Below are 57,671 nucleotides of genomic sequence, written 5' to 3'. Positions count from 1 at the left end.
TCAAACTCATTAGCTTCGAATTTTTCATCTTTATTGCGTTTAAAAATATCCCGAATCTCTATGACAGCGTTGGGATCAATGATACTTAAACTTGAGGTGACTTGACGTATTTGGCTAATAGAACGAGAACCATTCGTTGAACCATAGCCAATAAATGCAGCAGGTTTGCCACTCCACTCCTTACCTACATAGTCGAGTGCATTTTTTAAAGCTGGACTATAACCATGATTGTATTCTGGGCTAATAAAGATAAATGCATCTGCTTGTGCGATTTTGTCTGCCCATTCTTGTTGTTGAGGCTGATCATAAATCCCGGTAGCCGGTGGGTGAGAACCTGAAAATAAAGGTAAATTCCATTCTTTTAAATCAATTACTTCTGTTTGAAAATCTTTTAAATTAAAAGAGGGAATTGTTGATTGTAGCCAATTGGCGATTTTAATTGCTGTACGTCCTTCACGAACACTTCCTACGATAATATAGACCAGCATGTATTTGTCCTAAGAATTTTTATCTCTATAACTTAATTCATTACATAGGCTGGGGAGAATATAGAATTTGTAAGGATTCTTATGCCGTAAATAAAAATTAAGTCATAAAAAAGCCCTCATTGAGAGGGCTTTTTTAGTTACATCAATTTAATACCTTGTTGGCCTTCGGGTGTTACCTTGAATATTTCTACTTCAAAGGTAATATTTTTCCCAGCTAACGGGTGATTAAAATCAATTTCTGTAATGTCATCATTAACTGATTTAACTACACCGAATAAAGTAGTTTTTGCCTTATCTTCAAATTCGATCATGTGACCAGGAATAGGGCGTTGCTCAAACTTAACTGTATCGAAAGTTTGAACATTTTCTGGATTCCACGGACCAAAAGCATCTTCTGGTGGAAGGTGTACTGTACGGCGGTCACCTGCACGTAAACCGAATAATGCTTTTTCGAAACCTGGTAAAAGGTTTCCGTCACCAATAGTCAGACTAACTGGCTCTTCACGGCTACGAGTATTGTCAATTTCTACACCATTTTCAATAGATACAGAAAAGTGTAGGTCGACTTTAGAACCTTCTTGGATACGAATTTCTTCGTTAGGTTGAATAATTTCGGTCATATTATGCATCCGAATTTTGGTTACGTTGCTTCTCAAGAAAGAATGTATCAATGAGTAGCAAAATCGTACCTAGAGTGATGGCACTGTCCGCAATATTAAAAGCTGGAAAGTGATGATTTTGGTAATAAACATGAATGAAATCGACCACATAACCTAGGGTAATACGGTCAATTAAATTGCCTAAAGCTCCACCTAAAATTAAAGCGATGGCTACAGGTAGCACCACCATTTTTTTAGGCATACGCATTAACCAAAATACAAAAAGTACTGAAACTAAGCCCGCCAAAGATGTGAAGAAATAGCGCTGCCATCCTCCTGCATCAGATAAAAAGCTAAAAGCTGCACCATAGTTATGTAATAGTGTCCAGTTTAAAAATGGAAGTACGGGTACAGGATCTGCATAGTTGAGATGTGTACTTGCAATCCATTTTGTCCATTGATCCAATACAATGGCAAGGACAGAAAGTCCAAGCCAAATCAGGTTGTGTGGATAAAACTGGAATAAGCCTTTTTTAGCTTGTGAATTAGGCATATTTTCTCACTTCGCCACGACCAGTGACGTTCACAATACAACGACCACATAAACCAGGATGATCGGCATGTGTATTTACATCTGGAAGGACGTGCCAGCAACGTGCACATTTTTCACCTTCAGCTGCAGATATTTGTACACGTAAGCCTTCCATTTCAGTTGCTTCACCTTGCTCAGCAAATGGATGTACTACTACTTGAGAAGTAATAAGAACAAAACGGAGTTCATCACCCAGTTGGTTTAAAACCGCTTGTAATGATTCATTTGCCCAAAGTTCAACTTTGGCTGAAAGATTACTGCCGACAATTTTAGCGTTACGTGCTGCTTCAATCTGTTTATTTACTGCAGATTTTACGCTAATCAATGTTTGCCAATCTTCCTCAGAAAGCAAGTTTGCTTTTGATGAAACAGGCAAGTCATACCATTCTGAAGTAAATACATACTTTTCAGTTTGTTCTGGAATCAATGGCCAAGCTTCTTGAGCGGTAAAGCTTAAGATTGGGCTCATCCAACGGATAAATGCTTGAACAATATGATAAAGCGCTGTTTGTGCAGAACGACGTGCCTGAGAATCCGCTTTAGTGGTGTATTGACGGTCTTTGATGATATCTAGGTAGAAACCACCTAAGTCATTAATACAGAAGCTTGTTAACGCACTACATACCACATGGAAGTTCATTTCTTCATAGGCAGTGATAATGGTTTGTTGTACTTCATTCGCACGTTGTAAGATGTATTGATCTAGCGCAATTAAGTCATCTACTGCTAAAGCATCTGTGCTTGGTTTGAAACCATTTAGGTTCGCAAGCAAGAAGCGTAGAGTATTACGAATACGACGATAGCTATCACTTACACGGTTAAAGATTTCTTTAGACGCCGCAATTTCATAGCGATAGTCGCTAGAAGCTACATATAGACGTAAACCATCAGCACCAAGTTGTTTGATGATTTCTTCAAGCGGAATGTAATTACCTAATGATTTTGATAACTTACGACCATTTTCATCTACCGTAAAACCATGTGTTAACAGGGCTTTATATGGTGCACGATTGTGAATTGCCATAGACGTTAATAAAGAAGATTGGAACCAGCCACGGTGTTGGTCTGAACCTTCTAAATATAAGTCAGCAGGGCTTTCTAATTCGTCACGTTGCTCAAGTACAGCATAATGTGTTGTTCCAGAGTCGAACCATACATCGAGTGTATCGCGAACGGCGTTGTATTGTTCAGCATCTTCACCAATGAAGTCTTTTGCTTCACGTTTGAACCATGCTTCGATACCTTCTTGTTCGATCAGTTGAGCAACTTCTTCGATGAGTTCAGGTGTACGCGGGTGTAATTCGTTCGTGTCTTTATGAACGAAGAAAGGAATTGGAACACCCCACGTGCGTTGACGTGAAATACACCAGTCCGGACGGCCTTCGATCATTGATTCAATACGGTTTTTACCCCAGTTCGGGACAAACTCGATATCATTTTCAATGGCATTCAGCGCACCGTCACGTAAACCTTTTTGATCCATGCTAATGAACCATTGTGGTGTAGCACGGAAAATAATAGGAGTCTTATGACGCCAGCAGTGTGGGTAGCTGTGTTTAATTGGCTGATGAGCCCATAAACGGCCTACAGCACCCAAAGCTTCGATAATCTTTGGATTGGCTTTATAGATGTGTTCACCAGCATAGATTGGAGCAGTTGGGAGATAAACTCCGTTACCACCGACTGGGTTATCTACTTTAAGGTTGTATTGAAGACCTACTTTATAGTCATCTGCACCATGACCAGGTGCTGTATGTACGGCACCTGTACCGCTTGTTGCGATAACGTGTTCACCTAAAATAACCGGAACTTGACGATCAGTAAGTAAAGGGTGCTGTAAAGTAAGCTTTTCAAGAGCTGAACCAGTAAAATCTGCTAAAACAACTGGGTTTTCAAGTTTATAACGTTCGATTGCTGAAGCAACTAAGTCTTTAGCAAGAATGAAATTTTGCTTGCCGCGTTCAGTCGTCACTTGTACCAATTGATATTCAATTTCGGCATGCAACGCAACAGCTTGGTTAGCTGGCAATGTCCAAGGTGTAGTGGTCCAGATCACGATATCTGTTGGATCTTGGATTTCTACATTTAAACGGGTACTTAAATCTTTGAGATCTACAACGCCAAAACCAACATCAATTGCGTCAGATTTTTTATCTTCGTATTCAACTTCTGCTTCAGCAAGAGCAGAGCCACAGTCCATACACCAGTTCACTGGCTTTAAGCCTGGCTGGATATGGCCATTTTTCTGAATCAAACCTAAAGCACGAACGATATCAGCTTCTTGTTTGTAATTCATGGTGAGATAAGGATTATCCCAGTCACCTAAAATACCAAGACGTTTAAAATCAGTACGTTGTAAATCAATTTGTTTTAGCGCGTATTCACGGCAAAGTTTACGGAAAGTCGCAGCGTCAACTTTTTCGCCTACTTTACCCACTTTTTCTTCGACTTTTAGCTCGATTGGTAAACCGTGACAGTCCCAACCTGGAACATAAGGTGCATCGAAACCTGACAAAGTACGACTTTTTACAATAACGTCTTTGAGTACTTTATTGACCGCATGGCCCAAGTGAATTGTACCGTTCGCATATGGAGGGCCATCATGCAAAATATATTTTTTCTTGCCAATACGCGATGCACGAATCTGCTGATAAATGTTGTCGGTATACCACTCTTCTAACCATTTCACTTCACGTACTGCCAAATTTGCTTTCATTGCAAATTGAGTATCCGGCAGGTTTAGCGTGGCTTTGTAGTCCACTGCATTCTCAGGAGTTTGCTTATCGCTCATGCAAGTTTTCTTCCAGTTTAATCAGCTTGGGAGCTGACATGTTTTACAATCAAAATTCGAATTAAAAAGGAAATTGTGTCGTGTCATTACGATATTGTCGTAACTGTTGCACGTCATTATCAATTCCTGCCTTAAGTGCTTCAAGCGAAGGGTAGTTCAGTTCACCATGAAGATAGTGAAGAAAAGTCACCCGCATAAATAAGCCATACAGATTAGCAGAAACATCAGGGAAATGTACTTCTAATCTCCACTCTGGATGTTCTTGCTGAATGGCTGGACGTGTACCGACATGACCTGCGCCATAGAGGCTATTTTCATGGTATCCGGCAATTCCCGGTTTTTCAGGGGTTTCTTGGCGCACTTTTTCGGTGAGCGACGTCGTTTCGCAAATGACTTCAACACCATAAATACCGTTTAAACAAGGTTTGTGGCGGTTGAGACGTACATTAATCGTTGGAAAATCAAGAGTTCTTCCAATCTGGTCGCCATATTGGACACGTCCAGTAATACTGTACGGACGGCCTAATAATTTAGCTGCTAAAGCGAGATTACCCACTTGAAGTACTTGGCGAATACGAGTTGAACTGACGCGTTCACCTTCAAGTTCAATGGTATGTAAATTTGTGACTTGAAAGCCGTAATCTTTTAAAAATTCGCTGTTACCTTGACGGTCTTTGCCAAAATGGAAGTCATCCCCTAAAACTAAAGACTGCGCATTTAATTTGTCTTTTAATAAATCTGCAAACTCAGACGCACTCATGCTACGGAAATGCTGATCGAATTTAGCAACTGCAATGTAATCAACTCCAAGTTCCGCTAGATATTCGACTTTTTCCCGTAATGAATTTATACGAGGAGGAGCATCGTAACCTTTAAAAAACTCAAGAGGTTGTGGCTCAAAAATCATGACCAGTGTTTTTAAGCCTTGTGCTGCAGCAATTTTTTTGAGTTGAGCAATCATCGCTTGGTGACCTAAATGGACACCATCAAAATTACCAATAGTCACCGCTGTTTGAGGTAACTGAAAATTGGGCGATAACGCATTAAGACGAAGCAGTTTCATGAACTTAAAATATGGCTATTTTTGCAAGGGCTATATATTGCCATAATCTCACAGATTCGTCTTGTTGTTGTGTTTTTACTCAGTTATTTTTCAAAATGAATTTCTACATATCAATAAAAATAATGAATTAAATAAAAATAAATCAATTTTTCTTATTAATGCTTTGCTCTACTATATCTTTATCCACTCTTTGATTAGAGAACTAAGATGAAAAAACCCTTTTACCAATTAAATCATAGCAAAGATGTTATACGACATTTTACTCCAAATTGGTTTACAGCGACTATGGGTACTGGCGTGGTAAGTATGATTTTAATTCAGCTTCCATTTGCTCAATCATTTTTATTCACGCTAGCAACTTTGTTATGGCAATTTAATATTATTTTATTCAGCGTTTTTTCAGTTCTTTATTTATTGCGGTGGTTTCTTTTCCCTCATGAAGCTAAGCAAATTTTTAATCATCCAAATATGAGCTTGTTTTTAGGGGCTATCCCAATGGGGCTTGCAACGATATTAAACGGGTTTCTAAGCTTTGGTGTTGGGCTTTACGGGGAAGTTGCAATCCACATTGCTCAAGCTTTATGGTACATCGATGTCTTTTTAGCACTGGCCATTGCGTGGATCGTGCCATTTTGTATGTTTAGTCGTCAGAACCATCAGCTACATACCATGACTGCAATCTGGCTTTTACCTGTGGTTGCCTGTGAAGTAGCAGCAAGTTCTGCTGGAATGTTGGTTGCACATTTACCAGCAGATGTGCACAGCTTTCATTTATTAATGGCTGGCTATGTACTCTGGGGAATCTCTGTTTTACCGGCATTCGCTATTTTGACAATTCTAATGTTGCGTATGGCTTTGCATCAATTACCGGAAAAAGAAGTCGCAATTTCTAGCTGGCTCTCTTTAGGCCCGATTGGAACAGGTGCATTAGGTTTATTGTTGCTAGGTGGGCAGGTGCAAAGAGTCTTTGTTAGTATGGGCTTTCATGAGTTCGCGAATATCTTTCAAGCTTTAGGAATTGTAGGCAGTCTCGTGCTTTTAGGTTTTGGGTTATGGTGGCTTGGTCTTGCGATTTTAACAACGCTTCGTCATGCAAAGACAGGTATTCCATTTAATTTGGGCTGGTGGGGCTTAACCTTTCCATTAGGCGTATTTATTTTGGCGCTATTTAATTTAGGGCATCAGGTTGAAATTGTATTTTTACAATACGTTGCTGTGGCATTGAGCCTTTTATTATTGGCAATGTGGGGCGTGGTAATGAAGAAAACACTAGCAGGCGCATATAGCGGTCAGCTGTTTTTCTCACCGTGTTTAATCGCCTTACAGCAAAAAATGCAGTAATGAAGAAAAGGTGCAAAAAGCTTTTGCACCTGATTTATACTTATTTTCTAACTTATTTAATTTTGATTTGAGCTTTTTGAATGAACACTGATATTGCTTTAATTATGGCACTTCCTAATGAATCTAAGGGTTTATTTGAGCAGGCAGGTGTTGAAGTCCATTACAGTGGTATTGGTAAGATTAATGCTGCTTTTAAAGCATTTGAGGTTATTCAAAAAACTGGATGTAAAACTTTAATTAACCTAGGTACAGCTGGAAGCTCTGCATTTAATCGACATGATTTGGTCGAAGTAAAAACTTTTGTACAACGTGATATGGATGTTTCACCCTTAGGATTTGAAGTAGGTGTAACGCCGTTAGATGAACACTTGCCAGCTGAAATTCATCTTCAACCACATTTTATTGATTTGCCAAAAGCAGTATGTGGAACTGGTGATTCATTTGAAACGGGTCAGCCAAAAGTAGCTTGTGATGTGGTTGATATGGAAGGCTATGCGTTAGCTAAAGTGTGCCATAAGTTAGGTGTACGACTAATTTCGGTGAAGTATATTACTGATGGGGCAGATGACACTGCGCATCTGGATTGGGAAGAAAATTTATTGTTAGGGGCCCAGAAACTCCTAGCCCTTTATCAAAACCATTTCTAAAAAAAAGATCGGCAAATTTGCCGATCTTTTTTTGTTTTAACGAGGCAATACGCCATAGAGCATCATATGTACCGTATGCTCAATCGAACGCTGGAACATACTGCGGTTACGAAGCGTTTTGCCGGTCACCATTTCCATTTGAGTAGCAAAATCTGCATAGTTTTGCGTAAGGCCCCAAATATTTAAGATTAATAATTCAGGATCGATATCTGGAGAAATTTTTCCTTCTTCTTGCCAAGTCTGAATGACTTTAGCTTTGCGTTTAAATAGTTTTTTTAATGGTCCTTTGAGAATAGGTAAAATATGCGGAGCACCTTGAATGATTTCTAATGCAAATAATCTAGAGGCTTTCGGTTGGCTACGAGACAGTTCGATTTTTTGTATTAAATAGTGAGATAAGGCTTCGGCTGGTTCTAATTCAGCTTCTAGAGTTTGTAAGGGAGCTAACCATTTTTGTAAAACGGTTGTGAGCACTTCTACATATAAAGACTCTTTATTTTCATAGTAATAGAAAATATTCGACTTATGCATGTCGGCGAGTTGGGCAATTTCATCCAGACTTGCACCACTGAACCCATAGACTGAAAATACGTCAAGGGCCGCAGCAAGAAGCTGATTGCGCTTTTGGGTACTCTTTTTTTGTTCCATCTGCTGCATAATTAAAAAAATAATATTCCCATTGTAAGGGAAATTGTTTGATTTGTGCACAGGTGTCTTGCTTTTTTAATCAAAAAACGGCTAGTTATTTGCGTAATAGATATACTATTGTGCAAAAAATAGAGAGATTGACTAGTTTATTGTTATTCTTAAAAATATTTTTTAAATTTCGCCCTAAAAAAGAGCAATAAAACAGCAGTTTTGTTGCTCGTAAATTGGGCATTTTCCGGTTGAAGGGTTCTCATTACTTATAGCAACCTTAAGTTGCCAAAACCGCATCGAGTACTTGTTGCTCAAGTTGAGCAAAAGTAATGCTTTTTTTACGTGGGCGCGGCAAATTAACTTGGAAACTTTGAGCGATTTTTCCCTTATCTAATAAAATAATACGGTCAGCCAATTGCACTGCTTCACTTACATCGTGGGTAACTAAAATTGCAGTGAAGCCTTGCTCTTTCCACAAGCGCTCAATCAAGCTTTGCATCTCAAGGCGAGTTAACGCGTCTAAAGCCCCTAAAGGCTCATCTAACAGCAAAATACGCGGAGTATGAGATAATGCACGGGCTAAGGCAGTACGTTGACGTTGACCACCAGAGAGCTGGGAAGGCCATTGTCCTGATTTTTCTTTTAAACCGACTTTTTCCAGTAATTCTTCTGCTAAAGCATGTTGCGATTTTGGTAGCCCAAGTTGCACATTTTGAAGAATATTTCTCCAAGGGAGTAGGCGTGGGTCTTGGAACATGACTCGAATGTCATCGTTCGTAATGCCTTCACGCAAATGTCGGGCAGATTTAAATTTGATCTCCCCAAAGTTGGCTTTTTCAAGTTGAGCAATTAAACGTAGCAACGTACTTTTACCACAACCACTTCGACCAACAATTGCTAAAAACTCACCCGGCTGGATGTGTAGGTCAAGATCTTCGAGGACCTTTACCTCGCCATAGAATTTATAAAGTTGCTCAATCAGAATCTCTGCACCTAATACAGGTTCTTGAGATTCTGTTGGATCTTCCGGAATGAGCTGCACTTCATTCTGATTAATATTTAAATTCAGATTTGTCATGTTCTAAGCTCCCTTATTTCTGATATCCAGAGTGCCAACGTAGTAAATAGCGTTCTAAAAGCTGTGCTAAAACATCTGCCAGTTTGCCTAGTAAGGCGTACAGAAGAATACCGACAAGGACTACATCTGTTTGTAAAAACTCACGTGCATTCATGGTCATATAACCAATACCTGCTTGAGCTGAAATGGTTTCAGCGACAATGAGCAATACCCAAACCAAACCTAAAGCAAAACGTAAACCGACTAAAATAGAAGGCATCGCACCCGGAAGGATAATTTCTTTGTAGAGCTGCCAACGCGAAAGTCCATAGCTTTTACCCATTTCAATCAATTGAGGGTCAACTGAACGTATGCCGTGATAGGTGTTGATATAAATAGGGAAGAAAACACCTACTGCGACCAAAAATAATTTCGCTGTCTCATCAATACCAAACCACAAGATGACGAGTGGAATAAGGGCCAATGCTGGGATGTTCCGTATCATTTGCAGGGTCGTATCGAGCAGGGTAGAGGCGAAACGCGAAGACCCGTTGAGTAGACCCAATAACAAGCCTAAGCCACCGCCAATCAACAACCCTAGTAAAGCACGCCCTGCACTGACTTTAACGTGCTGCCAGAGTTCGCCACTCACCAGTAGATGCCAAAAAGCGGAAACTACAGCAGTAGGTGCAGGTAAAATACGGCTTTCTAAAAGACCCGAACTTGAGGCAATTTGCCAAACTACCAATAGAACAATCGGGAAAATCCAAGGCAGCAAACGCTGCCCGATTTGCTTGGTTCCACGTGAAACAATACTTTCAGCTTTGCTCATGCAGGCTCCTTGACGGAACTATTTTGCTTCTTCTCGTCTGGAACATAGTTATTGGCAATAATTTCACCGAATGGACCGGTCAAATTTGGCTGAGCAAGTTTAGCTCGGGTCTCAATTGGTAATAACGGGAATACTAACTCTGCAAAACGGATTGATTCTTCAAGATGCGGATAGCCTGAGAAAATAAATGTATCAATACCTAAATCAGCATATTCCTGAATACGAGCAGCAACTGTTTCTGGGTCACCTACAAGTGCTGTACCAGCGCCACCACGGACTAAACCAATACCTGCCCAAAGGTTTGGAGAGACTTCAAGCTTGTCTCGGTTACCGCCGTGGAGAGCTGCCATACGTTGTTGTCCTACCGAGTCCATTTGCGCAAATTTCTTCTGTGCAGCAGCAATAGTCGCATCATCAAGATATTGAATCAGCTCGTTTGCCGCTGCCCAAGCTTGTTCGTTAGTTTCACGAACAATGACATGCAAGCGAATGCCATAAGTTAATTTACGGCCTTTAGCCTCAGCTTTGGCGCGAACATGTTCGATTTTTTGTTTGACTGCTGCTGGTGGTTCACCCCAAGTGAGATAGGTATCCACTTGTTCAGCCGCGAGGTCGACAGCGACGTCTGAAGAACCACCAAACCAAAGTGGTGGGTAAGGCTTTTGAACAGGTGGGTAAAGCAGTTTTGCATCATCCACCTGTAAGCGTTCACCGTGAAAGGTAAAAGCTTCACCCGTATGTGAGCGCGTCAAAATTTCACGCCAGATTTTTACGTATTCATTGGCTGTTTGATAACGGGTTTCATGGTCTTCATATAAACCATCACCACGTAGTTCAGCTTCATCACCACCAGTCACTAAGTTGAGTAACACACGACCATTTGATAAGCGGTCAAATGTTGCAGCCATACGAGCAGCTAAAGCTGGTGTTGTTACACCCGGACGTAATGCAACTAAAAACTTAAGATGTTGAGTTGCATCGATCAGGCTAGCCGCCGTAATCCATGGGTCTTCACATGAACGGCCTGTCGGAATAAGTACACCTTCATAACCTAAGTTATCTACTGCCACAGCAATTTGCTTCATATAGGCATGGTCAACCTGACGAGCGCCTTTACTTGTACCTAAATAGCGACTATCACCGTGGGTAGGAATAAACCAGAAAATTTTCATGTGCATTACCTATATGTCTATTGAAATTACTTAGCAATCCAAACAGCTTGTTTGATGCTGATTGGTTTTGGAATGATGCCTTGTTGAGTAAAGATGTCTGCGAGTTGCTGCTGCTCAGCAATCACTTTGCTGTTAAGAGGAGCTGCCGATGAAGGGCGTGGACGACGTTTAATGAATAAATCACTGGTCGCAGGTTTAAGACCTGTACTTTGCCCAATCGCACCTGCCGTTTCTGCTTGGTGGCTTTGAACCCATTTATCGGCTTGATTGATTTGTTTGATCAGCCCAGAAATAGCTTTCGGATGTTGTTTAACAAAGCTTGGAGCAGCTAAATAAAAGGTATAGTTCGGGCTTAAACCTTTACCCGACGCAAGAACACGAGCTTGATCTTCTAGTTGTGCTGAGGCGAAGTAAGGATCCCAAATTGCCCATGCATCTACGGCACCTTTTTGAAATGCTGCGCGAGCATCGGCTGGAGTAAGCCAGATCGGAGTAATGTCACTCCAGTTTAGGCCTGCTTTACGTACTGCTTGTACAAGTAAGTAATGTGAGCTCGAACCTTTTTGCAGTGCAATTCGTTTGCCTTTAAGGTCTTTCAGCTGTTTGAGCTGCGAGTTTTTAGGAAGCAAGATTGCCGATGCTAGTGGTTTAGCCGCTTCATAGGCAATGTAATACAAAGGCTTGCCGGCTGCTTGTGCGTAGACAGGAGGTGTATCTCCAGTAACGCCTACATCAAGTGAACCGACAGCTAAAGCTTCTAAAATTTGTGGACCAGCAGGGAACTCATTCCAAGTAACTTTGGCATTAGGAAATTCTTGTTCAAATAATTTTTGCTGTTTGGCAATCGCAAAGTTGATCGAGCTTTTTTGAAAACCAATACGAAGTTCTTTTACAGTTGGGTCAATCGCCCAAGCGGGTGCGGCAATTGTTAAACCTAATACAGTGACTGCGCTGATGCGTTTAATTAACTGGGTCCACTGATTCTTATTAAATAATGATTGATGTTGCATATTGATATCCTTGTTCCCCTTGAGGCAAGGCACAGCATTTATATGGTTATTTGCCGTGCCCAAGCTGGGTTTATTTCAGTTTTAAAATGGCATCTTGAATGGTGAGTTTGTTTGGAATGAGCTTTTGCGTATAAAAGGCATCAGCTACTTGTTGTTGTTCTTGTGCCACCTTGTCAGATATTGGCTGAACTCCAAAACCCATACGTGAAATGGAAGTCTTCAGTACATCAAACTCAAGTGCTGTAGGTTTTTCGAGTAGCTTGGCTGCTTCATCCTGATGTGAGCTCACCCATTCAGTTGTCTGGTTAAGGGTTTGCACAACTGTATTGAGTACTTTCGGATTATTTTCTGCAAATTTACGGTCAGCTAGATAGAACTGATGATTGCTTACTAAATTTTCACCTGTTGCTAAAACTCGTGCCTGAATTTGATGTTCAGCTGCAGCAAAGAACGGGTCCCAAATCACCCATGCATCTACTGCACCTTTTTCAAAGGCAGCACGAGCGTCTGACGGCGGTAAATAAACTGGTTGAATGTCACTTAAGCTTAAGTTGTTGGCTTCTAAAGCTTTTAACAATAGATAATGAACATTCGAACCTTTATTAAGAGCAACACGTTTGCCTTTTAAATCTTGAATAGAGTGAATAGGAGAATTTTTTTGTACCAATAGTGCTTCGGCTTTTGGCGCAGCAGGTTGGTTTGCGACATAAACTAAATTTGGATTGGCAGCTTGCGCAAAGATTGGAGGTGCTTCGCCTGCTTCACCGAGTGAAACACTTCCTACGTTTAAACCTTCAAGTAATTGAGGTCCAGCAGGAAACTCAACCCATTTTACTTGTACACCTTGTTCTTTTAGTGCTTTTTCTAAGTCACCACGAGCCTTTAAAATAGGAAGGATGCCATATTTTTGATAACCAATATTTAAAGTTGTGGTGGCCTGTTCCTCTTTTTTGGCACAACCACTTAACATCATCACTCCTGCAAGGCTGGCCGCGATGACTGAATATTTTGCCCATGAAGTGGTGTTGAAAAGTGCCATGAGATTTCGTGCTCCCCGAAAGAGAAAAAGAAAAAATAATTGGATGAGCAGATACCCTAAAGGGATTTTTATTTCAGAAAAAATAAGTATTCGGACTTTATTTATGTAAAAAAAAGCTAAAAACTTTCGGCGATAAACTTATGCAAAAAAATGATTTATTAAATAAGATGATCTTTATAAAAAGTTATTTAAGTTTATGTAAATAAAATAAAAATTATTAAAATAATAAAATTTAAAGATTTAAAAAAAGTACAACCATAAATTAATCGTATTTATGGTTGTACTTTTTAAACTAAGCTTATCTGAAATAAGAATATCTTAAAAAGAGCAAAGGCTAAGGAAGCAGTTTCTTAAAGACTAAAGAATTCCTTTGGTAATTATAAAGCGCCTGACGAGCATTTGGTAAGTCATCAACACTCACCTGATGAAAACCATGTTCTAAAAACCAATGAGCAGTACGCGTTGTTAAAACAAATAATTGACGAATACCTTGTTCTTTTGCCTTTTCTTCAAGGAATTGCAGAATTTGACTACCGCGATTTGATTTACGATAACTTGGATGTACTGCAACACAGGCAATTTCTGCGGAACGAGTCTCGTTAAATTCGGTCGGAATTGGATAAAGTGCAGCACATGCTAGAATTGTACCATCACGTTCAATGACAGCGAACTGGCTAATTTCTTGCTCTAAACGTTCACGTGAACGATAAACCAAGATACCTTCTTCTTCTAGCGGACGTAATAAATTCATTAAACCGCCCACATCTTGAATGTTGGCCATGCGAACTTCTTCATAATGCGCATCGGTAATCATGGTACCAACACCATCACGTGTGAACAGCTCTTCAATTAGTGCACCATCATAAGCATAAGAAATGAGATGAACACGGTGTACGCCTGATAAAGACGCTTTTTTTGCTTGTTGCAAATGCAAAGTGAGTGTTGGACTGATGGTTTGGTATTGTTGAATGTAGTAGTCCAGTTGATGTGGGCTTAACTCACGTAATATTTGCTCATCTTCATTTAGCAATCCTTGTTGTTCACCTAGAAAAATGAGTTTATCTGCTTTTAGGTAAGTTGCAGTTTTGGTCGCAACTTCTTCTGCTCGTAAGTTAAATACTTCGCCTGTAGTGGAATAACCTGTTGGCCCCAATAGCACAATATTATGATTATCGAGGTGTCGATCAATCGCATCGGTATCAATAGAACGAACTTCACCTGTGAGCTGGAAATCCATCCCATCACGAATACCATAAGGCTTCGCAGTCACAAAATTACCTGATACGACATCTATTCGAGCGCCATACATGGGTGAGTTCGCTAAACCCATAGAAAGTAATGCTTCAATTTCTAGGCGAATAGAGCCTACAGCATTCATGACACAACCTAAAGATTCACGTGTGGTAATTCGGCTATTGTCATAAAAAGGAGTTTCTATTCCTTTTTCTTTAAGGTTGTGATTAATTTGCGGACGTGCGCCGTGTACGAGAATTAATCGGATACCAAGAGAATGTAATAGTGCAATATCATGAATAATATGCTGGAAATTAGGGTGGCGAACTGCTTCGCCACCAAACATCAAGACAAACGTTTTATCGCGATGTGCATTAATGTAGGGTGCTGAGTGTCGAAACCAGTGTACATAATGCTGGGTGTTATTATGCGACTTACTTACAGGCTTACTTGACATACCGATCTCGAATCAACAGCAAAAAGATATAAAGATGATTCTAAACAAAAAAGATTAAAGCCGCATGTTTTAGATAAAAAAACACCCAAATCTAAGTTTGGGTGTTTAAAAAGTTTTAAATTAGTGAACAACTCTAATGATTTTATGGCTCTGTTCATTCACCAGTACATAATTTCCGTTCACTTTGTACCATTTTTGGTAGCGACCCGGTTTACTTAATTTTTGATGTTGGCGATAGTCAATCACGTAACGTGAGTGTTGGTATTCATGAGGTACAACTTGACCCACTCGCCAAGCATTACGATGGTCATATTTTTTAATCACTTTAACTGTTTTTACTTCATGGTTTTGATAGTTGCCATGGTGATTATGATCGTTAGGCGCTGCCATTGCTGTTGTTGCAATTAAACCAGTAAGTGAAAGAACAATTGCTGTTGTTAATTTTTTCATTATTAACCTCGAATCATGAGCTAAATTTCAATAACTAAAGATTAGTGAACAATTGCAGATAAATCGTGGAGACCAAGAAGAATAAATGTGAAAACCCAATATGAAATAAGAAGAAATTAAGAAAATACTTAATATGAAAATATAAAAAGTTTTTATTTTTGAACTAGATAAGGCATAAAAAAAGGATAAAACCTGAAGGCATTATCCTTTTTATTCAGCGATAGCGAGGCTCTATCGCTTTAAAAACCACGAATACTGACAATACTATTAGAATCTGTATCGACTAAAATATAGTCATTATTGATTTTGTACCATTGCTGATTACGGCCCGGTTTAGGTAGGTTGCTGTCTTTATAGTCGACTTTATAACCATTGCCACGATAGTGCTGTGGCATAACATAACCCGGCTGCCAGCGATGCTGTTTCAACCGTTCAAAGCCACGTTCTTCGCGCATACGCCGTTCGTCACGGATACGATCTTCATCATGATCACGTCCAAATCCTGGCCCACGATCATTCCACTCACCGCGTGGTCCTCCGCCTTTAGGACCTTTAGGGCCATGGCCTCGGTCAAAAGGGGGATCAGCAAAGCTTGCCATACTGGTGGTCAGTACGGTTATGCATAGGGCTAAGATGGTGAACAACTTTTTCATGATGCATCCTCGTTTACATCTGATGTCTCTCATGTTGAATACTCTACGCGCAAAATGCAGAGAAACTGTGAAGATCATTTAATGGTTCAATTAAAATTACGGATAGATCAAGAGTTTTTATCAATCGTAAAAAAGGCTTGTATATATCTTTTCAGGTATAGGCAAGCCAGATTTGATGATTGGCCGTAATTTAATTTAGCTTTTCATCTTTAACTTTTTAATCCTGTGCATCAATACTTTGACCATTGAGTGCCAAGCTGTCTTCACCCATTAAATAGAGGTAGGCAGGCAAGATTGACTCAGGTGTAGGTAATGTCTTCGGATCTTCTTGTGGGTAGGCTTTAGCACGCATTGCAGTACGTGTTGCGCCCGGATTAATACAGTTAAAGCGGATATTTGGATAAGTATTTTCCGCTGCAAAAATTTTACTCACTGCTTCAATTGCAATTTTGGAGACGGAATAGGCGCCCCATAAAGCACGCGCTTCACGGCCTACACCAGAACTGGTAAATACGACAGAGGCGTTTTCTGATTTTTGCAAAAGTGGTAATAAGGCTTGAGTGAGGGCAAACGGAGCACGTAAGTTAACTGCCATCACGTCATCCCATACTTCTGTAGGATAATGTGCCAGCTCTACCCGCTCACCTAGAATACCCGCATTATGCAAAATACCGTCTAAACGTCCAAACTGCTTTTCGAGTGTATCGACTAAAAAGTCGTAATCACGGTCAGAGGCACTTGAAAGTTGTAGCGGTAAAATCGCGGGTTGCGGTGCACCGAGACTTTCAATTTCATCATAAATCACTTCAAGTTTATTTAAGGTTCTACCATGCAGGACAACGGTTGCACCATGTAGGGCATAACTTAGAGCCGCAGCTCGCCCAATTCCATCACCAGCACCGGTGATTAAAATAACACGATCTTTGAGTAGATCCGGACGAGGTTGATATTCTGAATATTTCATTGGTAAACCTCCTTCTTTTTATATTGATAAAACGAGTAACCGTTAAAAAAGTCTATAAAACTCTGATGTTAACTTATCATACGCTGATTTTCCTGTAGAGCAGGAAGCTTTTGACGTAACATATCGTGTAATTCTGTCACCGTATTTACAATCGAATCAGCCTGCCAAGCAGCGAGATCATCACGGTGCTCAATAGGTAGATAGCCGTATGCAGCTAAAATCGTGTACATATTGGCATTGCGACCAGCATCAATATCACGTGGGTGGTCACCTACATAAATAATTTCATCTGCTGGGATATTTAACTGTTTAGCAGCTAAATACATGGGTTCAGGGTCTGGTTTTGTTTTACTGACATCTTCAGGACATACCAAAACCGCACAGCGTTCTGTCAGATTTAACTTTTCTAAAAGAGATTCACTTAAACCGCGTGGTTTATTGGTCACAATACCCCACGGGATTTGCGCAGCTTCTAACTCTTCTAGAAGTGGATACATGCCTTTAAACAGATCTGTATCAACCACAATATTATTGCCGTAAATATCTAAAAAGTTTTGACGATGTGCCAAGAAAATTGGATTGGCAATATCCAGCTCTGGATAGACCAATTTCACCATCGCACGCGCACCTTCAGAAACTTGAGTGCGAATTAGGTCTGCATCAACTACAGGACGTCTTTCATCATGGCACATTTGCTGAATAATACGAATGAAATCCGCAGCTGTATCGATAAGCGTACCGTCTAAATCAAATAAAACAGCTTTCATCATGCACCTGTATTAATCGTATGAACCATATAGTTAACGTCGACATTTGGCGCTAACCAGTAATGCTTGGTCAGTGGGTTGTAATGTAGTCCAGTCATTTCTTTTAACGTAAGGCCTGCATTACGAATATCATGTGCCATTTCAGATGGTCGAATAAATTTATGATAATCATGTGTACCTTTTGGCAACATGCGTAGTACGTACTCTGCGCCAATAATGGCAAATAAATAAGATTTTGGGTTGCGGTTAATGGTCGAGAAGAACACATGGCCACCTGGTTTAACCAGAGCCTGACACGCTTTTACAATAGATGCCGGGTCTGGAACGTGTTCCATCATTTCCATACAAGTCACCACGTCATATTGGCCTGCTTGTTCTTGGGCTAATTCTTCAACAGGAATTTGACGATATTCAATATTTTGAACATTCTCTTGCTGAGCATGTAAACGTCCAACAGCTAGAGGTGCTTCACCCATATCGATGCCGAGTACATCTGCGCCACGACGTGCCATACTTTCGGCCAAAATGCCACCACCACAGCCGACATCAAGTACTTTTTTACCAGCAAGACCGCCTGCACGTTCATCAATCCAGTTTAGACGTAGTGGATTAATTTGATGAAGTGGGCGAAATTCAGAATGTTGATCCCACCATTTGGCAGCAAGTGCTTCAAACTTTGCGATTTCTTGTAAATCAACATTCAATTGCGACATGGTGCTACCTCTAAACTTGAGTTATCTTTTTGGATGTAGTTCGCCGTTAGTGTAGCGATTATTGGGAAAAAAGCGATAAACCCAATAAAAAACTTCACACAAGCAAAACGAATTTAGCATATTTGTTTTATATTTAGAGCATAAGCTAATGCATAACAACTTAGAGGAAAAGCTGTAGCAATGAAAAAATTGGTTTTGGGTGGTTTGAGTGCAGCAATTATGGCCGTATCGGGTAGTGCAATGGCAGCAGATTTTGTTGCTGGTAAAGACTACACCGTGATTGCCAATCCAAGCAAAGTGGAAGTTCCGGGGAAAATCGAAGTTCGAGAGTTCTTTTGGTATGGCTGTCCGCACTGTTTTAAACTTGAACCGCATATGCAAACGTGGTTAAAACAGATTCCTAAAGATGTGCGTTTTGTACGTACACCTGCTGCAATGAATAAAATGTGGGAACAAGGGGCGCGTACATATTATACATCTGAGGCATTAGGTGTACGTAAACGCACGCATTTACCACTATTCCATGCGATTCAGGTGAACGGTCAACAAATTTTTGATCAGGCTTCTGCTGCGAAGTTCTTTACTCGTTATGGCGTACCTGAACAGAAATTTAATAGTACTTATAACTCGTTTGCTGTGACTGCAAAAGTTGCCGAGTCAAATAAACTTGCTCAACAGTACCAATTAACAGGCGTACCAGCAGTTGTCGTGAATGGTAAATATGTTGTGCAGGGTGAAGATGGTAAAGTCACTCAAGTTGTTAATTATTTAATTGAGAAAGAACGTAAAGCAAAATAAGTTGTTTAGGCTTTACTTCAAAAATGGGCTTCATATGAAGCCCATTTTTATATTTAATTTATCGTTAACTATCACGAAATAATTCAATTAATTTTGCTGATTTTCATCTTCAATCTGAAAATTTAAAACGTCAAAATTAGCTGTTTGAGTCGGTAGCGATAATGCCTGATTAATATATAAATTAATTAATTTTTGGCGAGAACCAATCGAACGTTGGTAATAGGTAGAATTTAAAAGCAGTGATGCACCATAAGTCAGTGACCAGATATAAGATAAATAATCACGAATTGACATGTCATAATTCAATGATTTTAAATAATTTTCGGTAATATCTTTAATGGCTAAAATACGCTGTTGACGAATTTCATACAGCTCTTCGAAAAGATGCTTCAACTTAGATTCTGTCATCGTCAGATTTTCTTCAAGTTGATGCAATAGAATCGTTTTACCTGGTGCAAGCAAATGATGAAGCATGTAATGAGGAGCATACTCTTTGAAATCTGTATTATATTTTTTAGAAATTTCTAAAATTTGCTTTTCATTTTGAATAATGAGCTCGAGTAGAAGCTCATTTTTACTCCTAAAATGCTTATAAAGTGTGCCCTTAGCAATATCTAGCTCGGCCACTAACTCATCTAGAGTAATTTCCTGATTGTTTTCTAATAACAACTTTTCTGCCACGCTCAGAATTTTTTCTTTACGCATCAAAAACTGTGTATGACGATCAAGATTCATAGGTATTCCCACACCAGTTTGGCCTAACTAATAGTTTACTTCCTGTAAAAAGAAAAAGACTTTTCTCGAAATTTTAGCCTTTTTCTTTCTCCCTTTACGTATTACCACATAACCTGTTTTTTGTCATTTGCCGCTTCTACCGTTCCCAGTTTGCAATCCCTCTAAAGAGGAGGCGAACTTGTGTAGAAGCGTTTTCAATAAAGGCAGTTTGTTGCAGCTTGAGCTGATCACCTTGATACTGTTTCGATAGGTTGAGCCACGTCATTGCCCATGTAAATGACATATTGGTCAAAATGGTAGATAAGACATTTAAGTCTTGAGGATTTTGAATATGTTTAAAATTTTCGAGTTTGGTAAGATCAGTTGTTAGATCTTCAATCAAAAATTCGATTTCTCGCGCAATTGCTGCACGAACCGTTTCTGAGCCTCCCCAACGCTCCGAAATCATAAATTGCCACTGTTTAGGGCTATGATTTACTGCTTGCACAAATAGCTCAATACTGGTTTGGGTCTTGGCAGATTTATGTTGTAAATAACTTTGTCCTAACTGATGTAAGACACTTTTTAAATGTAGGGCAACTTGATCAACCAGTTCTTTGCCGAGCTCATCCATGTCCTGAAAATGGCGGTAGAAGGCTGTCGGTACTAAACCTACTTCACGTGCAACTTCACGCAAACTGATACTACTGAACGAACGCCCAGACGTGCTCAGATGCAAGGCTGCATCTAGAAGTGCCTGACGACTTTGCTGTTTTCGTTCATCCCGTATCGACATTAAAAGAACCTATTTAAACCGTGAGCCAAAGTCTAACAAAAAAGAGCAAACTTTCATAAAAAAAATAGTGAACAAGTGTTGACTGAGTGAACAGTTATAAATATAGTGTACATATGTTCACTATACGAACATGTGTTCACTCAAATAAATAGCCAGATACAAAAGAGGAACGTATGAACGCAACACTTAGTTATCAGCCACATTGGGTTCGAGAAGATTTCGTTGATTTTGTCTTACAGAAAATTAACGTGACTTGGGCGTGGAAAAGGGTACTTGCAGAAGTTACTGCAGTTCAGCCACTGCATACCGATATGGTGCTCATTAAACTTAAACCGAATCGTAATTTTAATTTCGATCAGGTCCGTGCAGGTCAAAGTATTTTGCTGACTTTGCTCATCGATGGCGTTTACCAACAACGTAGTTACTCAATTATTGAAGTAACTCCTCAAGGTGAAATCGCTTTAGGTATTAAAGTACAAGGCTTAGTGTCGAGTGCAGCTCAACGATTACATGTTGGAGAGAGCATTGAGATTTCCCAGCCACAAGGTGATTTTATTTTGCACCAAGGCCAGCATCCTGCGATTTTGATTGCGTCAGGAAGCGGTATAACTGCAATTTACTCACTTTTACAGCAAGCGTTGAAACAGCAGCTTGAAGAAATTCATGTCATTTATTTTAATCGTGCAGAAATTTTTCATGCTGAATTAAAAGCTTTGGCAGAAAAGCATCCCGAGCTTCACTATCATTTTTTTAATACAGCCGAGCAAAAGCAGCATTTAACTGAAGATCTATTGCAAAAGTTGGTTCCAGATTTCAAGCAGACAGCAACTTATGTTTGTGGTCATCATGGCATGATGCAGCAAGCGAATGAAATCTATGCACAAAAAGGTGCTCAGTCGCAGCTTCATCAAGAGTATTTCCAGCCACTTCAAGTGACTGGTACACATGCAGCACAGCGTATTATTTTCCGCCGTGCCCAGCATGAGTTTTTAGCTGAAACAAATTTACTGAGCAGTGCAGAGCAAGCAGGTTTACGTCCGCAACATGGTTGCCGTATGGGTGTTTGCAATAAATGTAGCTGCACCAAAGTCAGCGGCGTCACTCAAAACCTGTTAACTGGTGAAATTGAAGATCAGCCAAACCGTCCAATTAAACTATGCGTGAGTCAGGCATTAAGCCCAGTCACGATTGATCTATAAAAAGAATTAAAGAGGATTAACCCTATGAATATGGCATTAGAATTTTCTACCATTTCTAAATCTGCTCATTTAACACCTGAACAGACTGAAGAGTTTGGTCGCCGTGTTGAGCAGATTCGTCAAGATGTTATGCAAGGTCTTGGTGAGCAAGATGCAAAATATATCTACAAAGTACGTAATTTTGTTCGCTACACCGAAATCGCCTCACGTGGCATGTTGATGTTTGGTGGTTGGATTCCGCCTGTTTGGCTACTAGGCACAGGCTTATTAGGTATTTCTAAAATTGTAGAAAACATGGAACTTGGTCATAACGTGATGCACGGTCAGTTTGATTGGTTAAATGAACCAAGTCTGAACGGTAATACTTACGATTGGGATACCATTGCATCGGGTGATGATTGGCGTGAAACACATAACTATGTGCACCACACTTATACCAATATTGTTGGTAAAGACCATGATGTTGGTTATGGTATTTTGCGAGTAAGTGATCAACAGAAGTGGGAACCTCGCCACCTGTTTAATATTCCACTTGGTTTACAGTTAATGTTTTTCTTTGAGTGGTATGTAGGCGTACAAAACTTACATCTTGAAGATGCATTAGTTTATAAAACCAAGAGCTGGAAACAGGTTTGGAAAGATTCATCTAAAGTACGTAAAAAAGCCACTCGTCAAGTTTTAAAAGACTATGTGTTTTTCCCTGTGATCTCTGGTCCTATGTTTTTACCGGTTTTTGCAGGAAATGTAGTTGCGAATATTATTCGTAACTTATGGTCATCTGCCGTGATTTTTAACGGCCACTTTACAGAAGATGCAGAAACGTTTGAGCCTGATAATACCGACACTGAAACCAAGGCAGAGTGGTATTTACGTCAAATTCGTGGTTCAAGTAATTTTAGTGGTACAGAATGGATGCACTTTATGAGTGGTAACTTAAGTCATCAAATTGAACACCATTTATTTCCAGATATGCCAGCTAATCGCTATAAAGAAGTAGCACCGAAAATTAAGGCACTTTGTGCAGAATATGGCATTAACTACAACGAAGCGAACTTTATGCGCCAGTTCTGGAGTGTATGGGTACGTTTGGCGAAATGTTCACTGCCAAACCATACCACTGGAAAAGTGATGCAGACATTGGAAAAGTTAAAAGCAAAATTCAAATTTGCGTAATCTAAGTTATTTCAAAATAGCTCCTTTTTAGGGGCTATTTTTATTTTTCAAGTCATGAAAATTGCAGACTTACATTTGAAAGTAGGGAATAAACTCAACCTGTCAAAATCCTTTGCTATACTATGCCCAAGTTTGTATTTAAGAGAAGTTAGGAAGGATTATGCGTATTGACCAACGTGCATTAGACCAATTACGTGAAGTGAAAATTACACGAAACTACACCCGTTATGCTGAAGGTTCTGTGCTGGTCGAATTTGGTCACACCAAAGTCCTTTGTACTGCAAGCATTGATAACTCAGTGCCACGCTTTTTAAAAGGCCAAGGTCAAGGCTGGGTAACGGCAGAATATGGCATGTTACCGCGCTCAACACATTCACGTTGTGATCGTGAAGCGGCTCGTGGTAAGCAAACTGGTCGTACTCAGGAAATCCAGCGCCTCATTGGTCGTAGCTTACGTGCTATGGTTGATTTGAAAAAGCTTGGTGAAAACACGATTACGATCGATTGCGATGTAATTCAGGCTGATGGTGGTACACGTACTGCTTCGATCACTGGTGCGGCTGTAGCATTAGTTGATGCAATGAATGTTTTGTTATCGCAAAAGAAAATTAAGCACGATCCGCTTAAAGGATTAGTTGCTGCAATTTCTGTAGGTATGTATCAAGACGAAGTACTGCTTGATCTTTGTTATGAAGAAGACTCGAACTGTCAAACTGACTTAAACGTAGTAATGACACAAGCTGGTGAGTTTATTGAAATTCAAGGTACAGCAGAAGACAAACCGTTTACTCGCGCACAAAGTAATGCCATGTTAGAAATGGCTGAAAAAGGAATTGCCGAGCTCATTAAAAAGCAACAAGAAGCTTTAGGCTGGTAATATTACGCTTTCTAAAAAACGCATCTTCGGATGCGTTTTTTTATGCCTTCATCAAATCGACATAAAAACATCACTTGCCTGTCACTTTTACGCTTTATTAGTAGTTCGCATTTAAAACGTTTGGAAAAACTAATGCGAAAACTTTCACTTTTATTAATTACATCTTTAGCACTCATGTTCAGTGCTTGTAATGATGATAACGACTCAGATAATTCATCGCCTACAACACCGCCGACTAGTAATTGCAAAATGCACTGTGCACCATAATAAGAACTTAGGATAGAACTAATGAATCGTCGCGAATTTCTTTTAAATTCTACAAAAACTATGTTTGGGACAGCTGCTTTAGCGAGTTTCCCGCTGAGTATTCAAAAAGCTTTAGCTATTGATGCCAAAGTTGAAAGTGGAACTATTCAAGATGTTAAACACATCGTGATTTTGACTCAGGAAAACCGTTCTTTCGATAACTATTTCGGAACATTAAAAGGTGTACGTGGTTTTGGTGACCGCTTTACTATTCCAATGACGGAAGGCCGAAAGGTTTGGGAACAATATGATACGAATAAAAAGAAAGTATTGCCTTACCATTTAGATAGCCGTTTAGGAAACGCACAACGCGTTTCAGGTACACCCCACTCATGGGCTGATGGCCAAGCAGCTTGGGACAATGGGCGAATGAGTGATTGGGTGGCATCTAAAAAACCACAATCGATGGGTTACTATAAAAAACAAGAAGTTGAATATCAGTTTGCCTTAGCCGATGCATTTACTATTTGTGATGCCTACCACTGCGCTATGCATGCGGGCACCAACCCAAATCGTAAGTTTATCTGGACGGGAACGAATGGTCCTACGGGCGCAGGTGTCGCCAGTGTGGTAAATGAATTTGATGGGATTGGACCATCAACTGAAGGTTATGAATGGACGACTTATCCTGAGCGCTTACAGCAGGCCGGCGTAACATGGAAAGTTTATCAAAACATGCCGGATAACTTTACCGATAACCCATTAGCTGGTTTCAAACAGTATCGCCGTGCAAATGAACAGTCAGGGCAACCAGTTAGCCATGATTCACTCATTTGCCCAGCGTATGATGAAAAGATCGATACGACTCAACCACTTTACAAAGGTATTGCCAATACCATGCCGGACGGTGGTTTTTTAGGAACTTTTAAAGCTGATATCGCACAAGGTAAATTACCGCAGGTGAGTTGGTTGGTTGCTCCAGCAACTTACAGTGAACATCCAGAGCCATCTAGTCCTGTACAGGGCGCTTGGTATATTCAGGAAGTATTAAATGCATTAACTGAAAACCCTGAGCTGTGGAGTCAAACCGTTTTATTGGTAAACTTCGATGAAAATGACGGTTTCTTTGACCATGTTCCTTCACCAAGTGCACCGTCTAAAGATGCAAATGGTGTTGTATATGGAAAAACGACTTTAAGTGATCAGCAAGTATCTTATGAATACTTTAACCATCCAGCAGTAGCGACTTCAGAATCTCAACCTAAGCCAGACGGTCGAGTGTATGGGCCGGGTGTACGTGTTCCAATGTATGTAATTTCACCGTGGAGCCGTGGTGGCTGGGTGAACTCACAGGTCTTCGACCACACTTCTATTTTACAATTCTTGGAAAAACGCTTTGGTGTGCAAGAGCCTAATATTAGTCCATACCGCCGTGCCGTATGTGGTGATTTAACAACAGCATTTAATTTTAAAACACCGAACCTTCTGCCTGTTGCTGAACTAGACGGGAAGAAAACTAAAGCCGAAGCTGATGCGATTCGTGTTGCTCAGGCTTTATTGCCACAAGTTCCTGTTCCAAGCCAGCAACAATTTCCGCAGCAGGAAATGGGGATTAGACCATCACGTGCTTTACCTTATATTTTGCATACCAGTGCCAAAGTCGATGCTACTCAAAAAACTGTAAAGCTGATGTTCTCAAACACGGGCAAACAAGCAGCCGTTTTTCATGTGTATAACCGATTAGATCTTACGGTAGCTCCTCGTCGTTATATGGTTGAGGCAGGTAAACAGCTTGATGATGTATGGAATGCTACAAATGGCCAGTACGATTTATGGGTACTTGGACCAAATGGCTTCCACCGTGCGTTTAAAGGTAATTTAAGTCAAGCCAACCAGACGCAAGCACTACCAGAAATTAGAGTATGTGTGGAAGAGTGTGATGCGAATTTGTATTTAAAAGTGCGTCATGATGGTAATAAGTCAGTCAAACTTAACGTCAAAGCAAATGCTTATCTTCCAAACAAGACATGGACTATAGAAACAAATCGTTCTGAAAAAGAACTGGTTTGGGATATGTCTGAATTTGGTGGCTGGTATGACTTTACTGTGACTTTATCTGATGATATGACGTTTAGTCGTCGTTTTGCAGGTCGTATAGAAACTCAAGAAGATTCAATTTCTGATCCATATATGGGTTATTTAGAGTCTTAAGTTATATAGCCTGAATTGGAATTGTTATTTAAAGTCGATTTAGATGACTTTGATAAAAAAGCACAGCCTCATATCACATGAAATTCAAATAGATGTTGTATAGGCTTCCTCACTTTTGAAAGGTCAAAAGTGACAAAAACCTCTGTTTCTCTGATGTTACTTCCATGTAACACAGAGAAACGGCGACATCCATGTCACCTGTCACGATAGTAAATAAAGGGAATAGGGTGTTTATATAAAATACTATGTGGGAAGATGCTGTCGTATAGATGAATAATAAAAATAAAGGCTTACCTTTTGTAACAGAATCTCCTAAGCGTGGTCATATTTATCTTTTATCTTGAAACCCTGATTTTTTAAAGTGATGGGGAAAATTTATGCTACAAGGTTTTATTGTATTATTAGCAGTAGTTACATTTGTTTTAATGGCTGCCGATCCACGTGATAGTGGGGCACAAGCGACTCAGTCAGCGTGGCAAAAAACACAAGCGGCAGACATGACCAAGTCGCAAAAAAATATGAATAACGATGTGGATTTTACTTAAGCATTAAAACGCATTGATAAATCAACAGCTCTAACGTCTTTAGTTAAGACACCCATAGAAATGTAATCAACACCAGTGGTAGCAACTTCGCGTAAGTTTTCAATAGTGATATTGCCCGAAGCTTCGAGTTTACAGCGACCTGCCACATGTTTTACAGCATCAATCATTTGCTGTTGACTGAAGTTATCGAGCATAACAATGTCTGCACCAGCTTCAAGCGCTTGATTTAGCTCATCCCAAGTTTCAACTTCGACTTCAACAGGTTTACCCGGTGCAATTTGGTGTGCTTTTGCAATCGCTTGGGCAATACCGCCCGCTGCCATAATATGGTTTTCTTTAATTAAGAACGCATCAAATAAACCAAGACGGTGATTTTGTCCGCCGCCGACAGCTACGGCATATTTTTGTGCAATACGTAAGCCCGGTAAGGTTTTACGTGTATCGAGAAGTTTTGTATTTAAGCCTTCAAGATGCTTAACGTATTCAGCAGTTTTTGTCGCAACAGCAGATAAAGTTTGAATAAAGTTTAAAGCAGGGCGCTCTACAGTAAGTAAACTACGTGCAGAACCTGCAAGTTTTAAAAACGCTTCGTTTGCCGCAACACGCTCACCTTCTTGTTTTAACCAAGTCACCTGAACAGTATTGTCATAAGCTGAGATGAGTGCATTTACCCAAGGTTGACCAGCTAAAACCATATCTTCACGGCTAATAATGGTTGCAGTGGCTTGCTCCTCTTCAGGTGTGAGCATAGCGGTAATATCGCCGTCCCCAATATCTTCTTGTAATGCTTGTTGAATATTGATTTGAATTGATTGTTCAAGCAAAGACTGAGGTATGCTCATACGGTTTCCATTTTGTCGATGACCCTAAAACTTGCGATATATTAGCACCGTCGACCTGAAAAATAAGCTGTTTTATGAGATTAATCGCGATAAACAATCGCATTTACTACTTTGAAAAGTAGATAACTGTTTTAAACTAAAACAATTGGCAAGCAATTTATTGGCATCTCAATGAAGCAAATCACACCGTATGAAGTTATAGATGGGCAATTAAAAGGGGCGAGACAAATCCCTTCTCCAAATTTTAACCAGCGTCCGACTGGTACCGAAATTCAAATGATTGTGGTTCATAATATTAGTTTGCCACCCTCTCAATTCGGAGGCGGATATATTGAGCAGTTTTTTCAAAATCAGCTAGATTGGTCAGCTCATCCTTATTTTCAGACCATTGAAGGCATGCAAGTTTCTACGCATCTGTTAATTTTACGAACAGGTGAAGTCCTACAGTTTGTTAATTTTAATGATCGGGCATGGCATGCCGGACGTTCGAGCTATTTATCCAAAATAGAATGCAATGATTATTCAATTGGGATAGAACTTGAGGGAAGTGATGACTTACCTTTTGAAGAAGTACAATATCAAGTATTAACAGATGTTGTTACCGCTATTCGCCAAGCTTATCCAGAAATTAAAAATCATATTGCAGGTCATTCAGATGTTGCCCCTGGCCGAAAAACCGATCCGGGCCCTCATTTTAAATGGCAGCACTTTAGACAATTACTGGCTCAGAAAAAAAATTGAGTTCATTCATCATTTCACAACGAAAAGATTTTTTAGTTTCATTACAATAGCGACTTTCGAATATAGCTGTAGGTGAGTGCGATGGCATTGTGGCGATCGACTTTTATTGTCAGTGCAATGACGATGTTGTCACGAGTGTTAGGGTTAGTACGTGACGTCGTATTGCTCAACGTGTTTGGTGCAGGTAAAGATTTTGATACTTTCGTCGTTGCTTTTCGTATTCCTAACTTCTTTCGACGGTTGTTTGCCGAAGGGGCTTTTTCGCAGGCATTTATTCCCGTATTAACTGAATATAAAACGGGTCGAGCACATGCTGAAGTACAGATTTTAATTAGTCGCGTATTTGGCTGTTTATTAACAGTCATGACCTTACTCACTTTTGTGGCTATGGTTTTAGCGCCTGCAATCATCTATATGTATGCACCGGGCTTCCACAGTGATCCAGAAAAGTTCGATTTAGCCGTCAGCATGTTCCGTTTGACCATCCCCTATTTAATGTTTATGTCGCTTACAGCTTTTGCCAGCAGCATCTTAAATAGTTATGGCTCGTTCGCTTCACCAGCTTTTTCACCTGTTTTACTCAATGTAGCAATGATTGCAGGGGCATGGTGGCTTACGCCGTATATGGCTGAGCCAATCAAAGCATTAGGCTGGTCAGTTGTTGTGGCCGGAGTGTTACAGTTAGCGATACAAATTCCCGAATTGTGGCGTAAAAATTTATTGATTCCACCTAAAGTTGATTTTAAACATGAGGGTGTGGAGCGTATTCTAAAACTCATGCTTCCAGCATTATTTGGTGTATCTGTGACTCAGATTAACTTACTGTTAAATACGATTTGGGCATCATTTATGCAAGATGGCTCGGTATCTTGGCTATATAGTGCAGAACGTATGACTGAGTTACCGTTAGGTTTAATCGGTGTCGCGATTGGTACAGTAATTTTACCTTCACTTTCTGCCCGTCATGCAGAGCAAGACCAAGCAAAGTTCCGCGGTATGATCGACTGGGCTGCAAAAGTCATTGTATTGGTAGGATTACCAGCAAGTATTGCTTTATTTATGCTTTCAACACCGATTATTCAAGCATTATTCCAGCGTGGCGAGTTTGATTTACGTGATACACAAATGACAGCTCTAGCATTGCAATGCATGAGCGCTGGTGTAATTTCTTTTATGCTTATTAAAGTATTTGCACCTGGTTTCTATGCACAGCAAGACACTAAAACACCAGTGCGCGTAGGTTTAATGTCTGTTGCTGCTAATGCAATTTTAAACGTTGTATTTATTGGGTTCTTTAAGCTTATTGATTGGCATGCAGAACATATGGCACTTGCACTAGCGTCTTCAGGTTCAGCTTTAGTGAATGCCGGTTTACTCTACTTCTATTTGCACAAGCGTAATATTTTCCGATTTGGTTCACATTGGAAAAAACTAGTGCTTCAATATGGTTTAGCAAACCTTGCAATGATTGCAGCGCTTTGGTTCGGATTAAATTGGTATAACGGCGAGCTTTCACAGTGGCTTCGTGTTGCCGAAGTCGTAGGGCTATGCGTAGTTGGAATCATTGCCTACCTGATCGGTTTGATCCTTACAGGTTTTCGACCAAGAGATTTAAAACATTAAAATAAAAAAAGCGATCAATTTAGATCGCTTTTTTTATATCTGATACATTTATTTTGGTAAAACTTGTAGCAATTCAATATCGAAAATTAAAGTGCTATTCGGACCAATCGTGTCACCTGCACCGACTTCACCGTAAGCGAGATTTGCAGGGATAAAGAAACGAGTTTTACCACCTTCTTTCATGGTTTGTAGACCTTCAGTCCAGCCTGCAATCACTTGGCTAAGCTGAAATTCAACTGGATGATTACGTGCGATTGAGCTGTCAAATACAGTTCCGTCGAGTAAACGGCCTTCATAATTCACTTTCACACGTGATGCAGCTTTCGGTTTTTTACCTGTCCCTTCTTTCAATACTTGGTATTGAAGACCTGACTTAGTGGTAATTACACCTGATTTTTTTGCATTATCTGCAAGAAATGCAGTGCCAGCCTGAGCGTTTTGTTGACCTTGTTTTTGAAATTCGACTAGCTGTTTAGCTTCTAATGTTTTTTTATAATCATTAATTGCTTTCGCCATTTCTTCATCGGTTAAGCGAGCTGTTTTATTCTGAGCACCTTCTTGTAAGCCTTGGTAAAAAGTATCAAGATTTAAATCTGTTAATGCTTCAGTATTATTACGACCCATTAAATAGCCATAACTATAGCTAAATTGTTCTTTTGCTGGGCTTTTATTTGTGATAGGTGTAGCAGCAAAAACAGATAAACTCATTGTTGATGTTGCAATAATTAAACCAATTTTTTTCATGCTGTTTTCCAAAAAAAAGGAGAGTACTGTTTTACTCTCCTGAATGTTTTTATTTCACTGAAATGAGTTCTACATCAAAAATCAGCGTACTGTTTGCTGGAATACCAGGAAGTTCCTGAGGGCCATAAGCAAGATTTGATGGGATAAAGAACGTTGCTTTACCACCTTCTTTCATCAGTTGAAGTCCTTCAGTCCAGCCCGGAATAACTTGATTGAGTGGGAACTCAACTGGTTCACCGCGCTTATAAGAACTATCGAAAACCTGTCCATTAATTAAACGGCCTTCGTAATGTACTTTCACCATAGATTGCGCAGTTGGTTGTTTACCTGTGCCTTCTTTAGTGATGATATATTGCAAGCCAGAAGCTGTAGTTTTTACACCAGCTTTAGTTTTATTTTCTGCAAGGAATTGAACGTCTGCAGATTCAGACGCTGCTCCAGCAGCTTGCTCTGGTTTATCTTGTTGTTGCATTTTTTGCTGCAACTCTTTTTCATAAGCAGTAACAGCAGCTTTTAACTCTTCTTGAGTATAAGCACTTGGTTGCTTATTACGAGCATCATGAATCCCTTTCACAAATGATTTTGTGTCTAGCTCAGGTGGAGTTTGCTGAGCAACTTCATACCCAAGAACATAACTAATTTTTTCAATTGGAGAGGCATTTTTATTTGCCTTGCTTCCGACTTCTGTGGTCGGATGTTGGCTTGCATAATATACTGGTACAAGTGCAGCACCGCCTAAAACTACAGCGACAGCAATGGGTAAGGCTTTACTCATAAAAGGTTCCAAAAATAATCATTTGAGTCTAAAAAGGCTGCTTTTGATCTTAGCATGCTTAAGCATAGAATGTTTAAGAAAAAAAACGAGTGGTTTTTTATATATTTTAGTTAGTTTTAGTAGGGATAGACTTAAAAAAATCTTAAATAAAAAACCGGATCATTTGATCCGGTTCTCTTATTACTTTTCGGTTAATCTTCTTTTTGCGCTTTATATGCGTAAGCATAGTTATAGCCATAACCATAACCCGCACTCGCACGTTGAATGTCGTTAAGAATAAAGCCGTTGACTTTAACACCTGCTTGTTCAAAGCGATTAAGCGTTAATTCAAGCTCTTTCATTTGCGATTTAGCATAACGCGCAACAATTAAGTTCACACCTGTATATTGCGAAATGATAATACCATCGGTTACTGCAAGGACAGGTGGAGTATCAATAATGATGTGGTCATATTCACTTTGAACTTTTTCTAGCAAATCTTTAAACTGACTAGAGCTTAAGATTTCCGAAGGGTTCGTTGGGCTCTTACCACGAGTAATCACGTCTAAGTTAGCAACTTGAGTTTTGTGGAGAACCTGTTGAAAGTCTGCCTGTCCACTTAGTAGTTCAGAAAGACCAGGTTTTACATCTACATCGAAGTACTTATGCATATAACCGCGGCGCATGTCAGCATCAATGAGCAAAACGCGTTTATTACCTTGCGCAAAAATCGTTGCAAGATTCGTCGAAATAAATGATTTGCCTACTTCAGGAGAAGGGCCAGCAATCATGATGATATTATTCTTAGCATTTGTTAAAGCAAAATGAATGGCTGTACGAATGCTACGTAAGCTTTCGATAGCAATATCATCACTGTTTTTAACAGCAAGAATAGGAATACTCTTCTTCTTCTTTAAAATTTTAATACGACTTTCTTGAATTGGAGAGCGTGGAACTGTTGCATAAACTGGTAGATCTAGTTCATTTTCAATTTGACCAGAGTCTTTAATACCTGTGCGTAACATCTTACGTAATAAGGCAACAAGAGTTCCAACAAAACCACCAGCAAAAATAGCTAAAATTAAAACAATTAGTTTTCTTGGTTTAATTGGCTCGACAGGTTCAATTGCAGTATCAACAATACGGACATTACCAATTTCGCCAGCTTTGGCAATGCGAAGTTGTTGATAAGAGTTGAGAAGTGCTGTGTAGAGCTGAGTTTTGACTTCTACTTCACGATAAAGCTGTAAATATTGACGTTGAACATCCGGCAATTGTTTTAATGTGCTATTTAACTCACCAATTTGTTTATTAATGGCTGCGAGCTGTCCATTAATTTCACGCATTGCAGGGTGTTCGGCAGTATACTTTGCGACCATTTCAGCTTGCTTTTGTTCAAGCTCAGCTTTTTTAGTTTCTAAAGTGATACTTTGAGTTAAATATAGCTCGGACTCTTTAGTCACATCAACTGTATTGTATTGTTGACGGAATTTATTAAATTGACGTTCTGCATCGTCCAGTTGTTTTTTAAGGTCAGGAAGCTGTTCATCCAAAAACTTTAAGGTTTGGGCAGATTCAGCTGAGCGGCGTTCAATATTTTGTGCGCTATAAGTTGCTAAAATCGCGTTTAAAACTTTAGTGATATGTTCTTTGTCTTGTCCCTGATAATTTAAGCCTAAAACACCAGTCAGCTTACCGCGTTCTGCAACTGAATAATTTAAGCTAAGTGCATTTACAGCGGCAGGTATAGATGAATTTTTAATATTATAAGTGGCATCAAATTGATCTTTCGTAAAGATAGCAATTTTCCAAAGCCCATGGGGACCCGCAACATGGTTAGCTTGATTCAGAGGAATAGTTAATAGTACTTCTTCTGTGTCTGGGTCGGTTAAACGTACCGATTGTTTATCAAAATTAAGCAGTAAATTTTTATCCAGATAAAAAGCTGGAACTTCAAACTCACGAATTTCAAAACTTTTTGAGTCGTCTTTAAATAAAACTGAATTTTTATTGTATTCAGTTTTATAGTCAGTATCGCTTAATAAGCGATGAGTAAGCGTATTTTCAGTACTGGAAACTTGTATATTCAGATGTAAGTCTTTAATGACTGAACCCAAGACCAGACGAGACTTTAAAATTTCAATTTCAGCTTGAGCAGGCGATTTTTGCTCAATCATTTGCGACAAATCGCCTAAAAGTGCGGCAGAAGCCCCTTTACTGTCTTCAACTTGAACCAAAGCATCAACCGAATAGGTGTCTGGTGTTACACGTAAATAGAGCAGTGCACATACAAGGCTCAAAATAATGCAGAGTGCGATTAGCTTCCACTGAGCAATCAGTGAAAAAAACAATTCTTTTAAATCAATTGTATCTTCGGTGTTTGTATTTTGGTTCATAAGTTTAAAATCTTGGCGTTAAATATAAGGTTTCCAATCAGCAATGCACTGTTGAATAAGTTGGCAGGTTTCATCAAAAACAGCTTGATCGTGCTGATACGGATCTGGCACGTTTCTGTTCTGCCAATGCCCTAAGCGGTAGATTTTACCTTTTGCAAAGGGCCAAGTTTGTTCAATATGCTTTTGCTGGTTGTGACTCATGACCAAAATAAGGTCAGCTTTTCTAATATGTTCAGCACTAAGCTTACGTGCTACATGCGGTTGCATGTCAATCCCTAAGCGCTGCATACAAAGTTGTGCTTTATTGTCTGCCTGATGTCCCACAAGCCCTGAAATCCCAGCAGACTCAATATTTAACTGAGGATATTGCTGTTTCAAGAAGTATTCAGCCATAGGGCTACGGCAAATATTTCCAATGCAAACAACCAGAATGTTCTTAATTTGCATAATATTATTGTCCCAAACGGTCTATGTTATATAACGCATTTGAGAATGGAATAATTTGGTTAATAACACGTTGCCAACGGGTTAAGCCAGTCGCATCAACATAGACAATATCATTACTACGTAGTCTAAACTGATTGGCTAAACCAAAGTCACCAATACTCATTAGGTTTAAATGATATATCTCAGTAGTACGATCATTCGGATTTGTACGTACTACATAAATCTTACTTGCACTGGCAGAAGCTGGGTTAATACCTAAACTCTCGCCTAAGGCATCACTTAATGTCATCCCCTGATCACGCATTGGTAAGGCTTGGCTTTTCCCAGCTTCCCCCATGACATAAATTTTCTGGTTTTCGCGTGTACTGACATAAATTGTGTCATTGGGTTGAACCAATAGTTTATGTAGTGAATACCCAGCTTTTTCTAAATCAATCGTATTTAAATTATAAGTTTGACCATTTCGTATTAGTTGAATATAAGTGTTATCACCTCTATCAGTTACCCCACCTGCCATGCCAAGAGCTGAATAGATACTTACTGGTTGATCACTTAGATAAAACTGACCACCCTTAGTGACACTCCCTTGCACAGAGAAGCGTTGACCTTCATAAGACAGTACGCGGACAACTACATCAGGGTTCTTCAAAAAACGAGCAAGTTGACTACGAAGTTCACGGTTGACTTGAGCGAGTGATTTACCAGCGGCTTTGTAACGGCCGACTAGGGGGAATTGAATATATCCGCTTTGATCAATAGGGTAACCATTCGCCTGAATAGATTGTTCGCTACTAATACCATTCACAGGAGGGGTAATTTCAGGGTATGCCCAAAGTTGAATAGAGAGAATATCTCCTGAACTTAGACGGTAAATAGATTGCTGGTTTTTAAATAAGCTTGCATAGTCGCGTTGGTAGTCAATTTGAGCAGGTTGAATTGCTGGTATTGTTTCTTGAGAGATTTTTACGACATTCACAGTAGTTCCGAGGTCAGTTTTATAAACTCCCTCACTTGGAATGTCATATGTTTGTAAGCCGGAAGTAACCGCACAGCTGGCAGCACTTAAACTTAAGGTAAGAACAGAGAAAAACTGGCAATACTTCACACGCGACCCTTTGTGTATTTATCTTTAATTGATATTGTCCACTGCATAGTAACAAGTGTCTATTTAAACTAAACGCAGGATGGACAGATTCTAGCTGAAAAGAAATGAAAAAACACCGTAAAATCGTAGTGCTTTGTATGTTTAGTTTATCTACACAGGCTAGGTTGGTTATAGGAAATTAATAGAAATGTTAAAAGTTATTATTTTAAACTAAATTGTTTAACCCTATACACTTGCATTGTAAACACATTTATACAATTGCGTTACGGAGAATAAAAAAAAACTGATATAGTTACGCTCGAAGATATCCAGTTAACATGCAACATATATTTAATATATACAATCTTGTAAGGAAAAAGGCTAACTTTTATGCAACTTGCCGATTTAAGAATAGCGATTATAGGTTTAGGATATGTAGGCTTGCCATTGGCAGTTGAGTTTGGAAAAAAAGGGCCAGTAATTGGTTTTGATATTAATCAAAACCGAATCAATGAATTGAACAATGGCCAAGATCATACTTTGGAAGTTTCTCCAGAAGAGCTTCAAAAAGCAAAACAATTAAGTTTTAGTGCAAATTTAGATGACTTAAAACAAAGTAATTTTTTTATTGTAACTGTTCCAACACCTGTTGATCATGTTAACCGACCAGATTTAACTCCTTTAAGAAAAGCAAGTGAAACTGTTGGGCAAGCTTTAAAGAAAGGCGATATCGTTGTATATGAATCGACGGTATATCCAGGTGCTACAGAAGAAGTTTGTATTCCTATTTTAGAAAAAATCTCTGGATTGAAATTTAATCAAGATTTCTTTGCTGGTTATAGTCCTGAACGTATTAATCCAGGCGATAAAGTTAATACATTGACTAAAATTAAAAAGATTACGAGTGGTAGTACACCTGAAGTGGCAGATACTGTAGATGCGGTGTACGCAAGCATTATTACTGCAGGCACTCACAAAGCATCTAGTATTAAAGTTGCAGAAGCTGCCAAAGTAATTGAGAACACACAACGTGATTTAAATATTGCTTTAGTGAATGAGCTTTCTGTAATTTTTGATCGTATTGGTATTGATACTTTAGATGTTTTAGAGGCGGCAGGGAGTAAGTGGAACTTCTTACCGTTCCGTCCAGGTTTGGTTGGCGGACACTGTATTGGTGTAGACCCTTACTACTTGACTCATAAGGCAGAAGAGGTTGGTTATCATCCACAAGTCATTCTTGCTGGTCGTCGTATTAATGATAATATGGCGCGTTATGTGGCTCGTAATACTATTAAGCTAATGCTTCAAAATGGTATTGATGTGCCCCGCGCAAAAGTTGGTGTACTCGGAGTAACTTTTAAAGAAAATTGTCCTGATATTCGTAATAGTAAAGTAGCTGATCTCATTAAAGAGTTAGAGTTCTGGGGCGCGCAGGTTATAGTTGCAGATCCATGGGCAGATGCAGATGAAGTGAGACATGAATATGGTATTGAGCTTGGAAAAGTTGATGCTCAAAATCCTGTAGATAGTGTCATTGTTGCGGTAGGTCACAATCAATTCCGCTCACTTTCAGCAAGTGAATTGCGTGATTATACGAAAGGTGAAAAGCCAGTGTTGGCTGATGTTAAGAGTCTTTTTGATCGTACAGAAATGTCCGATGCAGGCTTTACTGTATTCCGTCTCTAATTTTATCTTATTATTGAATTGAAGTTTTGATCATGAAAAAATTTGCACTTATTGGTGCTGCTGGTTATATCGCACCACGTCATTTAAAAGCTATTAAAGAAACTGGTAATACTTTAGCGGTTGCTATGGATGTAAATGATTCGGTTGGGATTATGGATAGCCATTTTCCAGAAGCCGAGTTTTTTACCGAGTTTGAAGAATTTGAAGCTTATGTAGAAGATCAAAAACTAAAAGGTGAAAAGTTAGATTACGTGGCGATTTGCTCACCAAACTATCTTCATGCACCGCATATGAAATATGCTTTGAAAAATGGCATTGAGGTCATTTGCGAAAAACCATTAGTGCTGAACTCAGAAGACTTAAATATGCTTTCTGAATATGAAAAGCAATATGGTGCTAAAGTAAATTCAATTTTACAATTACGTCTTCATCCTTCAATTATTGCCTTGCGTGATAAAGTTCAAGCTGCACCAGCAGATAAAGTATTTGACGTAGACCTTACTTATCTTACATCTCGTGGTAAATGGTATCTAAAATCATGGAAAGGGGTAGACAATAAATCAGGTGGCGTAGCAACTAATATTGGTGTGCATTTTTACGACATGTTGCATTTTATTTTTGGCAAAATTGTTAAAAATGAAGTGCATTTCCGTGATGAAAAAACTGCGTCGGGTTATTTAGAATATGAGCGTGCGCGTGTACGTTGGTTCTTGTCAATTGATGCCAATAACCTACCAGAAAATGCTGTACAAGGTGAAAAGCTGACTTATCGTAGTATTACCATTGAAAATGAAGAGCTTGAGTTTTCAGGTGGCTTTACCGATTTACATACCCAGAGTTATCAACGTGTATTGGAAGGTAAAGGTTATGGGGTTGAAGAAAATCGTGCAGCGATTGAGACGGTTGAAGTAATCCGCGTTTCTCCCATTGTTGAAAACCCAGAAAATCCACATCCACTATTGGCAAAGGTGAAAAAAGCATGAGCTTTTATCAACATGAAACTGCCATAGTCGATGATGGTGCACAAATTGGTGAGGGCTCCCGTGTTTGGCATTTTGTTCATGTCTGCGGTGGAGCCAAAATTGGTAAAGGCGTGTCTTTAGGCCAAAATGTATTTGTGGGTAACCGTGTTGTGATTGGTGACCACTGTAAAGTCCAAAATAATGTATCTGTTTACGATAATGTATTCTTGGAAGAGGGTGTGTTTTGTGGCCCAAGTATGGTGTTTACAAATGTATATAACCCACGTTCTCTCATAGAACGTAAAGACCAATACCGAGATACCTTGGTGAAAAAGGGTGCTACGCTAGGCGCAAACTGCACTATTGTTTGTGGCATTACCATTGGTGCTTATGCTTTCGTTGGGGCTGGTGCCGTAGTAAATAAAGATGTACCAGCGTATGCATTGATGGTGGGCGTGCCGGCTAAACAGATCGGTTGGATGAGTGAATTCGGTGAACAGCTTGATTTACCTTTACAGGGGCAAGCTCAAGTAACCTGTTCACATACAGGAGCAGTTTATCAACTCGATGGAACGACACTAACAAAGCAAGGTTAATATGATTGACTTTATTGATTTAAAAGCACAACAAAATCGAATTAAAGATAAAATTGATGCTGGTATTCAAAATGTATTGACGCATGGTCAATACATTTTAGGTCCAGAAGTAATTGAGCTAGAAGAAAAGCTAGCTTCATATGTAGGTGCTAAGCACTGTATTACTTGTGCAAATGGCACAGATGCATTGCAAATTGCACAAATGGCTTTTGGCATTGGGCCTGGTGATGAAGTGATTACTCCCGGTTTCACTTATATTGCTACTGCTGAAACAGTTGCACTCCTAGGTGCAAAACCTGTGTATGTTGATGTAAACCCGAAGACTTATAATTTAGATGTTGAAAAATTAGAAGCTGCAATTACACCTCGAACCAAGGCTATTATACCTGTAAGCTTATATGGGCAGTGTGCAGACTTTGATGCAATCAATGCGATTGCTGCGAAATATGGCATTCCTGTAATTGAGGACGCTGCGCAAAGTTTTGGTGCAACCTATAAAGGCCGTAAAAGCTGTAATCTAAGTACCGTTGCTTGTACGAGTTTTTTCCCAAGTAAGCCATTAGGGTGCTATGGAGATGGTGGTGCTATTTTTACCAATGATGATGAGCTAGCTAAAGTGATTCGTCAGATTGCACGACATGGTCAGGATAAGCGTTACCATCATATTCGTGTGGGTGTGAACAGCCGTTTAGATACCTTGCAAGCAGCTATTTTGTTACCAAAATTAGAAATTTTGGATGATGAAATGCAAGCGCGTCAAAAAGTAGCTGAAATTTATAATCAGTTATTTAATCAGGCTGGTATTCATACAACGCCGTATCTTGAAGCGCATAATACCAGTGCGTGGGCACAATATACGATTCAGGTTGATAACCGTGCAGAAGTACAAGAGAAATTAAAAGCTCAAGGTATTCCAACAGCTGTACATTATCCAATTCCACTTAATAAGCAACCTGCGGTTGCTGATGCAGGTGTCATGCTTCCAGTCGGTGATGCGATTGCGGAAAGAGTAATGAGTTTGCCTATGCATCCCTACTTAACTATCGATGCCCAATTAAAAATTGTTCAGGCTTTAGGTTGATTGAGCTGTGAGAAGCCTTTTTGAAAAAATTAATGTAAAGCTAAATGCTCAAGGAGGCTTTTTAAAAGCTGTATCAGTTCTTGTTGGCGGTACAGCTTTTGCTCAAGGGTTGGCTATAATAGCTTTACCTTTTATAACACGATTATATAGCCCTATTGAGTTTTCTACATTTGCCGTTTATGCCTCAATATTAGGTATTCTTACAGTAGCAAGCTGTTTGCGTTTTGAAATTGCAATACCAATTCCTTTAGAGGATAAAGAAGCAGTCGTATTAGTTATATTAGCATTAATAAGTAATTTTGTTATTAGTATATTAATTGCTCTTTTAATTTGGTTATTTCATACAGAAATTATTACTCTATTAAAGCAACCTCGTTTTAACCAAATAATTTGGTTAATTCCTTTAGGTGTTTTTTTTTCAGGAATATATACAGCACTCCAATATTGGGCAACTCGAAAGAAAAATTTTACTGTAATTGCTAGAACAAGAGTTGTACAGTCGGTAAGTGGGGTAGCTACGCAAATAATATTGGGATTTTGGGGAGCAGCAGCTTTGGGGTTGGTTCTCGGTCAAATTATTAAGATTTCCGCTGGAATTGGAAAGTTAGCTAGAAATTTTTGGAAAGAAGCAGATTTTATTATAAAAAATATAACTGTTAATCAGTTATGTACAGTTTTTAAAAAAAATGATCAGTTCCCTAAATATTCAACTCTTGATTCTTTAGCTAATTCTGCTGGAGCTCAACTTCCTATAATTATTATTGCTACACTAGCTCTAGGTTCAGAAGCTGGCTATTTAATGATAGCAATGCAAGTAATGGCTGTACCTATCCAGTTAATTGGGGGAGCTGTTTCGCAAGTGTATTTAGCTCACGCACCTGTAGCTGTGCAGGAAAAAACTATTACTCAATATACTATAAATATACTGGAAAATTTATTTAAATATGGTGTTAGTGGTCTAATTTTTATAGGTCTAATTAGTCCTATTTTAGCTAAATATGTATTTGGTCAAGAATGGGAAAAAGTAGGCTTAATTATAAGTTGGATGATACCATGGTTTGCTTTTCAGTTAATAGCCTCCCCTATATCGATGATTATGCATATTGTTGGTCATCAGAAGCAAATGCTTTTATTAACTCTAACTGGTTTTATATTACGCATAGGGATGTTATATGGACAGTTCTATTTAAACCCATCATATTTATTGGAAGCCTATGCAATCTCTGGTGGGATATTCTATAGTATTTGCTATATCGTTTTTTCTAATGCTGCTGGTCTTAAAATTAAAGATCATATTCTTTTAATAAAAAAAGTTGCTTTTTTTATTATAATTGCAACTTTATTAGGAACTCTAATAGCTTCAATTTTAAGGATGGTAGGTCTATGAAAAAAATATTAAGAAAAATAATCTATTTTATATTACCTTGTGTGCGCTTGTTTTTAAATTTATTTTTTGATGAGAAATATTTAAAAGGTAGATATTTTGATAATAGTTTGAGCGGATATTTACTAGCATTTAAATCTATTTGGGTGAAGAATATACTTAGGTTAGGGCGTCCCATGCCTTTTCCTACCAGTTTAACTTGCTTAATATCAAATCCTGCAAATATCCACTTTCATCCAGATGATTTAAATAATTTTCAGTCACCAGGGACATATTTCCAAAACTTTAATGGCCATATTTATATAGGTAGAGGGACTTATATCGCTCCCAATGTTGGAATTATTACAGCAAACCATCAACTCGCTGACTTGGACGCGCATACAGATGGCAAGGATGTAATTATCGGTGATAAATGTTGGATAGGGATGAATAGTGTAATTTTACCCGGCGTTGTGCTTGGAGAAGGTACAGTAGTTGCTGCAGGTGCTGTTGTTACAAAAAGTTTTCCACAAGGTAAGCTCATACTTGCAGGTGTACCTGCTAAAGTAATAAAGGAAATTAAATGATGAAAATTTTAACAGTACTAGGTGCTAGACCCCAATTTATTAAAGCTGCGGCATTTTCTAGAGTAGTTCAGAGAAGTTCTAAGATTGAGGAAGTTATTGTTCATACTGGACAACACTATGATCAAAACATGTCAGATGTCTTCTTTGAAGAGATGGATATTCCAAAGCCTAAATATATGTTACAGACTGGTGGGAAAACTCATGGAGCCATGACAGGGCAACAATTAGAAAAAATTGAAGAAATACTTTTAATTGAAAAGCCTGATATAGTTTTAGTCTATGGTGATACTAATTCGACATTAGCGGGTGCATTAGCTGCTGTAAAATTACATATCCCTATTGCACATGTTGAATCTGGATTACGTTCCTTTAATCGACAAATGCCAGAAGAAATTAACCGTATTTTGACAGATCAAATTAGTAATTATTTATTTGTACCAAGTTCGGGAGCTAAAGACAATTTACTCCGTGAAGGCGTCAACGAAAATAAAATATTTGTAGTTGGTGACATTATGTATGATGTTGCTCTGTACTATAAAGAAAAAATGGTTAAGCCCTCATGGTTTGAGGCTTTAAATTTAACAAAGTTTGTTTTATGTACAATTCACCGAGCTGAAAATACAGACGATATAACAAAATTATCTAATATTTTAAAAGGATTAGAACTGTCTCAGAAAGATATTATCTTACCATTGCATCCACGAACAGTGAGTAAGATTAAACAGTATGGTTTAATGATTCCTTCAAATATTAGAGTAGTAGATCCTATCGGATATTTAGAAATGGTATGGTTAGAAGTTCATAGTGAATTTATTGTGACAGATTCTGGTGGAGTACAAAAAGAAGCTTATTTTCATAATAAATTATGTGTAACTTTAAGAGAAGAGACAGAGTGGGTAGAGCTTGTAAACAATGGTTATAACGTACTTGTTGGTTCTAACTCTGATTTAATTCATTCATCTTTAGTGAATGAATCACCTAATAAAATTTCTATTAAAGATATTTATGGAAATGGCAACACCGCTGAAAATATAGTAAAAGTACTGGAGATGAAACAGTGAAAATTTTTATGATCGCTGCTTTTTTTCCTCCTGTTAATATGATTGGCGCTGTTAGACCTTATCAGCTTGCAAAATATTTAGTGGATCAAGGTCATGAGGTTACAGTTTTTACCTCTTTTAAAGATAATTATGTTTCAAAAGACTATAATGCTGATCTCACAGGAATTGAGGTGATAGACGTAGGTTTTAGTAGTGTACTATCGGCTCTTGATTACGAGAACCCTAATGCAAATAAATTTAAAATTATTAAACGTGTATTAGTACATTTCTCCTATCCTGATCATTTTATCTATAAGAAAAATCAATTTTTAAAGGCTATTGAAGAATATATTTCTAAAAATGGTTTGCCCAATCTTATATTTTCGATGGCGTTACCTTTTACATTACATTGTGTAGCAAAAGAAATTAAGGATAAGTACCAAAATATTAAATGGATAGCCGATAATAGGGATTTATGGGCTACTACTCCCTACAGAAAAATGCCAATGTCCTTACGTTCTATTGATAAGAAATTTGAAAATAAAATATTTAAAAATGCTGATCTTATATTGGTCGTGACTCAGCATATGAAATTAATTATGGAGGATTATCTTCCATATAAAATTGAAGTCATTCGTAATGGTTTTATAGATGATTCCTTAGACAGTCATCATAAAGATAAAAAATCTTATGACTTTGTTTATACTGGCGGTTTATATGGCGGGTTAAGAGACTTGTCTCCTTTATTTAAGGCATTAAGTTTTATTAAGACAAATAAACAAATTGATTTTTTTGGTAGTGACAAACCTATAGTTGAAGGGTATATCGCCCAGTATCCTGATTTAAAAATTAATTTTAATGATAAGCTGCCAAGAGATGAAATTTTAAAAATACAAAATAGTGCTGAATATTTGATTATTGCACTAGGTAATAGTACTTTTGAAAAAGGAGTATTAACTGGGAAATTTTATGAATATGTACGTGCAAGAAAACCTATAATTGCCTTGTGTGATGAAGATGGTGAGTTAGCTTATTTAATTAATAAGTATAATTTAGGTATTGCAACACGTAATTATGAAAAAATTTCTGATTTTATTTTAAATAAGAAAACAAGCATTACTACAGTACCAGTAGAGTTAACTTCTAATTTTCAATTTAGTCAACTCATTGAAATTATAGAGAAAATTTAGTGTTTGGCTTTTTTTGGTGAGATTGGTATGATTAGGTTAGATAATATAAAATTAAGTTTGTTGTATTTTGGGTCAGTCTTTTATATTTATTATTTTACTTTAAAACCAGTATATATTATTTTAGGTGTAGCTGTCTTCTTTGGATATTTATTTAAAAATTATATAATTAATTATTCTTATCTAATCGTATCTTTGTGCTTTATCGGTTTTTTAGGGCTTGTTTCTCTATTAATGAAAACAGATATAGGTATGGTACTTAATGCCACTCTCTCAATTTTAATTTTTCCTATTTTTTACTATTGTTTAAAAAATGATAGGAATGTAAAAGCTATACCTTATTTTTTAAATCTATGTTTTATTTATTTTTTAATTGAAATGTTGTATCGTGTATCTTTTCCGGTTTATGCTTTACAACCTGGTGTTGAAGAAGAGTGGTTTTATCCATATAAATTAAATAGTTTTGTTTTTCAAGATTCGAATTTTGTTGCTTTGCACTTATTTTGCCTTCTTTATATTAGTATAATTTTAAAACTAAACAAATATATATTTGTCTTTTTAATCTTAATATTTTTAAGTTTTTCTCGCTCAGCTATGCTAGGTGGAGTATTGGCTTGCTTATATTATTTATCTGTTAATACACGTTATGTAACTATTATTAAACCAATATTTTATTTATCAACTGTTTCTGCTTTTATTTACTTAATATTACATATTGATATGATTACAGATGGAAGTTTTTTATCTAAAATTTATATTATTGATGAAGCTTTAACTTATATGTCTAATAATTTTTCATTATTTCAATATTTATTTGGGAACGGTTTGGCACAAACTTACGATGCATTGGGGATTGGAGCACATAATATTGCTGTAGTTTTAATTTTTGAAACTGGAATTATTGGTACGATTATTTATTTTCTTTATTTCTTTAATTTTTTCTTATTTAGAATTGAAAATTCTAGAAGAAAAATTGCCAAACAAGATTTGTTAGTTTTTTTAGCTCTCTTTTTTCTAATGGGCTTTTCTTTAGGACTGTATTTATTCCCAATCATGTCCTTAACTATTGCTTCTATTCTAGCTTTGAGTGGTAAAAAAAATGTTATCTAGTCTACCTTTAATCAGTGTTCTTATACCTGTGTATAATGTTGAGGCTTTTGTTAGAGAGGCTGTTCTATCAATTTGTAATCAAACATATAAAAATATTGAAATAATTGTAGTTGATGATTGCTCCACTGATCATACTTATAGTGTGGTTGCTGAATTAGTAAAGATTGATCCGAGAATTAAACTTTTTAAGAATCGGGAAAATTCAAAAATTGTAAAAACATTAAATTTTGCTTTAGAACAAGCAAAAGGTGATTTTATTGCTAGAATGGATGGTGATGATATTAGCACTCCAGAAAGATTAGAAAAACAATTAGAATTTTTATTAGAAAATCCTAATTATAATTTAATTGGGAGTCATGTTAATACGATTGATGCTAGCAATAGACTTATTGGAAAGCAGGAAATGCCCATTGGAGATAGTATAATTAATAAAACAATAAAATACGCCTCTCCAGTACTTCATATTTGGTTGGCTAGAAGAGATGTTTATAATAAGCTTAATGGATATAGAGAAATTCCTGGTGCTGAAGACTATGATTTTTTATTAAGAATGCATTCATTAGGATTATCTTTTACTAATTTGAATAGTTTTGAGTATTCAGTTCGCATTCGTGATGGAAATACAACCTCTACAATTGGATTTAATCAGAGATTAATGTCAAATTATGTGGTTGAGCTTTATGAAATGAGAGTAAAGTCAGGTAAAGATAATTTTAGTCCTGTTAATGTACAGAATTACTTAAGTTACTATTCCAGATATAAAGAAGATTTTGATAAATCAAATATTTTATTAAAAAAAGCATTCATGGCTAAAGCTCATAAAAATTTTTTTAAAATGTTTGTTTTTTTAGTTAGATCAGTTTGTAAATCTAAGTTCCAAAGTCAATATTTATTTAAACGTATAATTTTTAAGTTACTATCAAAGGGTTAATTTTTGTGAAAATTCTTTTTTTAATTAATTCTTTAAAGAGTAAATCTGGTTCAGAGCGTGTCGCTGTTGAATTGGCCAATAAGATGTCAGCTATAGAAGATTATGATATTACGTTATTAAATAGAGAGTCGAATAAAAATAGTACAGCATATCCTGTTGCTGATAATGTAAACGTAATAGCACTGGATGGTAATTTATTTCAGTTTTATCAAAAACTTAAAAAACATATTGCTGCCTCGAATTATGATGTGGTAATTGTCCATAATATGGGCAAATTGTCTTTACTATGTGCCTTTGTCCCTAATATTAAAAAACTAGTAATTTTGGAACATGTTTCTTTTGTCAGTCGTCCTCAAAAAATACAAATTTTAAGTAAACTGTTATATCGAAAAATTGATCAAGTGGTGACTCTTACTCAAAATGACAAAGAGCAATTTGATAAATTTCATTCAAATGTGCTTGTAATACCTAATTTTTCGCCATTTCCTATTAGCTCAACACATCAACAGAATAATAAAAAAATTGTAACAATTGGTCGTTTAACTGATCAGAAAAATTATATCCATCTGCTTCAAGCGTGGGAGAAAATACATCAATCTATCCCTGAGTGGCAGTTAAATATTTACGGAGAAGGTGAACATTATTCAATGTTAGATGACTACATTACTAGAAATTCTCTTCGAAATGTGACCTTAATGGGGACAACTTCTAACGTAAAGCAAGTATACGAACAATCTAACTTCTTTGTAATGTCATCAAAATATGAAGGTTTACCAATGGTCTTAATAGAAGCACAAAGTTTTGGTTTACCCATTGTCTCCTATAATTGTCCATATGGTCCTAGTGATGTCATTCAAGAAAATAAAAATGGATTATTAGTTGAAGATCAAAATATTGATAAATTGGCGGAAGCAATTCTAAAACTTGCTTCATCTCCAGATCTATTAAAACGCTTTTCCCAAGAGTCGTTATTAAATGCTGAAAAATATCAACCTGAACAAATTTTAAAAATTTGGATTGGGAAAGTTTTGCAAGGATAAAGTTTTATGTTTTCTGTCTTAAGTTCTATTTATCATAAAGAACATCCGTTACATTTTAATTCATGTATGGAAAGTATTTGGGATAAGCAAACTTTAAAACCTACAGAAATTGTTTTAATTGAGGATGGTCCTTTAACTCCTGAATTAGATCAAATTATTGCTAAATGGCAAAAAAAATTAGGTGAAGTTCTTCGGGTTAAAAAACTTGAACAGAATGTTGGAACAGGAAAAGCAAAAAATATTGGATTACAAGAATGTACCTATGACATTGTTTGTATTGTAGATACAGATGATATTTATGTGCCCGAAAGGTTTGAAAAGCAAATTAAATTTTTGGAAAAAAACCCGGATGTTTCAATTGTGGGGGGACAAATTCTTGAGTTTGTTGAAGATACTCAAAATCCAACAGGTATGCGTAACGTTCCTTTATCAAATGAAGATCTAAGAAATTATGCAAAGAAGCAAAGCCCGTTTAATAATATGACAATTACATATCGAAAGTCCCATATTCTTGAAGTTGGTGGCTATCAACATCATTTATGGATGGAAGACTATAATCTCTTTTTACGGGTGATTGCTAAGGGGTACATAATTCAGAACTTACCAGATGTTTTAGTCTATGCACGTATTGATAATGGTATGCATGGACGTCGTAAAGGTTTCCAATATATTAAAAGTGAAAAACAGTTACTAGATTTAAAAAAACAACTAAAGTTACAAAATCCTCTATATGCTAACATGCTGTTTCTGGTACGGTCTGCGTTTAGACTGTTGCCAGCAAATTTATTGGGTAAAATTTATAATACCTTTCTCCGTAAAGATATTAAAAAATGAGTGAATGAAAATATGAAGCGTTTAGTAGACATAGTCATTTCTTTAATAGCTTTAACTGTTCTGTCGCCAATATTTCTGATCGTTGCTTATAAGGTTCGTAAAAATTTAGGTTCACCAATATTCTTTTACCAGGAAAGACCTGGAAAGGACGGAAAATTATTTAAAATGATTAAGTTCCGTTCTATGAAGGATGCTTTTGATGCAGAAGGAAACCCATTACCAGATGAGGCACGTATTACCCCATTTGGTCAAAAATTGCGCTCCACGAGCCTAGATGAAATGCCGCAATTGATTAATGTGCTTAAAGGTGACATGAGCGTAGTTGGACCTCGTCCAATGCTTAAAGACTTTGTTGCATTATATTCACCAGAGCAAGCGCGCCGTTTAGAAGTGCGTCCAGGAATGACAGGCCTTGCTCAGGTAAGTGGCCGTAATGAATTAGATTATGAAGAACGATTTAAGTGTGATGTATGGTATGTCGACAATCACAATGTTTGGGTTGACTTTAAAATTATGTTTAAAACAGTCAAGGTAATGACAAAGCGTGAAGGCATTAACGCGCCAGGACATGTTGGACCATCTTTATTTAAGGGTAATGATGCTCCAGAAAATGTTGATTCTTCTGTAAAGTAAATTTTATATCTTGAAATCTTTATTATGATCAAAAAAGCAGTTTTACCAGTAGCCGGATTAGGCACGCGTTTTTTACCAGCAAGCAAGTCAATTCCGAAGGAAATGGTAACCGTTGTTGACCGCCCAGCCATTGAGTATGTGGTACGTGAAGCGGTTGAAGCGGGAATTGAGCAAATTATTTTGGTGACTCACTCTTCAAAAGCGTCGATTGAAAATTATTTTGATCGAAACTTTGAACTAGAAACCACGTTAGAGCAAAAAAAGAAGTTTGATTTGCTTGCAGAAATTACCCAAATTGTTCCGCCCCATGTGAGTGTTGTAAGTGTCAGACAACCTCAGCCTTTAGGTTTAGGACATGCGGTTTTATGTGCAAAGAGTATTGTTGGTCAAGATGATTTTGCAGTGTTATTACCAGATGTGTTGGTAAAAGATGACTCGGGTCGAAATGATTTAACCCGTATGATTGCACGTTATGATGCCGTGCAAGCCGCACAAATTATGGTAGAAGCTGTACCTGATAACCTTGTTGATCAATATGGGATTGTAGATGTAGACCATAGTCCTAATGAAGGTGAAAGCGTTGCCATGCAAGGTATTGTCGAAAAACCTGCGGTTGGCTCTGCACCTTCAAATCTTTCTGTAGTTGGTCGCTATATATTACCTGCAAAAATTATGCACCTTTTAGAAAATACGCCAAAAGGTGCGGGTAATGAAATTCAGTTAACAGATGCGATTGCGATGTTACAAGAAACAGATACTGTTGAAGCCTATCGTATGCAAGGCCAAACTTTTGACTGCGGTAGTAAGGTCGGTTATTTAAAAGCTGTATTACATTATGGAATTCAACATCCTAAATTAGGGTCGGAATTTAAAAAGTTAATTCAAGAGCTTAAGTTGTAATATTGTGTAGTTCTACTTAAGTATTTGTAAAAACTGCTGAATATAATAAACAATCAATATATTCTCTTCCCTTAACGGGAAGAGAAGTCTATAGAATATTAAAAAATCAGGTGTGCAATGAAAATCGCAGTGTTTGGAACCACCTTACACGCTGGTGTAATGGCAGCATTACTGGCTGAATATGGCAATCAGATTTATTGGTGCACAAGTGTCACCTGCGAAGAAAATATTTCTGTACTTTCCTATCAAGATCAAGAAGTTAATAATTATTTAAATAAGCAAAGAAGATCGGGTTTTCTACAAGAAAGTCCTTTTTCTGCTATTCCTCTTGATGTTGAGGTTTATTTATTCTGTTTTAGCCCTACACAAATTCAACTTGCTTTAAATACGGTTGAGAAGTTAAGTCAACGTCCTATTGTTCATCCTAGATTAATGGTAAATGGTTCTACATTTGGCTTACATGGAACTGATCAGTTAAAACAATATTTACCAAAAGACGAGTGGGTCTATTTTCCTGATGTAATTCAAGAAGGAAATGCCATTAACAGCGTATTGAATGTAAAGCATGTCATTGTTGGTGTTGAATCCAATCATGCACGGGATACAATGCAAGAGCTGTTACGCCCATTTTTCCGCTTTAGTTATCAATACTTATTTATGCCGATCTTGGACGCTGAGTTTACCAAACTTAGTATTTCTGGCATGTTGGCGACCCGCATTAGTTATATGAATGACTTAGCTATGGTGGCGGAGAAACTCGGTATTGATATTGCTAATGTGAAGCATGGAATTGCGGCCGATACACGTATTGGTGCGGCTTACTTGTCTGCTGGAGTCGGTTTTGGGGGTGAAAACTTTTCGCATGATATTTTAACACTTTCAAGTACTGTTTCTGAAACTGGGGCGAAAAGTCGACTGTTAGAGCAGGTATGGGCGATTAACGAACAACAAAAAGAAATTTTATTCCGTAAGCTGTGGAATTATTATCATTGTAATTTGAATGGTAAAACCGTGGCTATTTGGGGTGCATCCTTCAAAGAAAATACCTCAAGCATACATAACTCGCCAATTCATATTTTATTAGCTGCATTGTGGGCGCAAGGTGTAACAGTACGTTTGCATGATCCTCAAGCATTAGATGAAATTGCCGCTACATATGGTGACCGTAAGGATTTAGTACTGTGTACTGATCAATATGAGGCTGCTCGAGGCGCACATGCCTTATGTTTGGTTACCGCATGGAAACAGTACTGGAGTCCTGACTTTAAGCAGTTACAACAATTGATGCAACATCCTTTAATTTTGGATGGGCGTAATATTTATGACCCAGCATATGTAAAGGCTAAGGGCTTTGCTTATGAAGGAGTAGGTCGTTTATGAGTAAATCTATCGAGAAATTTCCTAAAGAGTTGGTTTCACCTTTACTAAAGTTACAGTTAATGGGTGAGAAAAATTCAAAGTTACACATAAAAGAATTGTTCGCTTCAGAACCGGATCGCTTTCAACAATATTCTATAAAATTTGATCCATTAGTTTTTGATTATAGTAAGCATCGTGTGACTAAAGACATTTTGGAACAATTGACTGCTCTTGCGAAAACTAAACAATTAAATCAATGGATAGAGCGTCTTTTTTCACAAGACAAAGTAAATTGTACGGAGCAACGTGCAGCAATGCATTGGGCACTACGCTTGCCAGTTGACTATTCGAAGTTCCCAGAGTTAACGGCTCAAGTCCATAGCCAGTTACAACGTATGTATGCCTTAGTGGAAAAGATTCATGCTGGTCAATATCGCGGTGCAACCGGTGAAGTGATTCAAGATGTTGTGAACATCGGTGTGGGTGGTTCTGATTTAGGGCCACAAATGGTCACCCATGCGTTGTCAGATTTTAAAGTGAAAACGGCTAAACCTTTAAATGTTCACTTTGTATCGACTATGGATGGTAGTCAGTTGTCGGAGTTGCTCCACCAACTTCGTCCAGAAACGACACTATTTATTATTTCTTCAAAATCTTTTGGAACGATTGATACTTTATCAAATGCCCAAACCGTACGTCAGTGGCTTGAAAAAACTTTGGGAACACATGCCCGAGTTTTAAAAAGTCACTTTGTTGGAGTATCAACAAAAGCAGATAAAATGACTGAATGGGGGATTGCCCCAGAAAATCAATTACTGCTTTGGGACTGGGTAGGTGGCCGTTACTCATTGTGGTCATGCATTGGTTTACCTATTGCGTTGAGTATCGGGGTTGAAGGTTTTCAGCAACTCTTAGCTGGTGCTCATGCAGTAGATGAACATTTTCAAAATACAAGTTATGAGCAAAATATTCCTGTTTTAATGGGGTTGTTAGGCGTTTGGAACAATAATTTTTTAAATATTCAAACTCATGCCGTATTGCCTTATGATGGTCGATTAAAGTATTTCGCTGCTTATTTACAGCAGCTTGAAATGGAATCTAATGGTAAATCGGTACAACGTGACGGTCAAAAAGTCGAACTTGATACGTGCCCAATTGTATGGGGGGAAGTTGGACCAAATGCTCAACACGCCTTCTATCAGTTATTACATCAAGGAACTCAAGCAGTAAGCTGTGATTTTATTGCGCCAGTCCAACGCTATAACGCTGACCATTTTACCTATGTTGAAAATGCAGAGGCTTTAGTCGAGCAGCATCATCTTGCATTATCGAATTGTTTGGCCCAATCAAGATTATTGGCCTTTGGTAATGACGCTTTAGACTCAACTGAATTAGAAAAACTGCCGATTTACAAGCAATATGAAGGTAACCAACCGAGTTCAACCCTGTTATTGAAAGAGTTGAATCCATATAGTTTGGGAATGTTAATTGCTTTATATGAGCATAAAGTTTTTGTGCAGTCTGTAATTTGGAATATTAACCCGTTTGATCAATGGGGTGTCGAAAAAGGCAAGCAGATTGCTGATCAGCTATTACCTATTTTAAATGGGGTTCAAAATGATCTTTCATCATTAGATGCCTCAACACGTGGATTAATTAAAATATTATTAGGAAAAGTAGATGGCTAAAATCCTAGTTACTGGTGGTGCTGGTTATATTGGTTCACACACCTGTGTAGAGCTTTTAAACGCTGGTCATGAAGTGATTGTTTTTGACAATCTATCAAACAGTTCTGAAGAGTCTTTAACGAGAGTCCAAGATATCACACAAAAGAGTTTAGCTTTTGTTCAGGGTGATATTCGTAATGCAAATGAACTTGATCGCGTGTTTCAAGATCATTCAATTGATGCTGTAATTCACTTCGCAGGTTTAAAGGCAGTAGGTGAAAGTCAGGAAAAACCACTGATTTATTTTGATAATAATATTGCTGGTAGTATTCAACTCGTTAAGTCGATGGAAAAAGCAGGTGTCTATACGCTTGTGTTTAGCTCTTCTGCGACAGTATATGACGAGGCCAATATATCTCCATTAAATGAAGATATGCCAACAGGTATGCCAAGTAATAACTATGGCTATACTAAACTGATTGTTGAGCAATTGCTGCAAAAACTGTCAAATTCAGATTCTAAATGGTCGATAGCTTTACTACGCTATTTTAACCCAGTTGGTGCCCATAAGAGTGGCCGTATTGGTGAAGACCCACAAGGTATTCCAAATAATTTAATGCCTTATGTGACTCAAGTTGCTGTAGGTCGCCGTGAAAAGCTATCTATTTATGGTAACGACTACAATACTGTAGATGGGACTGGGGTACGTGACTATATCCATGTCGTCGATTTGGCGAATGCACATTTATGTGCTCTAAATAATCGATTAGAAGCGACAGGTTGCCGTGCATGGAATATTGGCACAGGTAATGGTTCATCAGTTTTGCAAGTTAAAAATACATTTGAGCAAGTTAACGGTGTGCCTGTTGCTTTTGAATTTGCACCACGTCGAGCAGGCGATGTAGCAACATCATTTGCTGATAACGCTCGTGCAATTGCTGAGCTAGGTTGGCAGCCGCAATATGGTTTAGAAGATATGCTTAAGGATAGCTGGAATTGGCAGAAGCAGAATCCTAATGGCTATAACTAAGTAAATAAAAAAAGGAGCAAATCGCTCCTTTTTTATTGTTGATTAGCTCTGAATCAATCCAGTTAACTCATCTATATAATGCTGCATTGGTTGAGCTTGTTGGTCTGCACGGCTTTCAATGTTGAGACGTAGTAAAGGCTCAGTGTTTGAAGCACGCACATTAAAGCGCCATGCACCAAAGTCGAGGCTTACACCATCGGTACGATCAATTTGTGGATTTTGATCAGCATAGAAATCGAAAATCTTTTGAATAGTGATCTGTGTATTAGCTACTTTAAAGTTGATTTCACCACTGCAAGGAAACTTGGTAATCATATTTTCAACTAGGGTTGAAAGAGATTGTCCTGTTTCAGAGAGTAGGGCAACGGTGAGTAACCACGGAATCATGCCGCTGTCGCAGTAAGCAAAGTCACGGAAATAGTGATGGGCACTCATTTCACCGCCATATACAGCATTGTGTTCACGCATGACATCTTTAATGAATGCATGACCAGATTTTGACTGCACGGCAACACCTTTGTATTCATCTACAATATCAAATGTGTTCCACACTAAACGTGGGTCATGAACAATTTTTTCGCCTGACTGTTTAATCAAGAAAGCTTGAGCCAATAGACCAACAATATAGTAGCCTTCAATGAACTGACCTTTTTCATCGAACAAGAAACAGCGGTCAAAATCGCCATCCCATGCAATTCCCATATCGGCGTTATGTTCAATTACAGCATTTCGGGTACTGTCACGGTTTTCAATTAAAATTGGGTTAGGAATCCCATTTGGGAACGTACCATCTGCTTCATGGTGAATTTTAATAAATTCAACAGGTACGTTAAGCGCTTTAAATTTTTCTTCAATGGCATCAATGACATGACCAGCTGCACCATTACCTGCGTTTACCACCAATTTAAGGGGGCGGATTTTTGCAGGTTCAATATAGGTAATTAAGTGGTCAACGAACTCGGGCAAAATGTTATAACTTTGCGTTGTACCTTTTTGACTAACTTCTTCAAAGTTATTGGTTTCTGCTAAAGCCTGAATTTCTTTTAAACCTGTATCTGCACTAATTGGACGAGCATTTTCTCGAACCAATTTCATACCGTTATAGTCCATTGGGTTATGACTAGCAGTAACTTCAATACCGCCTTGTACATCTAAATGGAAAGCGGCGAAGTAAACTTCTTCAGTACCCGTCATGCCTAAGTCAAGCACATTGACACCCGCATCATTTAAACCGCGGATGGTCGCTTGTTTTAAATCCTCACTGCTTAGACGAATATCACAACCTACAACAACAGTCTTTGGTTTATAGATTTGTCCGTAAGCGCGGCCAATTTTATAGGCGATTTCTTCATTCAATTCGGTGCCGAGTTTGCCTCGGATATCATAAGCTTTAAAACACGTTAAAGTAGTCATTATTCAATTCAATACATGTGGTTTGAGTTGTGTGCACATTATACATAGATCATGAAACAGGTATGTTTATAGTTTTTATATTCAAATTTTTCGCTTCATTTCTATAGACTCAATCTAAATTTATAAAAAAGATTTTTACGACTTTAGTCTAATAAAAAAATCTATAAGTTCGAAATAGCTTGATTTTACTTAATAGTATTGGTCATACCAATTATGATAATTATTTAATGGTTGATCTTGCAAATAGCTGTGTTTATGATGCGGTCTGTGGTTTAAGGAATAACATTTGCACTTAAATTTTAATTGGTAATACCAATTGTGCTAAATGTTTAAAGATTTAAGGTACAAAAATTCGCCCCGGCATTTCAAGGAGATGACAATGCTCAATATGTGGCAACAACTTTATGACCCTTTAAATAATATTTGGCTGTCCAGTGCGGTTGCATTAATCCCGATTATTTTCTTCTTTTTAGCATTGGCTGTTTTTCGTTTAAAAGGCAGTATTGCCGGTACAGGCACAGTCATTATTGCATTATTGATTGCGCTCTTTTTCTATCAAATGCCGGGTCAAATGGCCTTTGCATCCATTATTTATGGTTTCTTCTATGGTCTATGGCCAATTTCATGGATCATTATCGGGGCAGTTTTTCTATATAAAATTTCGGTAAAAACAGGACAATTTGACGTTATTCGTTCAAGCATTTTGTCGATTACCGAAGACCAACGTCTGCAAATGTTACTGGTTGGGTTTGCCTTTGGTACTTTCTTAGAAGGGGCTGCTGGCTTTGGTGCTCCAGTTGCGATTACCGCTGCACTCCTTGTTGGTTTAGGCTTTAAACCACTTTACGCTGCTGGTTTATGTTTGATCGTAAATACAGCACCAGTGGCATTCGGTGCAATGGGTATTCCAATTATTGTGGCAGGACAGGTTTCTGGCGTAGACACCATGGAAATTAGCCAGATGGTGGGTCGTCAGTTGCCGTTTTTAACGCTAATCGTGCTGTTCTGGATTATGGCGATTATGGACGGTTGGCGTGGTGTTAAGGAAACTTGGCCTGCGGTAGTTGTCGGTGGTGGTTCGTTTGCGATTGCTCAGTATCTCACTTCTAACTTCATTGGTCCTGAGTTACCAGACATTACCGCAGCAATTGCGTCATTGGTGAGCTTAACTTTACTGTTCCGTGTTTGGAAACCCAAACATATTTTCCGTTTTGAACCTGAAGCGGGTCAAACTTTGACTCAGCAACCTACTACGGTTCAACGTTATAGCATCGGCAAAATTGTGAAGGCGTGGTCTCCATTTGCCATCTTAACAGTGATGGTCACCATCTGGAGTGTTAAGCCATTTAAAGCCTTATTTGCAAAAGATGGTGCTCTTGAACACTGGATTTTTAAACTTGAAGTGCCGTATTTACATAAATTAGTCGAAAAAATGCCGCCAATTGTGGCAGAGATGAAGCCATACGAAGCGATTTATAAGTTTGATTGGTTCTCTGCTACAGGTACTGCAATTTTTATTGCTGCAATCATCACTGCTATTTTCTTAAAAATGAAAGCAAGTGAAGCTGTAACGACTTTTGGTGAAACACTCAATGAGCTGAAAACACCGATTTACTCGATTGGTATGGTGTTGGCTTTTGCTTTTATTGCGAACTATTCAGGTTTATCTGCAACTTTAGCTTTGGCGCTATCGCATACGGGTCATGCGTTTACTTTCTTCTCGCCATTTTTGGGTTGGCTTGGTGTGTTCCTTACGGGTTCAGATACATCTTCAAATGCTTTGTTCTCGGCACTACAGGCGACTACGGCTCAGCAAATTGGTATTCCAGAAGTATTGCTTGTAGCAGCGAATACCAGCGGTGGTGTAACGGGTAAGATGATTTCTCCCCAGTCGATTGCCATTGCTTGTGCAGCGGTAGGGTTAGTTGGAAAAGAATCTGACTTGTTCCGTTTCACGGTAAAACATAGCATCATATTCACTGTCTTTGTTGGCATCATTATTACGGTTCAGGCTTATCTGGTTCCGTGGATGATTCCATAACTCCAGTGAAGGAAACGCGATGAGAATCTCCGATCAAGTGGTCATGAAATTGCAGGCATTAATTGAAGAGCGGCACATGAAAAAAGGTGACCGTTTGCCTGCCGAACGCCAGCTTGCAACAAGCTTAGGAGTTTCTCGTCCGTCTTTGCGTGAAGCGATTCAGCAGCTTAATAGTCAAGGTGTGCTCAGTAGCCGCCGTGGCGATGGGACTTATATTCAGCAGTTACCTGAACAGTGGCCCCAGCAACTGATTGTGAACCCAATTAGTAACTTGATTGAAGAAGATCCGCTATACCGTTTTGATGTGCAAGAGGCGCGATTATTACTTGAAGGTGGCACGGCATGGTATGCCGCATTGCGCTCAACGCCTGAAGATCGCGCCAAAATTCATCATTATTTTGATGAAATTAGTCGTCACCAAAATGCGGGTGACTCAGCACAGGCTGCGGTGGCGGATGCTGAGTTTCACTTGGCGATTGCTGAAGCCTCTCACAATATTGTGCTGATTCAAATG

The 57,671-nt window shown here is 38.2% G+C and carries 55 protein-coding genes (2 of these 55 cut by a window edge); 29 read left to right on the top strand and 26 right to left on the bottom strand.

The genetic code is table 11. The annotated features are described in order from the left end of the window. The 5 genes from KTI78_RS13295 to ribF form a co-directional block, all read right to left on the bottom strand. On the bottom strand, window positions 1-488 hold the 5' portion of the coding sequence (locus KTI78_RS13295) for an NADPH-dependent FMN reductase (protein WP_016142607.1). It extends 55 nt beyond the left edge of the window; the window shows 488 of its 543 coding nt (coding positions 1-488); its start codon is at window positions 486-488; its stop codon lies beyond the left edge, outside the window. A 137-nt stretch (window positions 489-625) separates the two neighbouring features. Next, on the bottom strand, window positions 626-1,108 hold the full coding sequence (locus tag KTI78_RS13290) for a peptidylprolyl isomerase (protein ID WP_016142606.1): 483 nt from the start codon (window positions 1,106-1,108) through the stop codon (window positions 626-628). Between the two features lies 1 nt (window position 1,109). After that, entirely contained in the window at window positions 1,110-1,640 is a 531-nt protein-coding gene (gene lspA, locus KTI78_RS13285) for a signal peptidase II (protein WP_005804840.1), read from the bottom strand. After that, window positions 1,633-4,470, bottom strand: coding sequence for an isoleucine--tRNA ligase (gene ileS, locus KTI78_RS13280; protein ID WP_163120074.1), 2,838 nt, complete (start codon window positions 4,468-4,470; stop codon window positions 1,633-1,635). The genes lspA and ileS overlap by 8 nt, the downstream gene beginning before the upstream one ends. 61 nt (window positions 4,471-4,531) lie before the next feature. Continuing rightward, the gene (gene ribF, locus KTI78_RS13275; RefSeq protein ID WP_016143939.1) at window positions 4,532-5,533 is read right to left on the bottom strand and encodes a bifunctional riboflavin kinase/FAD synthetase; all 1,002 of its coding nucleotides are present in this window, start codon (window positions 5,531-5,533) and stop codon (window positions 4,532-4,534) included. A 207-nt stretch (window positions 5,534-5,740) separates the two neighbouring features. On the opposite strand from ribF, the gene KTI78_RS13270 reads away from it, so the two are divergent. Both KTI78_RS13270 and KTI78_RS13265 read left to right on the top strand, forming a co-directional pair. Then, window positions 5,741-6,874: a TDT family transporter gene (locus KTI78_RS13270; protein WP_262446362.1), complete on the top strand. Its 1,134-nt coding sequence runs from the start codon at window positions 5,741-5,743 to the stop codon at window positions 6,872-6,874. A gap of 80 nt (window positions 6,875-6,954) precedes the next feature. Continuing rightward, entirely contained in the window at window positions 6,955-7,521 is a 567-nt protein-coding gene (locus KTI78_RS13265; RefSeq protein ID WP_262446361.1) for a 5'-methylthioadenosine/S-adenosylhomocysteine nucleosidase, read from the top strand. Window positions 7,522-7,557: 36 nt separating this feature from the next. Here the strand turns inward: KTI78_RS13265 and KTI78_RS13260 are convergent, their stop codons facing one another. The 12 genes from KTI78_RS13260 to ubiG all read right to left on the bottom strand — a co-directional run bounded on the left by KTI78_RS13260 (window position 7,558) and on the right by ubiG (window position 18,507). Continuing rightward, on the bottom strand, window positions 7,558-8,178 hold the full coding sequence (locus tag KTI78_RS13260; RefSeq protein WP_005071782.1) for a TetR/AcrR family transcriptional regulator: 621 nt from the start codon (window positions 8,176-8,178) through the stop codon (window positions 7,558-7,560). Window positions 8,179-8,437: 259 nt separating this feature from the next. Further along, on the bottom strand, window positions 8,438-9,238 hold the full coding sequence (locus KTI78_RS13255; RefSeq protein ID WP_262446360.1) for an ABC transporter ATP-binding protein: 801 nt from the start codon (window positions 9,236-9,238) through the stop codon (window positions 8,438-8,440). A gap of 13 nt (window positions 9,239-9,251) precedes the next feature. Continuing rightward, entirely contained in the window at window positions 9,252-10,049 is a 798-nt protein-coding gene (ssuC, locus tag KTI78_RS13250) for an aliphatic sulfonate ABC transporter permease SsuC (RefSeq protein WP_262446359.1), read from the bottom strand. Beyond that, entirely contained in the window at window positions 10,046-11,221 is a 1,176-nt protein-coding gene (ssuD, locus tag KTI78_RS13245) for an FMNH2-dependent alkanesulfonate monooxygenase (RefSeq protein WP_009387373.1), read from the bottom strand. Before ssuD ends, ssuC begins: the two co-directional genes overlap by 4 nt. A gap of 26 nt (window positions 11,222-11,247) precedes the next feature. Continuing rightward, window positions 11,248-12,231 (bottom strand): sulfonate ABC transporter substrate-binding protein, encoded by a 984-nt coding sequence (locus tag KTI78_RS13240; protein ID WP_262446358.1) that lies wholly within the window; start codon window positions 12,229-12,231, stop codon window positions 11,248-11,250. Between the two features lie 70 nt (window positions 12,232-12,301). Beyond that, complete coding sequence (locus KTI78_RS13235; protein WP_262446356.1) at window positions 12,302-13,270, bottom strand: sulfonate ABC transporter substrate-binding protein; 969 nt, start codon at window positions 13,268-13,270, stop codon at window positions 12,302-12,304. A 334-nt stretch (window positions 13,271-13,604) separates the two neighbouring features. Then, entirely contained in the window at window positions 13,605-14,960 is a 1,356-nt protein-coding gene (gene argA / locus KTI78_RS13230; RefSeq protein WP_239976326.1) for an amino-acid N-acetyltransferase, read from the bottom strand. A 120-nt stretch (window positions 14,961-15,080) separates the two neighbouring features. Beyond that, window positions 15,081-15,410 carry an RcnB family protein gene (locus KTI78_RS13225; protein ID WP_262446355.1) on the bottom strand — a complete coding sequence of 110 codons (330 nt, stop codon included), beginning with the start codon at window positions 15,408-15,410 and terminating at the stop codon, window positions 15,081-15,083. Between the two features lie 239 nt (window positions 15,411-15,649). Next, window positions 15,650-16,063, bottom strand: coding sequence for an RcnB family protein (locus KTI78_RS13220; RefSeq protein WP_009387402.1), 414 nt, complete (start codon window positions 16,061-16,063; stop codon window positions 15,650-15,652). A 217-nt stretch (window positions 16,064-16,280) separates the two neighbouring features. Continuing rightward, the gene (locus KTI78_RS13215) at window positions 16,281-17,027 is read right to left on the bottom strand and encodes a YciK family oxidoreductase (protein ID WP_009387635.1); all 747 of its coding nucleotides are present in this window, start codon (window positions 17,025-17,027) and stop codon (window positions 16,281-16,283) included. A gap of 68 nt (window positions 17,028-17,095) precedes the next feature. Next, entirely contained in the window at window positions 17,096-17,797 is a 702-nt protein-coding gene (locus KTI78_RS13210; RefSeq protein WP_262446354.1) for an HAD family hydrolase, read from the bottom strand. Then, on the bottom strand, window positions 17,794-18,507 hold the full coding sequence (gene ubiG / locus KTI78_RS13205; RefSeq protein ID WP_005804826.1) for a bifunctional 2-polyprenyl-6-hydroxyphenol methylase/3-demethylubiquinol 3-O-methyltransferase UbiG: 714 nt from the start codon (window positions 18,505-18,507) through the stop codon (window positions 17,794-17,796). Before ubiG ends, KTI78_RS13210 begins: the two co-directional genes overlap by 4 nt. 180 nt (window positions 18,508-18,687) lie before the next feature. Between ubiG and KTI78_RS13200 the strand changes: the two genes are divergently transcribed. Beyond that, entirely contained in the window at window positions 18,688-19,305 is a 618-nt protein-coding gene (locus KTI78_RS13200) for a thiol:disulfide interchange protein DsbA/DsbL (RefSeq protein WP_016143952.1), read from the top strand. A gap of 87 nt (window positions 19,306-19,392) precedes the next feature. On the opposite strand, the gene KTI78_RS13195 is transcribed toward KTI78_RS13200, so the two are convergent. Both KTI78_RS13195 and KTI78_RS13190 read right to left on the bottom strand, forming a co-directional pair. Further along, window positions 19,393-20,040, bottom strand: a complete 648-nt coding sequence (locus tag KTI78_RS13195) for a TetR/AcrR family transcriptional regulator (protein WP_002120773.1) — start codon at window positions 20,038-20,040, stop codon at window positions 19,393-19,395. A 136-nt stretch (window positions 20,041-20,176) separates the two neighbouring features. Continuing rightward, window positions 20,177-20,815: a TetR family transcriptional regulator gene (locus tag KTI78_RS13190; protein ID WP_262446353.1), complete on the bottom strand. Its 639-nt coding sequence runs from the start codon at window positions 20,813-20,815 to the stop codon at window positions 20,177-20,179. A 173-nt stretch (window positions 20,816-20,988) separates the two neighbouring features. Here KTI78_RS13190 and KTI78_RS13185 point away from each other — a divergent pair, with 173 nt between their 5' ends. From KTI78_RS13185 to KTI78_RS13165, 5 genes are all read left to right on the top strand, one after another. Further along, window positions 20,989-22,014, top strand: coding sequence for a ferredoxin reductase (locus tag KTI78_RS13185; RefSeq protein ID WP_200043955.1), 1,026 nt, complete (start codon window positions 20,989-20,991; stop codon window positions 22,012-22,014). 30 nt (window positions 22,015-22,044) lie between these two features. Continuing rightward, window positions 22,045-23,187 (top strand): fatty acid desaturase family protein, encoded by a 1,143-nt coding sequence (locus KTI78_RS13180; protein ID WP_262446363.1) that lies wholly within the window; start codon window positions 22,045-22,047, stop codon window positions 23,185-23,187. 160 nt (window positions 23,188-23,347) lie between these two features. Beyond that, window positions 23,348-24,064 carry a ribonuclease PH gene (gene rph, locus KTI78_RS13175; protein ID WP_002120794.1) on the top strand — a complete coding sequence of 239 codons (717 nt, stop codon included), beginning with the start codon at window positions 23,348-23,350 and terminating at the stop codon, window positions 24,062-24,064. A gap of 288 nt (window positions 24,065-24,352) precedes the next feature. Next, on the top strand, window positions 24,353-26,521 hold the full coding sequence (locus KTI78_RS13170; protein ID WP_262446352.1) for a phosphocholine-specific phospholipase C: 2,169 nt from the start codon (window positions 24,353-24,355) through the stop codon (window positions 26,519-26,521). A gap of 377 nt (window positions 26,522-26,898) precedes the next feature. Beyond that, window positions 26,899-27,066: a hypothetical protein gene (locus KTI78_RS13165; protein WP_016142587.1), complete on the top strand. Its 168-nt coding sequence runs from the start codon at window positions 26,899-26,901 to the stop codon at window positions 27,064-27,066. Here the strand turns inward: KTI78_RS13165 and nadC are convergent. Further along, window positions 27,063-27,908, bottom strand: a complete 846-nt coding sequence (gene nadC, locus KTI78_RS13160) for a carboxylating nicotinate-nucleotide diphosphorylase (RefSeq protein WP_224993757.1) — start codon at window positions 27,906-27,908, stop codon at window positions 27,063-27,065. The genes KTI78_RS13165 and nadC overlap by 4 nt on opposite strands. Window positions 27,909-28,079: 171 nt before the next feature. On the opposite strand from nadC, the gene ampD reads away from it, so the two are divergent. Then, window positions 28,080-28,649, top strand: coding sequence for a 1,6-anhydro-N-acetylmuramyl-L-alanine amidase AmpD (gene ampD / locus KTI78_RS13155; protein WP_262446351.1), 570 nt, complete (start codon window positions 28,080-28,082; stop codon window positions 28,647-28,649). A gap of 72 nt (window positions 28,650-28,721) precedes the next feature. Continuing rightward, window positions 28,722-30,272 carry a murein biosynthesis integral membrane protein MurJ gene (gene murJ / locus KTI78_RS13150; RefSeq protein ID WP_224993754.1) on the top strand — a complete coding sequence of 517 codons (1,551 nt, stop codon included), beginning with the start codon at window positions 28,722-28,724 and terminating at the stop codon, window positions 30,270-30,272. A gap of 48 nt (window positions 30,273-30,320) precedes the next feature. Here murJ and KTI78_RS13145 read toward each other — a convergent pair whose 3' ends face one another. From KTI78_RS13145 to KTI78_RS13125, 5 genes are all read right to left on the bottom strand, one after another. Continuing rightward, window positions 30,321-31,016 (bottom strand): FKBP-type peptidyl-prolyl cis-trans isomerase, encoded by a 696-nt coding sequence (locus KTI78_RS13145; protein ID WP_262446350.1) that lies wholly within the window; start codon window positions 31,014-31,016, stop codon window positions 30,321-30,323. Between the two features lie 49 nt (window positions 31,017-31,065). Next, the gene (locus KTI78_RS13140; RefSeq protein WP_064785717.1) at window positions 31,066-31,791 is read right to left on the bottom strand and encodes an FKBP-type peptidyl-prolyl cis-trans isomerase; all 726 of its coding nucleotides are present in this window, start codon (window positions 31,789-31,791) and stop codon (window positions 31,066-31,068) included. 191 nt (window positions 31,792-31,982) lie between these two features. Continuing rightward, window positions 31,983-34,166 carry a polysaccharide biosynthesis tyrosine autokinase gene (locus tag KTI78_RS13135; protein WP_262446349.1) on the bottom strand — a complete coding sequence of 728 codons (2,184 nt, stop codon included), beginning with the start codon at window positions 34,164-34,166 and terminating at the stop codon, window positions 31,983-31,985. 18 nt (window positions 34,167-34,184) lie between these two features. Then, window positions 34,185-34,613, bottom strand: coding sequence for a low molecular weight protein-tyrosine-phosphatase (locus KTI78_RS13130; RefSeq protein ID WP_239969405.1), 429 nt, complete (start codon window positions 34,611-34,613; stop codon window positions 34,185-34,187). Between the two features lie 4 nt (window positions 34,614-34,617). Continuing rightward, entirely contained in the window at window positions 34,618-35,718 is a 1,101-nt protein-coding gene (locus KTI78_RS13125; RefSeq protein ID WP_262446348.1) for a polysaccharide biosynthesis/export family protein, read from the bottom strand. A gap of 369 nt (window positions 35,719-36,087) precedes the next feature. On the opposite strand from KTI78_RS13125, the gene tviB reads away from it, so the two are divergent. The 17 genes from tviB (at window position 36,088) to galE (ending at window position 53,703) form a co-directional block, all read left to right on the top strand. Further along, a complete protein-coding gene (tviB, locus tag KTI78_RS13120; RefSeq protein ID WP_262446347.1) occupies window positions 36,088-37,383 on the top strand; it encodes a Vi polysaccharide biosynthesis UDP-N-acetylglucosamine C-6 dehydrogenase TviB in 1,296 nt (431 codons plus the stop codon). Window positions 37,384-37,415: 32 nt separating this feature from the next. Next, on the top strand, window positions 37,416-38,366 hold the full coding sequence (locus KTI78_RS13115; protein WP_014208044.1) for a Gfo/Idh/MocA family protein: 951 nt from the start codon (window positions 37,416-37,418) through the stop codon (window positions 38,364-38,366). Then, a complete protein-coding gene (gene wbpD / locus KTI78_RS13110; protein WP_239969399.1) occupies window positions 38,363-38,941 on the top strand; it encodes an acyltransferase in 579 nt (192 codons plus the stop codon). The genes KTI78_RS13115 and wbpD overlap by 4 nt, the downstream gene beginning before the upstream one ends. Window position 38,942: 1 nt before the next feature. After that, window positions 38,943-40,022, top strand: coding sequence for a DegT/DnrJ/EryC1/StrS family aminotransferase (locus KTI78_RS13105; protein WP_262446345.1), 1,080 nt, complete (start codon window positions 38,943-38,945; stop codon window positions 40,020-40,022). Window positions 40,023-40,029: 7 nt separating this feature from the next. Further along, the gene (locus KTI78_RS13100; RefSeq protein ID WP_262446344.1) at window positions 40,030-41,409 is read left to right on the top strand and encodes a lipopolysaccharide biosynthesis protein; all 1,380 of its coding nucleotides are present in this window, start codon (window positions 40,030-40,032) and stop codon (window positions 41,407-41,409) included. Beyond that, window positions 41,406-41,972 (top strand): acyltransferase, encoded by a 567-nt coding sequence (locus KTI78_RS13095; RefSeq protein WP_262446343.1) that lies wholly within the window; start codon window positions 41,406-41,408, stop codon window positions 41,970-41,972. The genes KTI78_RS13100 and KTI78_RS13095 overlap by 4 nt, the downstream gene beginning before the upstream one ends. Continuing rightward, on the top strand, window positions 41,969-43,033 hold the full coding sequence (wecB, locus tag KTI78_RS13090) for a non-hydrolyzing UDP-N-acetylglucosamine 2-epimerase (protein WP_262446342.1): 1,065 nt from the start codon (window positions 41,969-41,971) through the stop codon (window positions 43,031-43,033). The genes KTI78_RS13095 and wecB overlap by 4 nt, the downstream gene beginning before the upstream one ends. An 8-nt stretch (window positions 43,034-43,041) precedes the next feature. After that, entirely contained in the window at window positions 43,042-44,202 is a 1,161-nt protein-coding gene (locus KTI78_RS13085) for a glycosyltransferase (RefSeq protein ID WP_262446341.1), read from the top strand. Window positions 44,203-44,229: 27 nt separating this feature from the next. After that, window positions 44,230-45,309: an O-antigen ligase domain-containing protein gene (locus tag KTI78_RS13080; protein ID WP_262446340.1), complete on the top strand. Its 1,080-nt coding sequence runs from the start codon at window positions 44,230-44,232 to the stop codon at window positions 45,307-45,309. Next, window positions 45,299-46,240 (top strand): glycosyltransferase family 2 protein, encoded by a 942-nt coding sequence (locus KTI78_RS13075; RefSeq protein WP_262446339.1) that lies wholly within the window; start codon window positions 45,299-45,301, stop codon window positions 46,238-46,240. The genes KTI78_RS13080 and KTI78_RS13075 overlap by 11 nt, the downstream gene beginning before the upstream one ends. Before the next feature lie 5 nt (window positions 46,241-46,245). Further along, window positions 46,246-47,280, top strand: a complete 1,035-nt coding sequence (locus KTI78_RS13070; protein ID WP_262446338.1) for a glycosyltransferase family 4 protein — start codon at window positions 46,246-46,248, stop codon at window positions 47,278-47,280. A 6-nt stretch (window positions 47,281-47,286) separates the two neighbouring features. Further along, a complete protein-coding gene (locus tag KTI78_RS13065) occupies window positions 47,287-48,114 on the top strand; it encodes a glycosyltransferase (protein ID WP_262446337.1) in 828 nt (275 codons plus the stop codon). Window positions 48,115-48,126: 12 nt separating this feature from the next. Further along, the gene (locus tag KTI78_RS13060; RefSeq protein WP_025470407.1) at window positions 48,127-48,747 is read left to right on the top strand and encodes a sugar transferase; all 621 of its coding nucleotides are present in this window, start codon (window positions 48,127-48,129) and stop codon (window positions 48,745-48,747) included. A gap of 24 nt (window positions 48,748-48,771) precedes the next feature. After that, window positions 48,772-49,647 (top strand): UTP--glucose-1-phosphate uridylyltransferase GalU, encoded by an 876-nt coding sequence (gene galU / locus KTI78_RS13055; RefSeq protein ID WP_262446334.1) that lies wholly within the window; start codon window positions 48,772-48,774, stop codon window positions 49,645-49,647. Window positions 49,648-49,764: 117 nt separating this feature from the next. Then, on the top strand, window positions 49,765-51,027 hold the full coding sequence (locus tag KTI78_RS13050; RefSeq protein ID WP_262446333.1) for a nucleotide sugar dehydrogenase: 1,263 nt from the start codon (window positions 49,765-49,767) through the stop codon (window positions 51,025-51,027). Further along, entirely contained in the window at window positions 51,024-52,694 is a 1,671-nt protein-coding gene (gene pgi / locus KTI78_RS13045; RefSeq protein WP_262446332.1) for a glucose-6-phosphate isomerase, read from the top strand. The genes KTI78_RS13050 and pgi overlap by 4 nt, the downstream gene beginning before the upstream one ends. After that, window positions 52,687-53,703 carry a UDP-glucose 4-epimerase GalE gene (gene galE, locus KTI78_RS13040; RefSeq protein WP_262446331.1) on the top strand — a complete coding sequence of 339 codons (1,017 nt, stop codon included), beginning with the start codon at window positions 52,687-52,689 and terminating at the stop codon, window positions 53,701-53,703. The genes pgi and galE overlap by 8 nt, the downstream gene beginning before the upstream one ends. A gap of 42 nt (window positions 53,704-53,745) precedes the next feature. Here galE and KTI78_RS13035 read toward each other — a convergent pair whose 3' ends face one another. Next, a complete protein-coding gene (locus tag KTI78_RS13035; RefSeq protein WP_262446330.1) occupies window positions 53,746-55,116 on the bottom strand; it encodes a phosphomannomutase CpsG in 1,371 nt (456 codons plus the stop codon). A gap of 373 nt (window positions 55,117-55,489) precedes the next feature. On the opposite strand from KTI78_RS13035, the gene lldP reads away from it, so the two are divergent. Further along, window positions 55,490-57,157: an L-lactate permease gene (gene lldP / locus KTI78_RS13030; RefSeq protein WP_171067925.1), complete on the top strand. Its 1,668-nt coding sequence runs from the start codon at window positions 55,490-55,492 to the stop codon at window positions 57,155-57,157. A 19-nt stretch (window positions 57,158-57,176) separates the two neighbouring features. Beyond that, window positions 57,177-57,671 carry the 5' portion of a transcriptional regulator LldR gene (lldR, locus tag KTI78_RS13025; protein ID WP_016142560.1) on the top strand. The gene runs 258 nt beyond the window's last position, so only the first 495 of its 753 coding nucleotides appear in the window; the start codon lies at window positions 57,177-57,179; its stop codon lies beyond the right edge, outside the window.

Source organism: Acinetobacter sp. WU_MDCI_Abxe161 (assembly GCF_025514355.1).
GTDB lineage: Bacteria > Pseudomonadota > Gammaproteobacteria > Pseudomonadales > Moraxellaceae > Acinetobacter > Acinetobacter pittii_E.
This window is presented reverse-complemented; position numbering and strand designations above follow the sequence as displayed.

Bases quoted from the DNA above. Each gene is read 5' to 3' on its own strand.
- KTI78_RS13290 (WP_016142606.1), bottom strand. From the start codon at position 1,108: ATGACCGAAATTATTCAACCTAACGAAGAAATTCGTATCCAAGAAGGT.
- lspA (WP_005804840.1), bottom strand. From the start codon at position 1,640: ATGCCTAATTCACAAGCTAAAAAAGGCTTATTCCAGTTTTATCCACAC.
- ileS (WP_163120074.1), bottom strand. From the start codon at position 4,470: ATGAGCGATAAGCAAACTCCTGAGAATGCAGTGGACTACAAAGCCACG.
- ribF (WP_016143939.1), bottom strand. From the start codon at position 5,533: ATGAAACTGCTTCGTCTTAATGCGTTATCGCCCAATTTTCAGTTACCT.
- KTI78_RS13270 (WP_262446362.1), top strand. From the start codon at position 5,741: ATGAAAAAACCCTTTTACCAATTAAATCATAGCAAAGATGTTATACGA.
- KTI78_RS13265 (WP_262446361.1), top strand. From the start codon at position 6,955: ATGAACACTGATATTGCTTTAATTATGGCACTTCCTAATGAATCTAAG.
- KTI78_RS13260 (WP_005071782.1), bottom strand. From the start codon at position 8,178: ATGCAGCAGATGGAACAAAAAAAGAGTACCCAAAAGCGCAATCAGCTT.
- KTI78_RS13255 (WP_262446360.1), bottom strand. From the start codon at position 9,238: ATGACAAATCTGAATTTAAATATTAATCAGAATGAAGTGCAGCTCATT.
- ssuC (WP_262446359.1), bottom strand. From the start codon at position 10,049: ATGAGCAAAGCTGAAAGTATTGTTTCACGTGGAACCAAGCAAATCGGG.
- ssuD (WP_009387373.1), bottom strand. From the start codon at position 11,221: ATGAAAATTTTCTGGTTTATTCCTACCCACGGTGATAGTCGCTATTTA.
- KTI78_RS13240 (WP_262446358.1), bottom strand. From the start codon at position 12,231: ATGCAACATCAATCATTATTTAATAAGAATCAGTGGACCCAGTTAATT.
- KTI78_RS13235 (WP_262446356.1), bottom strand. From the start codon at position 13,270: ATGGCACTTTTCAACACCACTTCATGGGCAAAATATTCAGTCATCGCG.
- argA (WP_239976326.1), bottom strand. From the start codon at position 14,960: ATGTCAAGTAAGCCTGTAAGTAAGTCGCATAATAACACCCAGCATTAT.
- KTI78_RS13225 (WP_262446355.1), bottom strand. From the start codon at position 15,410: ATGAAAAAATTAACAACAGCAATTGTTCTTTCACTTACTGGTTTAATT.
- KTI78_RS13220 (WP_009387402.1), bottom strand. From the start codon at position 16,063: ATGAAAAAGTTGTTCACCATCTTAGCCCTATGCATAACCGTACTGACC.
- KTI78_RS13215 (WP_009387635.1), bottom strand. From the start codon at position 17,027: ATGAAATATTCAGAATATCAACCTCGTCCGGATCTACTCAAAGATCGT.
- KTI78_RS13210 (WP_262446354.1), bottom strand. From the start codon at position 17,797: ATGATGAAAGCTGTTTTATTTGATTTAGACGGTACGCTTATCGATACA.
- ubiG (WP_005804826.1), bottom strand. From the start codon at position 18,507: ATGTCGCAATTGAATGTTGATTTACAAGAAATCGCAAAGTTTGAAGCA.
- KTI78_RS13200 (WP_016143952.1), top strand. From the start codon at position 18,688: ATGAAAAAATTGGTTTTGGGTGGTTTGAGTGCAGCAATTATGGCCGTA.
- KTI78_RS13195 (WP_002120773.1), bottom strand. From the start codon at position 20,040: ATGAATCTTGATCGTCATACACAGTTTTTGATGCGTAAAGAAAAAATT.
- KTI78_RS13190 (WP_262446353.1), bottom strand. From the start codon at position 20,815: ATGTCGATACGGGATGAACGAAAACAGCAAAGTCGTCAGGCACTTCTA.
- KTI78_RS13185 (WP_200043955.1), top strand. From the start codon at position 20,989: ATGAACGCAACACTTAGTTATCAGCCACATTGGGTTCGAGAAGATTTC.
- KTI78_RS13180 (WP_262446363.1), top strand. From the start codon at position 22,045: ATGGCATTAGAATTTTCTACCATTTCTAAATCTGCTCATTTAACACCT.
- rph (WP_002120794.1), top strand. From the start codon at position 23,348: ATGCGTATTGACCAACGTGCATTAGACCAATTACGTGAAGTGAAAATT.
- KTI78_RS13170 (WP_262446352.1), top strand. From the start codon at position 24,353: ATGAATCGTCGCGAATTTCTTTTAAATTCTACAAAAACTATGTTTGGG.
- KTI78_RS13165 (WP_016142587.1), top strand. From the start codon at position 26,899: ATGCTACAAGGTTTTATTGTATTATTAGCAGTAGTTACATTTGTTTTA.
- nadC (WP_224993757.1), bottom strand. From the start codon at position 27,908: ATGAGCATACCTCAGTCTTTGCTTGAACAATCAATTCAAATCAATATT.
- ampD (WP_262446351.1), top strand. From the start codon at position 28,080: ATGAAGCAAATCACACCGTATGAAGTTATAGATGGGCAATTAAAAGGG.
- KTI78_RS13145 (WP_262446350.1), bottom strand. From the start codon at position 31,016: ATGAAAAAAATTGGTTTAATTATTGCAACATCAACAATGAGTTTATCT.
- KTI78_RS13140 (WP_064785717.1), bottom strand. From the start codon at position 31,791: ATGAGTAAAGCCTTACCCATTGCTGTCGCTGTAGTTTTAGGCGGTGCT.
- KTI78_RS13135 (WP_262446349.1), bottom strand. From the start codon at position 34,166: ATGAACCAAAATACAAACACCGAAGATACAATTGATTTAAAAGAATTG.
- KTI78_RS13130 (WP_239969405.1), bottom strand. From the start codon at position 34,613: ATGCAAATTAAGAACATTCTGGTTGTTTGCATTGGAAATATTTGCCGT.
- tviB (WP_262446347.1), top strand. From the start codon at position 36,088: ATGCAACTTGCCGATTTAAGAATAGCGATTATAGGTTTAGGATATGTA.
- KTI78_RS13115 (WP_014208044.1), top strand. From the start codon at position 37,416: ATGAAAAAATTTGCACTTATTGGTGCTGCTGGTTATATCGCACCACGT.
- wbpD (WP_239969399.1), top strand. From the start codon at position 38,363: ATGAGCTTTTATCAACATGAAACTGCCATAGTCGATGATGGTGCACAA.
- KTI78_RS13105 (WP_262446345.1), top strand. From the start codon at position 38,943: ATGATTGACTTTATTGATTTAAAAGCACAACAAAATCGAATTAAAGAT.
- KTI78_RS13095 (WP_262446343.1), top strand. From the start codon at position 41,406: ATGAAAAAAATATTAAGAAAAATAATCTATTTTATATTACCTTGTGTG.
- wecB (WP_262446342.1), top strand. From the start codon at position 41,969: ATGATGAAAATTTTAACAGTACTAGGTGCTAGACCCCAATTTATTAAA.
- KTI78_RS13085 (WP_262446341.1), top strand. From the start codon at position 43,042: ATGATCGCTGCTTTTTTTCCTCCTGTTAATATGATTGGCGCTGTTAGA.
- KTI78_RS13080 (WP_262446340.1), top strand. From the start codon at position 44,230: ATGATTAGGTTAGATAATATAAAATTAAGTTTGTTGTATTTTGGGTCA.
- KTI78_RS13075 (WP_262446339.1), top strand. From the start codon at position 45,299: ATGTTATCTAGTCTACCTTTAATCAGTGTTCTTATACCTGTGTATAAT.
- KTI78_RS13065 (WP_262446337.1), top strand. From the start codon at position 47,287: ATGTTTTCTGTCTTAAGTTCTATTTATCATAAAGAACATCCGTTACAT.
- KTI78_RS13060 (WP_025470407.1), top strand. From the start codon at position 48,127: ATGAAGCGTTTAGTAGACATAGTCATTTCTTTAATAGCTTTAACTGTT.
- galU (WP_262446334.1), top strand. From the start codon at position 48,772: ATGATCAAAAAAGCAGTTTTACCAGTAGCCGGATTAGGCACGCGTTTT.
- KTI78_RS13050 (WP_262446333.1), top strand. From the start codon at position 49,765: ATGAAAATCGCAGTGTTTGGAACCACCTTACACGCTGGTGTAATGGCA.
- pgi (WP_262446332.1), top strand. From the start codon at position 51,024: ATGAGTAAATCTATCGAGAAATTTCCTAAAGAGTTGGTTTCACCTTTA.
- galE (WP_262446331.1), top strand. From the start codon at position 52,687: ATGGCTAAAATCCTAGTTACTGGTGGTGCTGGTTATATTGGTTCACAC.
- KTI78_RS13035 (WP_262446330.1), bottom strand. From the start codon at position 55,116: ATGACTACTTTAACGTGTTTTAAAGCTTATGATATCCGAGGCAAACTC.
- lldP (WP_171067925.1), top strand. From the start codon at position 55,490: ATGACAATGCTCAATATGTGGCAACAACTTTATGACCCTTTAAATAAT.